Here is a 55,132-nt window from a genome sequence, read left to right as displayed (position 1 = left end):
GGTGCCGAACAAGGTCACGCCGGCCACGGCATAGGCGGCGTCGTCGTCCTCGCCGCCCGTCGCGGCCTTGGCGGCGACGATCGCCGACGCGCCGCAAATCGAGGTGCCGACCGCGATCAGCAGCGAAAGGCCGCGCGAGACGCCCAGAAAGCGGCCCATGAGGATCGTCGCCGTCAGCGTCGCGAGCAGGCCGGTGATGATGATGGCGAGACCGTGGAAACCGACCTGCGCCGCCTCCTGGGCGGTGATCTGAAGGCCGATCAGCATGATCGCGAGACGCAGGATGCGCTTAAGCGAGAAGGTGACGCCTTCGCCCGTGCCGGGTATGACGCCGACGGTGTTGTGGACCAGCGCGCCGATCAGGATGACGAGGATCATCGGGCTGAACTTGTCCACGCCCGGGATCAGGCGCAACGCATAGGCCACCAGCGTGATGCCGATGGTCAGGGCGAGGCCCGGCGCCAGGGCGAGGACAGGGTGCTTCTTGTGAATTGCCGTACTGGTTGCGGATGTGGTGCTCATGCGACGGTTTACCCTCTCTAAACCATCGCATTATCGAATGTTTCGTACATTCAATCTATCGCATATTTCTGGTCGAATCGTTCGTTTTTATCGATCAATCGCCAGTTTTCTGCGCCTGCGCCCAATCGAGCATCATCCGCCCCCACGCCTCGGCGGCGGGGGCGTCGATTTCGAGAATGGTGTAGCGCGCGCCCTCCCGGATGGTCAGGCGCAGGAGGGTCATGCCGCTGTCATAGGCGACTTCGTCGAGTTTGATCCGGCGCCGATAGGGCGCCTCGATCTCGCCGACTTCCCGTCTCGGCGCCGTCGTCATCGGCGCGGGCTTTCGGCGGCGTAGAACGCCTGTTCCAGCCTGTGCTCCCATTTGTTGGGCGTGTCGGGATATTCCGGCTTGATGTCCATATAAAGGTGGATTTCGCCGTCGCGCGCGGCCTGGACGACTTTCTTTTCCAGTTCCGCGAAACTGTTCATTTCCGGATTCATGATGATGAGTTCACTGATTCGGGCCATGGTTTCCTCCTAATTCATGTCGATGCGATTGTGGAACCGGATCCGGCACAGGCGCCGCCAGCTGTTCTCGTCGTTGCGGAAAGCGGTGCGGTCGTGCAGGACGTTATTGCACAAAAGTCCCTGGCCGGGCGCAAGCCTGACGCGGCTGACCAGCGGGTCCGCGTCGATGAGCGAGAGCAGAAGATCGGCCGCCGCGCGGGTCTCCTCGTCGCGCCACTCGACGAATTTTTTCCGCGCGGTGTAGCGCATGGTCAGCGCGCCCGAATTGTCGAGAAAAAACACCGGGCCGGAATTGGTCGCGCGAAACCGGCCCGATTCGTCGGTCGCCTCGGGAATGGTCATGGCGTCGGGGCGAATCAGCAGGCGCAGGGCCTGTTCGTCGGCGTCGCGCAATCGCAGATAGGCGAGTTCGTGGTCCAGCACGCGATTTTCGCCACCCTCCGAGGCCGCCGCCGCGCAATGGAGAATCATGCCGCGCACGCAATTCGCCGGGCCGTGATAATTGTAATAGCCGTCTGTGTGCCAGGCGATTCGCAGGTCGGTGTAGGGGATATAGCCGGCGCGGCCGCCTTCGCGGGCGACTTCGATCCGCACCACGCCATTGCCATTGGCCGAGCGATGATCTTCGCGGGCGCGCAAGCCGAAGGAATTGGTGAAAGCGAGCAGCCATTCGTCGAGCGCGTTTTCATCCGGCGCCGCGGCGCGCCATTGATAAAGCGCGAAATTGGTCGCCGCGACCTGCGCCAGCAGGGATTTGCGCTCCGCTTGCGAGACCGCGCGCGGATTTTCGATCGTCGTCGGCGCGCAGCCGAGCGCCGCCTCGACTCGACCGAGCTTGAATTGTCGCCAGCGGCGCCAGGAATCGCTGTCCTCAAGCGAAAAGACCGCGGGACTCCATCTGTCCCCGGTGGGCGGTTCCTCCTTGTAAGCTATTGCGCTCATTTGCATTTTGCCCCTGACTGGAAAATCTTCATTTTTTTTCCTCCACCTATTCTCATATTCGCATTTTCTGTTATGATCGCAACAACTAAAGAAAACGAGCGGCCGGAGGCGGGGTAGTCCGCCAAGGTCCGCGGTCTAATGTGTGGCGCATGCAAGTTCCCGCTAAGCGCCCCAGGGAGGTACATAATGTCGCAAGACGATTCCATTCGCACGGAAGGGCAGGGCGCACCCGCCGATCATCATCCCACGCCGATGCTCGACGAGCTTGAGAGCGGTCCGTGGCCGAGCTTCGTGTCGGGGCTGAAGCGTCTGCGCGACAACGCCGACGCGCAATATGCGCCGATGATGAACGACCTTCTCGGCCAGCTCGAACATTCCTATGAGGAGCGCCTCGGCTTCTGGAAGGGCGGCACGGTTTCGGTGTTCGGTTATGGCGGCGGCGTCATTCCGCGCTTTTCCGAAGTCGCCGACAAATATCCGGCTTCCAAAGAATTCCACACCCTGCGCGTCCAGCCCCCGGCCGGCATGCATTACGACACCAATGTCCTGCGCCAGCTCTGCGACATCTGGGAGAAGCACGGCTCGGGCCTGATCGCCTTCCACGGCCAGTCGGGCGACATCATGTTCCAGGGCTGTTCGAGCGAGAACGTCCAGCCGGCCTTCGACGAATTGAACGAGATCGGCTTCGACCTCGGCGGCGCCGGCCCGGCGCTGCGCACCTCGATGAGCTGCGTCGGCCACGCCCGCTGCGAGATGTCCTGCTATGACGAGGTCAAGGCGCATCGCTCGGTGATCAACGAGTTTCTGGACGAGATGCATCGTCCGGCGCTGCCCTACAAGTTCAAGTTCAAGTTCTCGGGCTGCGGCAATGATTGCGTCAACGCCATCCATCGCGCCGATTTCGCGGTGATCGGCACCTGGCGCGACGACATGAAGGTCAATCAGGACGAGGTGAAGGCCTATGTCGGCCGGGTCGGGCGCAAATATGCGATCGACCATGTCATCGCCATGTGTCCGACCCGCGCGCTGTCGCTCAACGACGACGACACGCTCGATGTCGACAACAAGAGCTGCGTGCGCTGCATGCACTGCCTGAACGTGATGAACAAGGCGCTGGCGCCGGGCGACGACAAGGGCGCCTCGATCCTGGTCGGCGGCAAGCGCGCGCTCAAGGTCGGCGACCTGATGGGCACGATGCTCATTCCCTTCGTCAAGCTCGAGAGCGACGAGGATTACGAGAATCTGGTGGCGCTGGCCCGCCGGATGCTGGACTTCTTCGCCGACAACGCGCTGGAGCACGAGCGCATCGGCGAGACCATCGACCGCATCGGCCTGCCGATGTTCCTCGAGGCGATGGAGATCGAGCCGGACCCGAACATGGTCAATCATCCGCGCACGTCCTGCTATGTGCGCACCGACGACTTCACCGACGAGGCGGAGAAATATTTCGAGCGCAAGGCCCGCGAAGCCGGCCTCGATGTCGCCGCCGACTGATCGCCGCCGCAACAATCCGGCCCCGCGGAAGCGGAGCCGAAAAGCCATAATTTTCTCTCGGAGGACAACGTATGAGCAGCGCCCCCACTTTGCGCCGCCCCGATGAAACGGGCGTTCCGGATCCCTTCCAGTATATGCATCCGGTGATGAAGAAGAACTACGGGAACTGGGCCTGGCACGACCGCCCGCGTCCCGGCGTTCTCCATCACGTCGCCAAGAGCGGCGACGAGATCTGGACCGTGCGCGCCGGCACCCAGCGCCAGATGGACATCTTCACCATCCGCAAGCTCTGCGACATCGGCGATAAATTCGCCGAGGGTCATGTCCGCTTCACGACCCGCTCGAATATCGAGTTCATGGTCTCCAACCAGGCCAAGGTTCAGCCCCTGATCGACGCGCTGAACGCGGAAGGCTTCCCGATCGGCGGCACCGGCAATTCGGTGTCGATGATCTCGCACACCCAGGGCTGGCTGCACTGCGACATTCCCGGCACCGACGCTTCCGGCGTGGTGAAGAGCCTGATGGACATGATGCATCAGGAATTCATCAAGGAGGAAATGCCGAACCGCGTGCGCATCACCACCTCCTGCTGCCAGATCAACTGCGGCGGCCAGGGCGACATTTCGATCAACGTGCAATACACCAAGCCGCCGAAGATCAATCACGATCTGGTGGCCAAGGTCTGCGAACGTCCGGCCGTCGTCGCGCGCTGCCCGGTCGCCGCGATCCGCCCGGCTTTGGTCGACGGCAAGCCGTCGCTCGAAGTCGATGAGCAGAAATGCGTGTGCTGCGGCGCTTGCTATCCGCCCTGTCCGCCGATGCAGATCAATGGCGCGGATTCGACCAAGATCGCGGTCTGGGTTGGCGGCAAACATTCCAACGCCCGCTCCAAGCCGACGTTCCACAAGCTGGTCGTCGCCAATCTGCCGAACAATCCGCCGCGCTGGCCGGAGGTTGAAGAGGTCGTCCACAAGATCCTCTACGCTTACAAGGACAACGCCAAGAATTGGGAGCGTCTCGGCGAGTGGATCGAGCGCATCGGCTGGCCGCGTTTCTTCGAGCTGACCGGCTTCGCCTTCACCAAGCATCACCTCGATACCTGGGTCGGCGCGCGCAAGACCATGAACATGTCGGCGCACGTTCACTTCTGATCGGCTGGGCCGTCGCGTCGGCAGGCGACGCGGCGGCTTGCTTTTCGGAAAGACTGACGAGCGGACCGGGACTTTGACCCAGTTCATTGTCAGGTGGGCGCTCAAATTCGAATATGTGTTGCAGCGAGCATGACTCGCTCATTCAACCAGTGAGGTCGCTTTGCGCTTCGCCATACAGATCAACGAAGGCCCCTACACGCACCAGGCGTCGGACACGGCCTATCAATTCGCCAAGGCCGCGCTGGCCAAGGGGCACGAAATCTTCCGCGTGTTCTTCTATCACGACGGCGTCAACAACGGCACGCGCTACACCGTGCCGCCCCAGGACGATCGCAATCTGCAGAAATTGTGGAGCGATCTCGCCGAGGCGCACAAACTCGACCTCGTCGTCTGCATCGCGGCGGCCCAGCGCCGCGGCATTCTCGACGCCAATGAGGCGAAAAGGCAGGGCAAGGACGGCGACAATATCGCCCCCGGCTTCCGCATCTCGGGCCTTGGTCAGTTGATCGAGGCGGGTATTCAGGCCGACCGTCTGGTCGTGTTCGGCGACTGAGGAGAGCGCCATGAGCGACGAACAGACGAAAAAGAAATTCTTCTATCTGAACCGAAGGGCCTCCTACGGCACGATTTACGCCCTCGAGTCTCTTGAGGTCGTGCTCATCGGCGCCGCGTTCGAACAGGACGTGAGCCTCGGCTTTGTCGACGACGGCGTGTTCCAGCTGATGAACGATCAGGATGCGACCGCCGCCGGCATGAAGACCTTTTCCAAGATCTATCGCGCGCTCGGCGACTATGAGGTGCGCAAGCTCTATGTCGAGAAGGAATCGCTCGAGACCCGCGGCCTCACGGTCGAGGACCTCATGCCGATCACTTACGAGGACGAAGACGAGGATTATGCGGAAAAGCCCTCGATCATTCTGGTCGACCGGTCGGAGATGACGAAAATCATCGCCGACCAGGACGTCATCATGAGCTTCTAAGGCGGTTCCATGTCCACTTTGCACACTGTCAACAAATCGCCCTACGAGCGCAACGCGCTGAAGAGCTGTCTCGATCACCTTTGCGCAGGCGACCTCGTTCTCCTGATCGAGGACGGCGTCCTCGCGGCCCGCAGGGGCGGCGCCTTCGCCCAGGCTATCAACGCCGCCAAGGGCAATTGCAAATTTTACGCGCTGGGTCCGGATCTCGCCGCGCGCGGGATCGCCTCCGGCGACGTAATCGAAGGAGTCGAAACCGTCGATTATGCCGGTTTCGTCGATCTTGCGGCGGACGCGACCCGCGTTTGCGCGTGGCTGTAACTGGCAAATTCAGGGAGAAAAGAATGTCGGGTTATGATGTGAATGGTTCCGTCGTCGAGCATGACGAAGAGGGCTACCTGACGGATATCGGCCAGTGGACGAAGGACGTCGCCGGCATTATCGCTAAGGCCGAAAACATCGATATGACGGATGAGCATTGGGAAGTGGTCAACTTCCTGCGCGATTACTACGACGAATATCAGATTGCCCCGGCCGTCCGCATTCTCGTGAAAGAGATGACCAAGAAATACGGCAAGGAAAAAGGCGACCAGAAGGCGCTCTACGCCCTGTTCCCCTATGGCCCGGCCAAGCAGGCCTGCAAAATCGCGGGTCTTCCCAAGCCGACCGGCTGCGTCTGATCAAGGCATCGTGATCCGAAGGGCCGGGAAGAGCTCCGGATCGGGAGGAAAAAATGGTAACGTTCGTTTACGCGACGGCATTCTACGCCGCGTCGCTATTGCTGGTTGTTGGCCTTGGAAGGCGAATCTGGCTCTATGCGACGACTCCCGCGCCGCTGAAAATACCGACGACTCCCGCTCCCATGACCAGAGGCGGGGTAGCCCTTCGGATGCTTCGCGAAGTCACGGTTTTCGAAAGCCTGTTTCGTTCCAATAAATGGATCTGGCTGTTCGGGTGGATTTTCCACGTTTCGCTCGCTGTCGTGTTGCTGCGGCACCTGCGTTACTTCCTGCAGCCGGTTCCCTATCCCATCGTCCTGATCCAGCCTTTCGGCGTGATCGCTGGATTCGCCATGGTCGCCGGGCTTCTCGCTTTGTGGGCGCGGCGCGTCCTGGTCGAGCGCATCCGTTACATCACCCGTCCTTCCGATCACCTGATGCTCGGGTTGCTGGTGGCGATCGGCCTGAGCGGCCTCTCCATGAAATTCCTCGCCCACACCGACATTGTCGATGTGAAGGAATTCTTCCTCGGCCTGATCTATTTCGACTGGCGGCCCTTGCCCGCCGACCCGGCCCTGCTCGTTCATCTGACGCTCGTGCTGACTTTGATGGTCGTGTTCCCCTTTTCCAAACTGCTGCATGCGCCGGGCGTCTTCTTCAGCCCCAGCCGCAACCAGGCCGATGACACCCGCGAGCGCCGCTATGCGGGCAGCGCCCAGCTTGAATCCACCCCGCGTCGCGCTTGAGGTTTAGTCAAATGGCAGAAGCGTCCAGCGATTTCGATCCCCTCGAAAAGGTTCACGGCGATCCCATCGAATTGCCCCATCTGAGCTGCGGGGCGATGGCGGAGTCCAAACCCTTCGGCGCGGCCTCCAATCACCAGGAGCCGCTTGGCTTCCCGGGCGAACTTGTTCCCGACTGGCACGACAAGGCTATCGCGCGGCTTGGCGAACTGGTCAATGGTTCGCGGGCGCTGCGGGTTTATCTCGACTCCTGCGTGAAATGCGGCGCCTGCACCGACAAGTGCCATTATTTCCTCGGGACTGCCGATCCGAAGAACATGCCTGTCGCCCGCCAGGACCTGCTTCGCAAGGTCTATCGGCGTCACTTCACCTTTGCGGGGAAATATTTTCCGAAGCTGGTCGGGGCGGAAGACCTGACCAAGGAAGTTCTGGACGACTGGTATTCCTATTTCCATCAATGTTCGGAATGCCGCCGCTGCTCGGTCTTCTGCCCCTATGGCATTGACACGGCGGAAATCACCATGGCCGGCCGCGACATTCTCGACTCGATCGGGATGGGCGCGAAATATTCGAACGAGATCATCGGCAAGGTCTATACCGTCGGCAACAACCTCGGTCTGCCGCCCAAGGCTCTTCGCGCCACTTTGGAGGGCCTCGAAGAGGAGCTCGAGGAAGAAACGGGACTGCCGATCAAGCTGCCGCTCGACGTCAAGGGCGCGGATGTTCTTCTGGTTACGCCTTCCGCGGACTTTTTCGCCTCGCCGCATATGGAAGGCCTGATGGGCTACGCCAAGGTCTTCCACGAGGCCGGCGTATCCTGGACGATTTCGTCCTATGCGTCCGAGGCAGCCAATTTCGGCCTTTTCATCGGTTCGCAGGAGAATATGCAGAAGGTCGCGATGCGCATTCGCGAGGCTGCGATCGAACTCGGCGTGAAGCGTCTGGTTTTCGGCGAATGCGGCCATGCCTGGCGCGTCGCCTATTCCTTCCTGAATACGCTCGCGGGACCGTTCGACTTCCTCGATCCCAATTATCCGATCCCGCAGCATATTTGTGAATTCACCTACGACCTGATGGAGAAGGGCAAGCTCAAGTTCGACAAGTCGAAGAACGACGAGTTTCGTCTGACCTTCCACGATTCCTGCAATGTCGCCCGCGCCTCGCGCATGGGCGATTGGGAGGGCGGTCAGTTCGACATTCCGCGCGCCATTCTGCGCGCCGCCTGCAACCATTATTTCGACATGGCGCCGGAGACGATCCGCGATCAGACCTTCTGTTGCGGCGGCGGCGGCGGGTTGCTGACCGACGAGTTGATGGACCTTCGCAAGAAGGGCGCGCTGCCGCGCATGCGCGCGCTCCAGGAGGTCGTCGACGACCATGGCGTCACACACATGGCCGCGATCTGCGCCATCTGCAAGACGCAGTTTTCGAAGGTGTTTCCCTACTATGGCATGGATCGCGAGGCGATCGTCAGCGTCCATCAGATGGTTTCGAACGCAATCGTCCTCACTGGATCGGTCCAGGAGAAGGAATTGGAGGAGTCCCACCATGAATGAAACGGCGCAGAAAAAAGACCTCACGTTTCGTCGCTTCAAGACTGGCGAGACGATGTGGGATTGGCCGGACCTGACGGAAAAGATCTTCCAGCAGGACAAGAGCTACAAATGCCCGACCTATGTCCATCGCGCGCCGCCGTGCCAGGGTTCGTGTCCGTCAGGCCATGACATTCGCGGCTGGCTCTCCATCGCGCGCGGCATGGACAAGCCGCCGGTCGCCGGCCAGGCCTGGCAGGAATACGCCTTCAACCGCATGGTGGAGGCCAATCCCTTCCCGGCGACCATGGGCCGCGTCTGCCCCGCGCCCTGCGAGGACGGCTGCAACCGCAACGAGGTCGACGATTTCGTCGGCATCAACGGCGTCGAGCAATATGTCGGCGACTGGGCGATCGAGCAAAAGCTCGCCCTGCCAACCCCGTCCGCGCTGAGCGGCAAGAAGATCGCGGTCATCGGCGGCGGCCCGGCCGGCCTTTCGGCGGCGTGGTTCCTGCGTGGCAAGGGCCATGCGGTGACGATCTTCGAGGCGCATGAATTGCTCGGCGGCATGATGCGTTTCGGCATTCCCGGCTACCGCACGCCGCGCGAGATGCTCGACGCCGAAATCGAGCGCATCACGTCGCTCGACGGCGTCGAGGTCCGCACCAATACGCGCGTCGGCGTGGATGTCTCGATGGACGAACTCGAGCGCGATTACGACGCGATCTTCTGGGGCATTGGCGCGCAAAAAGGCCGGCCCCTGCCGGTTCCCGGCGCCGATGCGGTGAACTGCATCACCGGCGTCGAATTCCTCGACGCTTTCAACAACGGCTGGGTGCTCTCGACCGCCAAGAACATCGTTGTGGTGGGCGGCGGCGACACCTCGATCGACGTCGCCTCGGTCGCGCGCCGTATCGGCCATATCACCGCCAGGCACGAGCACGACGTCGCCACCGCAGCGACCCACGGCTATACGGCGCATGACGTCACCGGCGCGCTCGCCCGCGAAGGCGTCAAGGCGGTGCTGACCTCGCTGTTTCCGATCGAGCAGATGACCGCCGCTGAGCGCGAGCGCGAGGACGCCAAGCGCGAGGGCGTCGAGATCAAGGGCGGCGTCATGCCGCTCGAAGTGATCAAGGGCATGGACGGCAGCGCCACCGGCCTGCGCATGTGCCAATGCACGGTGAAGGGCAATGCGCCCACGCCGGTCGAGGGCACGGAATTCGTCATCGAATGCGACATGATCATCTCGGCCATCGGCCAGATGGCCGACCTTGCCGAAGGACTGGAAAAGCTTGACGGCGGCCGCAGCGCCATCGCCATCGACGGCCTCTACAAGGTCAAGGGCCTGGGCAAGCATTTCGCGGGCGGCGACGCCGTGCGCCCGCATCTCTTGACCACCGCCATCGGCCATGGCCGCGTCGCCGCCGAGACGATCGACCATTTCCTGGGCGGCGCGCTCGAGGACAAGCGGCCGAAAGTGGACGTCCACCAGTTCAACCTGCTGGAGGAGCTCCACCATCGCCACCTCGATCCGACGGCCTACGACCACAAGCAGGTCCGCGGGACGTCCGATGGGAAATTCGCGATCCACAATTACGAGGATCGCGGGGCGAGCCAGATCATCCCGCACAAGGCGCTGTTCAAGGGGCATTTCACTTTTGTCGCGCGCAACAAGCGTGACGAACGCCACGTCGAAGCCGACCAGGTGATGGGCGATTTCGCCGAGCGCATCGTCGCCTTCAGCGAGGCGCAGGCGCAGGCGGAAGGCCAGCGCTGCATGTCCTGCGGCATGTGCTTCGAATGCGACAATTGCGTGATCTTCTGCCCGCAGACGGCGGTCTCCCGCGTGCCGAAGAAGGATCGCGCCGTCGGGCGCTATGTGCAGACCGATTACAAGAAATGCATCGGCTGCCACATCTGCGCCGACGTCTGCCCGACCGGCTATATCCAGATGGGTCTTGGGGAATAAAATGGGTTTCCTGAGGAACATTTTCGCCGCGGCTCTGCTCCTCACCGGAGCCGCGGCGTGGCTTCCGGGCGGCGCCGCCGCTTGGCTGGCGGGCGGCTCCGCCGCTTTGCTTGCAGGCGGCTCCGCCGCTTGGGCGGACGAGGCCGCGGGGCGGACGCCCGTGCCGCATCCGCCTCCCGGCAAGGGCGAGCACTGCGTCATGCCGACGGAGTTCATGCGGCGCAATCACATGAAGATGATGTATGCGCACCGCCAAAATGTGGTCGTGGATGGCATAAGGACCACGAAGTTCAACATCGAGGGCTGCGTCAATTGCCATGCGGTCAAGGGACCCGACGGTCAGCCGGTTTCCTTCGACAACCCGAAACATTTCTGCCGCTCCTGCCATACCTATGCGGCGGTCCAGATCGATTGTTTCGAGTGCCATAACTCGAAGCCGCAAGCGTCCGACAAGGCCGCGGCCCTGGATTCGGACAAGGCGGACGCCGCGAAAATGGCGGAGTTTCTCCGGGAGACGAAGAAATGAGCTCGTGTTCGCGCGATGATGACAAGGCCGGCGTCGACCGGCGCGGATTGTTGCAGACCGCCGGCGCTTTCGCCGCGACGGTTCTGGCTCCGGGCGTGACGCTTTACGCTTTCGGCGGCGGCGAGGCCCGGGCCGATTTCGCGGCGCGCCCGCCGCAGGATCCGGCGTCGCCGAAACAGCGCTGGGGCATGTTGATCGATCTCAACAAATGCTCCAAGGGCTGCAACGCCTGCGTCACCGCCTGCAAGGACTATAATGGCTGGCAGGACACGGGAAATCCGGCGGATGACCCGCAGTGGATCCGCAAGGTGACCCTGCGCGATCCCAACACCGGATTCGAACGCTCGGCGCCCGTCATGTGCCAGCATTGCGCGGAGCCGCCCTGCGTCGACGTCTGCCCGACCGGCGCCTCGATGAAGCGCGCCGACGGCATCGTCCTGGTGAACAAGCACACCTGCATCGGCTGCCGCTATTGCATGATGGCCTGTCCCTTCAAGGCGCGTTCGTTCATCGCCGAGAACGAGACCGATCAGAAGGTCAGCAACCCGAGCGGCAAGGGCACGGTCGAAGGCTGCACGCTCTGCGTCAACCGCATCGACGCGGGACAGTCGCCGGCCTGCGTCGAGGCTTGCGCCAAGGAGGGCGGGGCGCTGCTGTTCGGCGATCTGAACGATCCGAACAGCGAAGTCTCCAAGGCCCTGCGCCAGACGCCGACCACCCAGCTGCGCGCGGACCTGAAAGTCTCGCCCGCAATCAACTACGCCAATCTGTAATCGGGGAGGGAGCGCCGATGGCGCAGCAGAAATATTGCCGCCTGACGTCCCATAGGCCGCTCTACTGGACCTTGATCGGTCTGAACCTTGTCGCCGTCGCGGCGGGGATGCTGGCGGCGTTCTATATGGAGACCAATGGCCATCACGTCAGCGGGATGACCAACCAGATCGTCTGGGGGACGCCGCATGTCTTCGCGGTTTTCCTGATCGTTTCGGCCTCCGGCGCCCTGAACGTCGCCTCGGTGTCCTCGGTGTTCAACCGGCTGAACTACAAGCCTTTCGCGCGCCTCTCCGGCGTTCTCGCGATCGCCTTGCTGCTCGGCGGGCTTTCCGTGCTGGTGCTCGACCTGGGGCGGCCGGACCGGCTGCTGGTGGCGATGACCACCTATAATTTCCATTCGATTTTCGCCTGGAACATCTATCTCTACACGGGCTTCATGGCGATCGTCGTCGCCTATCTCTTCACCATGATGGACCGGCGCGCCTCGAAGAATTACACGCTAGGGCGGGTCATGGGCGGCGCCGCTTTCGCCTGGCGCCTGATACTCACCACCGGCACCGGCTCGATCTTCGGCTTCCTGGTCGCCCGCGACGCCTATTACGGGGCGATCATGGCGCCTTTGTTCATCGCCGCCTCGCTCGCCTATGGCCTCGCCTTCACCGTCCTGGTGCTCGCGACCATGTCCTACGAGACGAGCGCTGAGCTGATGCCGGAAGAGATGGTCGGGAAGTTCCGCGGCCTGCTCATCATCTTCGTGGCGAGCACCTTGTTCCTGACCGCGATTTCGCACCTCGCCAAGATCTATGCGGCGCCGACGCGCAGCGTCGAAGCCTTCCTGCTTCTCAATGGCGGAATCTATCCGGCGGTGTTCTGGCTGGGCCAGGTTCTCGTCGGGTCGCTGCTCCCGATGGCGGTGCTGGCCTTGGCGGACAATGGGGCCAAGGGCCGGAAGATGCTGGAGGCCGCTTCGATCCTGATCCTGTTGGGGGGCTTAAGCCAGATGTATGTCATCATCATCGGCGGCCAGGCCTATCCGCTCAGCATCTTCCCCGGCTATGAAGTGTCGAGCTCGTTCTTCGACGGGGCGATCAATTCCTATACGCCCAGTCTGCCGGAGGTTCTGCTCGGCGTCAGCGGCGTCGCCATCGCCATGCTGATTTCGGCCCTTGCCTTCCGTCTGCTGCCGTTCCTGCCGAAGCCGGCGGTAGCGAATGGAGTCGCCGAAGAATGACTCGATTCTATGTCTCGGCCGCGATCAAATCGTCAGGCAAGACGACGATTTCGATCGGTCTTGCGGCGGCGCTGGCTTCGCGCGGATTGAAGGTCCAGACCTATAAGAAGGGTCCGGACTACATCGATCCGATGTGGCTGGCGCGCGCGTCGGGACGCGCGAGTTTCAATCTGGACTTCAACACCCAGAGCCCCGACGAGATCGCCGGGCTCTACCGCCGCGCCTTCGGCGACGCCGATCTCGCCTTGATAGAGGGCAACAAGGGGCTGCATGACGGGGTCGATCCGCATGGCGCGGATTCCTCGGCGGCGCTGGCGAAGCTTTTGCGCGCGCCGGTGGTTCTGGTGATCGACGCTCACGGCATGGCGCGCGGGATCGCGCCGCTTCTGCTCGGCTACCGGAATTTCGATCCGGGCGTCGAATTCGCGGGCGTGATCCTGAACAAGGTCGGCGACTCGCGCCAGGAAGGCAAGCTGCGTCAGGCGATCGAGAATTACACCGATCTGAAGGTTCTGGGCGCGATCGGCCGCGACCGCGGCCTGAATATCGACGAACGCCATCTTGGCCTGACGACGCCCGACGAGACCGGCGAATGCGACGATGTCATCGCCCATGCCCGCGAAGCCGTGCTGAAGGGGGTCGATCTCGACGCGCTCCTGCGCGCGACGGAGCGGGAGGAAACGCGTAGCGCGCCGGCGCTGCGGGCTTTGCCGGCGCCTGACGTAACCATCGCCGTGGCGCGCGACGCCGCTTTCGGTTTCTATTACGCCGACGACCTGCTGGCGCTTCAGGAAGCGGGCGCGCGACTGGTCTTCGTCGATACGCTGCGGGACCGAGCGCTTCCCGCCTGCGACGGATTCTTCATCGGCGGCGGCTTCCCGGAGACGCAAAGCCAGGCTCTGTCCGCCAACCGTCCGCTGCGGGAAAACATCAAGGCGGCGATCGAAGGCGGGATGCCGACTTATGCCGAATGCGGCGGCATGATGTATCTGACCCGCTCGATCCTTTATCGCGGCGCGGTGGAGGAAATGGTCGGCGTCATTCCAGCCGACTCGGTGATGGGCGATCGTCCGCAGGGGCGGGGCCTCGTTCGGGTCGAGGAAACGGCGGATTTTCCCTGGCCCGGCGAAAAGGGCGTAGGCGCGGCGAGTGTCGCCGCTCATGAATTCCATTACGCGCGCCTGGAAAATGTTGCGCCCGATCTGCGCTACGCCTGGCGTGTGAAGAGGGGCTATGGCGTCGACGGTCAGCGAGATGGGATCGTCATTGGCAATCTTTTCGCCAGTTTCACCCATCAGCGCGACACGTCACGTCATCGTTGGACGGATCGCTTCGTCGCCTTCGTCAGGATGCAAAAGCGGAAACGCCTGGGCGTCGGGTCCGGCGGAACTCCGGCTGGAAAAAACCTGGCGGGGCGTCGGCGAGCCGTTTGATCTAAACAGGGGCGTATCCATGAGCTATGAATTTCAAGGCAAGGAAATCCAGACGACCGCGACCGGCTATCTGAGCGATCCCGAGGATTGGAGCCGCGAACTCGCCGAATATGTCGCCAAGCTTGACGGGATCGAACTCGGGCCTCGTCATTGGGATGTGATCGATTACCTGCGTGAGGAATATTTCGAAAACAACCAGAGCACGCCCAATACGCGGACGATCATCAAGGCGATGTCCGACAAATGGGGTGAAAGGGTCGATCAGAAGACGCTCTACGATCTTTTCCCGCTCGATCCGTCGAAGCAGGGCGGCCGGATCGCCGGCGTCGCCGAAAGCCGGCGCAAGGGCGGCTATTGAGGGCGGAAACTCCGTACTGGAAAAAATAGATAAACAATGTAACATTTTGCGCCGCGCGATGCTCGCGCGGCGCGGAACCTTCTCATGCGTTTGACCAGCTACACCAATTACGCATTGCGGATCCTGATGATCGCGACGATGCGCAGGGGCGAACTCGTCACCGTGCAGGAGGTCGCCGAAACATTCGGCGTGTCCAAGGCGCATCTGGTGAAATGCGTGCATCGGCTTGGGCTTTGGGGCTATCTTGAAAATGTGCGGGGCCGGAAAGGCGGCTTTCGTCTCGCCAAAAGGGCGGAGGACATCACCGTCGGCGAGATCGTCCGCAAGACCGAGGACGACCTCAATCTGGTCGAATGTTTCGACGCGGTGACCAACACTTGTCCGCTGATCGGGCTGTGCCGTCTCGGCAAGACGTTCAAGCGGGCGTGCAACGCCTTCCTCGAAGTGCTGGATTCGACCACGATCGCGGACATATCCGCGAACCGCGCGGAAGTGCTCGAAACCCTCAGTCCGACCTGGGCCGACCCGAAACAGGACTCCAGACTGCGGCCCCGCGCGTGAGGCGACGTTTCGACCCGCGCAGCCTTGACGGGGCGGCGCGGGTTTTCTAAAGAAGGCCTCCGACGTTGCGGCGTCCGGGCGATTAGCTCAGCGGGAGAGCACACCCTTCACACGGGTGGGGTCATAGGTTCGATCCCTATATCGCCCACCATTCGCTCGGGCGTTGGCGCTGCGGGCAAATCCATCCGGTTCACCTTGATTCCGCCATGGGGCGCTGTTGTAGTCCATGGGTTGGAATGGTCTGGACCCGTTGATGCCGCATCGCCTCAAACATGCTCTGCTGACCTTCGCCGCCATCATCTTCCTGATCGAGGCGTGGCTGTGGGATGTGATGATCGCGCTGGGGCGCGGTTTCGTCCGCCTGCTACCCTGGCAGGCGTTCAAGGACGCCGTCGCGCGGTTGATCGAGCGTCTGCCGCCCTATGGCGCGCTGCTGCTCTTCGTGATCCCGGTCGCCGTCGTTGAGCCGCTGAAGGTCGTCGCCGTCCGCCAGATGGCGCATGGCCATCTGTTTTCCGGCCTGCTCGTGCTCGCCGCGCTCAAATTCGTCGGTTTGGGCGTTTTCGCTTTCGTCTTCGACCTCACGCGCGACAAAGTGCTGGCGATCGGCTGGTTCGCGCGCTTTTACTATTGGGTTCTGATGTGGCGGGAACGGGCTCACGCCTTTATCGCGCCGTATAAGGCGGCTGTCCTGGCGCGGCTCGCCGCCCTGCGGGCCGAGGCCGCGCGGTTGGGCGCGGCCTTCGGCCTGCCCGCGAGCCGGGGCGGCCTCATCGCCATGCTCGGCCGCGTTCGGGCGCGCATCCGCAGGAGCGCCAGAACCGCGCCGTTAGATTAGGCTGAGCGCTGGGCGATCTCGCGCAAGCGTTTTTCGAAAGCGTTCAGCGCGCCGGGCCAGGGAATCTGATCGACCGGAACCGGCTTCGAGAAGAAAAAGCCTTGCACGCGGGAAATCCGCTGCATCTCGATGGCGCGAAGCTCATCGATGGTTTCGACCCCTTCGGCGATCAGAATGAGGCCAAGTTCCTGAGCGAGCATCGCCACGGTTCGCACGATCGCCAGCTTTTCGCGAGACGTCGTGATCGCGGTGATGAAGGAGCGATCCAGCTTGACCTTGTCAATGGGATAATCGACGAGGTAGCTCAGCGACGAATAGCCGGTGCCGAAGTCGTCGAGGCTGATGGATATTCCGAGGCTGCGCAATTCGGTGAAGGATCGGCGCACCGCCTCGCGATCCTCGAGCAAGATCGATTCCGTGATTTCGAGATCGAGGCGTTGGGGCGGCAGGCCGGATGCGGCGAGGGCGTCGCGCACGGTCGCGACAATGTCCTGATGGCGGAACTGGATGGCCGAAAGATTGACGGAGACGCTGGCGTCTTTGGGCCAGGAGACGGCGTCCCTGCACGCCTTTTCGAGCGCCCAGCGCCCGATTTCGACAATCATGCCGGTTTCTTCGGCGATCTGAATGAAGCGGTCGGGCGAAATCCAGCCGTTTTTCGGATGGTGCCAGCGCAAAAGGGACTCGCATCCGATGATCGTTTGCGAATCAATATCGATGATCGGCTGGTAAAAGACATGAAGCTGGCCGAGTTCGAGCGCGACGCTGAGATCGCTTTCGAATTGCCAGCGTTCGCAAGCTTCGCGGTCCATTTCCGGTTCGAAAAGGCGGAATGTGCCGCGACGGTCATGCTTGGCCCTGTAGAGGGCGAGATCGGCGTTCCGCAGCAGATTGGAGGGATCGGCTCCATCGGCGGGAAAATGGGCGACGCCGACCGTCACGCCGATCTTGATGTCGTGTGCGCCAAGGCGGTAGGGGGCGCTGATTCCCTCGATCAAGCGGGCGGCGAGGTCCAGTCCGTCGTCACCATCCTTTGCGGTGCGGTGCGTCAGCATGAACTCGTCGCCGCCGAAGCGCGCGACAAAATCGTCGTCGCCGATGATTTTGCGGATGCGTTTCGATACGGCGATCAATAGTTCGTCGCCGACGAGGTGTCCGAGCGTGTCGTTGACGGCCTTGAATTGGTCGAGGTCAAGCGCCATGACGGCGAGGCCGGTGTCGGCGCCGAGGCAGGCTTCGAGCGTCTCCTTGAATTTTTCTTCAAAATAGCCGCGGTTGGGCAACTCGGTCAGCTTGTCGTGGTGCGCGAGATGGGTGATGCGCCGTTCGGCGGCTTTCTTCTCCGTCACGTCCGTGACGATGACGACGCTGCCGCCCCGGGATTTCGGCTGGAAAGCCATTTCGAGCGTATGCCCGTCGTTGGTTTCGATCTCGATTTCCTGCTGCCGTTGGTTGGCGATGATCGCTCGCATCCGCGCCGCGAGAATCGCGCGCTCGTTGCGGCCGAGAAAAAGCGCGGGGACCGACAAGTCGAAGAGTTTGTCGATGGTCGGCAGGGGGGCGTCAAGTTTCGCAATGTGAAGAAGTTCGCCGAATTTCCTGTTGACGACGACGACCTGGCAACTGTCGTCGAACATTGCGAGCCCATGCGGCATGTTGGAAAGGGCGGCGTCGAAACGCTCCGATTTCTCGGTGATCGCTTCGATCAACACCTGCTTTTCCTCGTTCGACTTGAAAACGGAAACGAGGAGGTCGTAGACGGATTTCGAAATATTCCGCAGGGAGATCAGGTAAAGAAATACCAGGACCGCCAGAAGCTGGTAAATGTAATCGTGTTTTTGCATGAGGGCGATGGCGACAAGCAGGACTGTGGTCGCCAGCTGCCCGGTGATTCCGGCCTGCAAGGCGGCGTTCCGTCCGACCGTGCCGGCGGCGTAGGCGCTGACGATGGCCAGAGAAGCGAGATGAAGGCGCGTATCGTCGGTATAGGCGATGGCGACATAAGCGAAGACGCCGAGCGTGGTGCTGAACAGAAGCACGGTGGCGACGGTGAAGGCTTTCCACGCCCTGGTGGCGTGCAGCGCGTGCGTTCCGTGGTATTTGCGATAGAGCAGGGTCGCGCCGATGCGGATGAGTCCGGCGACGAGCAGGAGGCTGGCAATGATGACGAGCGCGTTCTGTTTCTCGTGGTGTGAAATGTAGAGCAAGAAGATCGGAGCGACAATCGTGCCGAGCGCGAGCGCCGCGAGCTCCTGATGCTGGCTCTCGACGAGTTTTGCGTCCAATCGTCCAGGGCGCGTATCCTGCATTCTTGCCGAAAACCCCCTGGTCTAGCCGCGTTCTCACTCGGTCATGGATCGAGTCTTGACGCTATCTAACGCCTTCATTCTAAGGGCTGTTTATTGACAAAACTCCAATGGGTACGGTGAATCGCCGCCGCCGCGGATCGCCGGCGCCGCGCGTCGCCTTCGGGAGTGCGTATCAGGTCGCCGTGCGCGAGATCGTCGCCGGACGCATGGCGTTTTGGGCCTCAAGCAGCTTTGTCACCACATGGACGGCCTGGGCCGGTATGTCCATCGTGCATTTAATCCAGTCGTCGATGGTTTCGTTGAGTTCGGTTCGAGTAATGTTCCTCACCCTGTTCATGGCGCGCAGGGCCCCGCAGTGAGCGGCGTGGCGGCTGAGGACGGAAGCGACATAGTCCTCGGCCGCTCGCGACGGGTCGCCGGTCGTAAGGACATCGACCACGCCCAACTCCTTCGCCGTCTCGCCGTTCCAGACGCCCGCCGTCATGACGAGCTGATGAAGCGCCTGAAGCGGCGCGCGCCGCCCGACGATGGAATAAGCGAGGCCGGGGAAAGTCGAAAAGCGGATTTCCGGTAATTGGAACTGGGCCGAATCCCGCGCGATCACGACATTGCATGACGCGGCGGCTTCGAATCCGCCGCCATAGGTCGCGCCCTCGACGACCGCGATGGTTGGAATGTTCCCGCCGATGAGGTTGAGGTTTTCCCAGCACAGATCGATGCATCCGTAGGCATATTCCCGCAGCGGCTTCGGGTTCCTGGTGCGGATGCTTTCCAGGAAGATGTCGAAATCAGCGCCATAGAGGAACACGTCGGGGCTGACGGAGCGATAGGCGACATATTTGATCGCCTGGTTGCGCGTGTTTCGACCGGCACCGGAATTGGCCTTGATCGCATCGATGAGGCGATGCATGGCGGCGAGGAAGCCGCTGCTGATGCAGTGCCGTTTCGGTCGCAAAGTGATCCAGAGGAGCGACAATCGCGGATTGAAGTCCAGATCTATGCCGTCGAGTGGCGCGGCGTCGCGTTCAAGTGTTTCGACGACGCTGCTTTTCTCGGTAAGGGCGCTGAGCGATGAATGTGATGCGGCAGTTGAAATTGTCATTTTCTATGTCGGCGCGCCGTTGATTGCGCCCGCGATTAGAGCGTTAATTAAGCATTAAGGCAAATGCTTAATTAAAGGTTAGCGTCAATGCGTCAATCACGGTTAATTGAGGGGTCGAAAATGACACTTTGACGACCGGCGCGGTGTCCTTCTCGTTGTTTTGAATTCTTTTTCATCTTTTTCGCCGCCGCCCCTTGAATGCGCGCGGCGCCGCCGCCGGGTTTTCGTCGGCGATCAGTGTCTTGCGATAGATGTCGCGCTGTTCGTGGATCGAGGCGATGACCAGGCCCGTCGGCACGCCGATATCGACCAATGCCGCTTCCGACAATTGCAGGCTCGCCTCCGTGGTTTCCGGGACGGCGTCGGTGGCGCCGAGCTTGTAGAGGGCGCGGGCGTGGGCGGCGTCGCGGGCGCGTGCGACGATGGTGAGGTCGGCCCGCGCCGCGCGCGCCAGTTTCACCACGTCGTCCACCGCGCTCGGCGTATGCATGGTCGCGACCAGCGCCCGGGCGTTGGCGAGGCCGCAGCGGTCGAGAAAATCCTTGTTCGTCGCGTCGCCCCAATAGACCGGCTCGCCGCGCTTGCGCGCCTCCGAGGCTGTGCGGGCGTCGTCGTCGACGCCGAGGTAATCGATCTTGTGAATGCGCAGGAGTTCGGCCACGACCTGGCCGACGCGGCCGAAGCCGACGATGATCACGCGCGAGGCGGGCGCGAGTTCGGTCGGCTCCGGGCCCGTCGCGACCGGACCCATTTTCGTGTCGGCGCGCGCCGCGAGCGCGGCGAACAGCGGGATCATGGCCATGGAAAGCGTCACGCCGATCAAAAGCTCGGCGCCGAGTTCCGGTGGCAGGATGCCGGTCGCGACGGCGGAAGTCAGGATGACGAAGGCGAATTCGCCGCCCGGCCCGAGCAGCAGGCCGATTTCGCGCGCCTTGCGCCAGTTGAGCCCGAAGGCGCGCGCCAGCGCCGCGACCAGAGGCGCCTTGACCAGGGTGAGCAGGACGGCGACGCCGAGCGTCGCGCCGGGATGGGCGACCACTTCCCTGGGATCGAGGCTGGCGCCGATCGAAACGAAGAACAGGCCGAGCAGCAGCCCCTTGAACGGGTCGATCGCGATCTCGATGGCGCGCCGGAATTCGGTTTCCGCCAGCAGCAGCCCGGCGATGAAGGCGCCGAGCGCCATGGAAAGGCCGGAATAAGCCGCGGCGACGGCGGTCGAAATCACCACCAGGAGGCAAGCGGCCATGAATAATTCGGTCGATTCGGCCGCCGCGACGAGCTGAAACAAGGGCCTCAGCACGAGGCGGCCGATTCCGACGATCGCGGCGACGGCGGCCAGCGCCGGCGCGAAAGTCAGGAGCGGGGAAGCCTGTCCGGACTGGCCGCCGAACATCGAAACCATGAACAGCAGCGGCGCCACCAGCAGGTCCTGGAACAGCAGCACCGAAAAGATCGCGCGGCCGGTGAGGGTGTTGAGGCGGCGCGATTCGGCCAGGACCGGCACGACGATGGCGGTGGAGGACAGAGCCAGCGCCGCGCCGGTGACGATCGCGGCCGGCTGGGCGAGCCCGAGCGCCCGCGCGATGAGATAGAGCGCGACGCCGCAGACGGTGACCTGAAGCGCGCCGAGGCCGAAGACGAAACGCCGCAGCAGAACGAGGCGCTCCAGCGAAAGCTCCAGCCCGATGTTGAACATCAGGAACACCACGCCGAAGGAGGCGATGGCGGCGACCGCTTCGGTATTGGCGAGGACCGGAACCTGGAAAGGCAGCAGCGCGTCGAGCCGGCCGAGGACATGAGGGCCGATCAGCATGCCGGCGATGAGAAAGCCCAGCACCGGACTGACCCGCAGGCGGCGGAACAAGGGCACGACGACGCCCGCCACGCCCAGAAAGAGCAGTGGCGCCTTATAGGGCTCCATATCGAATTGCGAGACCAATTGCGTCCTCCAGCCAAAACAGGATAACGGATTCGCGCATTGCGCCAATTCCCGAGGTGTCTCATGCCCGGCATTTCCGACGGCCACTATCGCGTCGCGCGGCTCGAAACGTTCTTTCGCCCCGCGCCATGGGCCTTCGCGGAGAGCGAGGTCGCGCGCATAAACGCCCATTGGATGCGCGCACGCGCCGAAAAGCCGGCGATGTTCGACGGCAGGGTGCTGTTGATGCGCGATCCGGAGATCGTCGCGACGCCGGAGGGCGACGTTTTGCGCGGCGCCTTTTTCGACACCGATTACCGCAATTTCCTCGCCTGGTCCGACTTCGGCGCAGCGGGCGAACCCGAGGGCGGGGTCTATAATTGCTTTTCGATGGCGGCTCTGCGGACGCGCGACGGCGACTTCCTGCTCGTGGAGATGGGCGCCCATACCGCGAATGCGGGAAAAATCTATTTCGCCGCCGGCACGCCCGATCTCAGCGACATTTTCGGCGAAAAAGTCGATCTCGCCGCCAGCGTCGCGCGCGAGATGGAGGAGGAGACGGGCTTTTCGCCCGTTGAGGCGCCGCCGGCGGCGGGATGGAGCGTTATCGTCGCCGGGCGGAAAATCGCCTGCATCCAGCAAAGGCTGCTGCCGCTCGCGGCGGACGAGGCTTTGGCGCGGGCCGAGGATTTTCTGGCGCGCGAGGAAGAACCGGAACTGGCGCGGCTGCACGCCGCATATGGGCTCAAGGACATCGACCCGGCCCGAATGCCGGATTTCATCCAGACTTTTTTGCGCGACGCCTTCGCGGCTCAGCCCTGCGGATAGCCGTGACGCTCCTTGCTTGCGCGCAGCAGATATTTCGCACGGAGCTGGTCGCCCGCAGTGCAGGCGCGTTCGGCCTCGCCGATTTCGGTGTGGATCTGCGTGGAGACGCTCGCCTCGACATTGCCGGTCGCGGCGTCGTGATCCACGATCCCGCGATAGCGGGCGATCTCCGCCGCACATCCCCCTTCGGTCGGGGCGCGCGGCGTCACCCGCACAGCGGTCTCGACCGGCGGCTGCGGGATCTGCACTTCGGGCGCCGGCCGGTTGGCGTTGCAGGCGCCAAGCGTCAGCAGCAGCGAAACGGAAAAGAATAGACGCAGGCTCGGTTTCATGCCGCCATCCTTCGCCAAAGTTTTTGCGCGGTCAAGCTAACCCGCGCGCAGCAGTTTCAGCGCCTGGTCGCGTTCGAAAATATAGAGCAGCAGGCGCAAGCTTTGGCCGCGCTCGCTGGTCAGTTCGGGGTCACTCGCCAGCATCTTTTCCGCTTCGTCGCGCGCCGCGCGCAAAAGATCGGCGTGGAGATCGAGGCGCGCGATCTTGAAGCCGGGCGCGCCGGATTGTTTTGCGCCGAGCACGTCGCCTTCGCCGCGCAGGCGCAAATCCTCTTCGGCGATTCTAAAACCATCCTCGGTTTCGCGCAGGATTTCGAGCCGCGCCTTGGCGGTTTCGCCAAGCGGGCCGGCGTAGAGCAGGATGCAGGAGGATTTCCGGTCACCGCGTCCAACCCGCCCGCGCAACTGGTGCAATTGGGCGAGGCCGAAGCGCTCGGCGTGCTCGATCACCATGATGGTCGCCTCGGGCACATTGACGCCGACCTCGATCACCGTCGTCGCCACCAATATTCTGGTGGCGCCGCGGGAAAAGTCCTCCATCGCCGCGTCCTTGTCGCGGCCTTTCATCTGGCCATGGACGAGGCCGACCTCGGCGCCGAAAAACTTGCGCAAATCTTCGGCGCGGTCTTGCGCCGCGGCGAGGTCGCTGTCCTCGCTGCCCTCGACCAAAGGGCAGACCCAATAGACCCGCGCGCCGGCGCGGAGCGCCCGGGCAAGGCCCGCCACGACTTCGTCGATGCGCTCGACATTGACCGCTCGGGTGTCGATGGGCTGGCGTCCCGGCGGCTTTTCCCGCAGCGTGGACAGGTCCATGTCGCCGAAAAAAGCGAGCGCAAGAGTGCGCGGGATCGGGGTCGCGGTCATGGCGAGCACGTCCACGGCCTCGCCCTTGTCGCCCAGCGCGAGGCGCTGGTGGACGCCGAAACGGTGCTGCTCGTCGATCACGGCGAGGCCGAGACGAGCGAAAGCGACATCGTCCTGCACCAGAGCATGGGTGCCGACCACAATATCCAGCGCGCCGCTCGCCAGGGCTTCGAGCGTGGCGCGGCGCTCGCTCGCTTTGTCGCGGCCGGTCATCAGGGCGACGCTTAAGTTCGCGGCGCGGGCGAGCGGGGCGATGGTCGCGAAATGCTGGCGGGCGAGGATTTCGGTCGGCGCCATCAAGGCCGCCTGGCGCCCCGCCTCGACCACATGGGCCATGGCGAGCAGGGCGACCACCGTCTTGCCGGAGCCGACATCGCCCTGCAGCAGGCGCAGCATGCGCTTGTCGCTGGCAAGATCGGCGGAAATTTCCGCGACCGCCTTCTTCTGGTCGCCGGTCAGATCGAAGGGCAGCTGACCAAGGATTCTTGCCGCCAGCGCTCCGTCGGATTTCTGTGGCCGCCCGCGCAGAACCTGCATGCGCGCGCGCACCAGACGCAGGCCGAGCTGATGCGACAGCAATTCGTCGAAGGCGAGGCGGGTGAAAAATTTTCCCTCCGGCGCAATGTCCTGCGGCGTCTGCGGGCGATGCAGGCGCGCAAGACTGGCGCCGAAACTCTCCCACCCCATCGCGCGCGAAAGTTTCCCGTCCTGCCATTCCGGCAGGGGCGGCAGGCGGTCGAGCGCCCCCGCCGCCGCCTTGGCCATGACGCGGGGGAACAGGCCTTCGGTCAGGCCATAGACAGGCTCGACCGGGGGCAGAGCGGCCAGGCCCGCCTCGTCGAGAATGCGGTCGGGATGGACGATCTGGCGATAAGCGTCGTAGAGCTCCACCAGGCCAGAGACCCAGCGCGTTTCGCCAAGCGGCAAGGCCTTTTCGATCCAGCCGGAATTGGCGCGGAAGAAGACGAGGGTCAGGTCGCCGGTCTCGTCCTCGGTGAGAACGCGATAAGGACCCTTCGCACGGGGAGGGCGATGTTCCGCGACCCGAACTTTGAGGGTCGAGACGGCGCCGATCGGCGCCTCGGCGATTTTCGGCCGGTTGCGGCGGTCGATGCAGGAAAAGGGAATGTGCAGCAGCAGGTCGAGCGCGCGGGCCGGGCGGTCCGCGTCGCCGAGCAGCCGGTCGAGCAATTTCCCCGTCTTGGGGCCGACGCCGGGCAAGGCGCTCGCACTGGCGAAAAGGGGATCGAGAAGCGATGGCCGCATGACGAGTCCATAGCTTCCCGGAGGAAAGCCTTCAAGCGCCGGTCAATCATCCGTCGTGTCCCGGTTGGGTCGGAAAGCGGCCCCTCGCGGAATTCAGTCTTCGCGGATTCGGCAAAATTGATTGAGGATCGCCGGCGCCGGCCCTTCGATCGCTCTTTGCCGCGACGGATCGAGAGCGATATTCATGAAACGCTCAAGAATGATGTTCAGCGGCGCCGCGCTGAAATTCTCCGTCCGCTCCTTTCCGCCGGCAAGTTCCCGCCAGGCGTCTTCCGCCGCCGAAAACATGAAGAGCTGCAACGCCGCCATGACGGCTTCCGGCAGAGATTCATTTCGCGCCGCGGCGTAGGCGCTCAATTGATCGACGAGATCCGGTTCGAGCCACGCGCCTATTCTTGAATCGAAGGATTCCGGATCATCGAGGATCGTTCTCAGTTCCAGAAACAGCTCGCTGAATTCAGACATGATCATTCCACCCATAACCGACGCCTGCGCTGCGTGGCACAGCATAACGTCTCCTTCAACGCACGCCAGAGGGCGTTTGGGCTTCGCCCGCGAGGTCGAGGTCGGAGAGGCAACGAGGGGCGGAGTCCGGTCTCAGGTCGAAGGACTGGTCAAGGATCGGCGGCGGTCATAATGGCATGGGCAGGGGTGCGCCAGAGGCGGACATCGCCGGGCGCGAAAGGCATGGCGCAGAATCGTCGGGAAAGCTGCCCTTCCCAACTGCCGATCAATTTCAAAATTCCCGATTTATCGATGTCTCGCCACACTTTGTTTTGGATCATCGTGGCGTCACGCGCACTCAATAAAATTGACTTCGCAATGAAGCCGATTAGCTTCGACGCAGGGCGTATGGATCGGATTGAATTCGTGGCCAGGTGGTTTCCAAGACGGATGGGAGGTCGCAGGGCCTCGTATTGCCCATCGGTTTTCCGCATTTTCACAGGAACGCTGAGCGTGCAACGAAAACCAAACAAAACATACTGGCTCGCCAATTTTTTGGCCTGCCTAGTCGCGGCGTCTCTGACCTGCTGTACCGCGGCCGCCAGCGAGTTGGGCTCACCGGAGGCCACCACCACCATCGACGGGAAACAGCTTCCGCCGCCGCCGCCGCCGTTCGGCGGCGTCATCAAGGAGAAGGCCTCGGAATCGACCCCCTGGTGGCCGCCCCGCGTCGTGCCGCCGAAGGGCGCGCCCAACGTGTTGCTCATCATGACGGACGACCAGGGCTTCGGCGCGCCGAGCACCTTCGGCGGCGTCATACCCACGCCGACGATGGATCGCCTCGCCAGGGAAGGCCTGCGTTACACGAATTTCCATTCGACGTCGCTGTGTTCGCCGTCAAGGGCGGCGATCATTACGGGTCGCAACCATCATTCCGTGGGGTACGGAGTCGTTGGCGAAGTAGCGACGGGATACCCCGGTTACGACTCGATCATCCCGATTGACAAGGGAACCATTGGCACAATCCTGAAGGAGAACGGGTACGCAACGGCGTGGTTCGGCAAGGACCACAACACGCCGTCATACCAGTCGAGCCAGGCCGGGCCCTTCAATCAATGGCCCAACGGTATGGGTTTCGATTATTTCTACGGCTTTGTCGGCGGCGACGCCAGCCAATGGCAGCCGAACCTTTTCCGCAACACGACCGCGATCTACCCTTTCCGGAACAACCCGAGCTGGAACCTCGAAACGGCGATGGCCGACGAGGCTATCCATTATATCAAGCAACTCAAGGAGATCGCGCCCGGCAAGCCGTGGTTCGTTTATTACGTGCCAGGCGCCACGCATGCCCCCCACCATCCCACGCCCGAATGGGCCAAGAAGATCAGCGAGATGCACCTCTTCGACGAGGGGTGGAACAAGGTGCGAGAGACGATTTTCGCCAACCAGAAGCGATTGGGCGTCATGCCCGAAAACGCCAGGCTGACGCCCTGGCCGAAAGAACTGCCGTCGTGGGATTCGCTGAGCTGGGACGAGAAGAAGCTCTTTATCAAGCAGGCGGATATCTACGGGGCCTATCTCGCTTACGCCGACAACGAGATTGGACGCGTCATCCAGGAGGTGCAGGACCTGGGAGAACTCGACAACACGCTGATCATCTATATCGGCGGCGACAATGGCGCGAGCGCCGAGGGCATGCTCAACGGTACGCCGAACGAGTTCACGACGTTCAACGGCGTCGCGGTGCCGGTCAAAGACCAGTTCCTCTGGTATCCGTTCTGGGGATCGGACCGGACTTTCCCGCATTATGCGGCGGAATGGGCCTGGGCGATGGACACGCCATTCAAATGGGTGAAGCAGGTGGCGTCGCATTACGGCGGCACGGCCCAGGGCATGGTCATATCGTGGCCCGGCCACATCAATGATCCGGACGGCGTCCGCCGTCAGTTCCACCACCTGATCGATATCGTGCCGACCATTCTCGACGCGACCGGCATCCCAGCGCCGGATACGATCGACGGCATCAAACAAAAGCCGATCGAAGGCGTGAGCATGGCATACACATTCGACAAGGCGAACGCGAACGCGCCCAGCCGCCACACGACGCAATATTTCGAGATGCTGGGAAACCGGGCCATCTACCACGACGGCTGGATCGCGGCCACGACGCCGGCGACCCTGCCCTGGGAACTCAGCACGGCGAAGCCGCCGGATGTGATCACCGGCTACAATTGGGAACTTTATAACGTCAAGGACGATCCGACAGAATACGCCGATCTCGCCGCGAAAATGCCTGAAAAGCTCAAGGAGATGCAGGAACTGTTCTATTCGGAGGCGAAGAAATACGATGTTCTGCCGCTCGACAATTCGACCTTAGCGCGCTGGAACACGCCACGTCCGAGCCTCACGGCGGGGCGGAAGGAATTCACCTATTCGGGCGTCCTGACCGGCGTGCCGGCCGCCGCGGCCCCGAGCATTCTGAACAAGGCCTTTAAGATCACAGCCGAGGTGGAAATCCCCGAGGGCGGCGCGGAAGGCATGATCGTCACGCAAGGCGGGCGCTTCGGCGGCTACGGCCTGTTCCTGAGCCACGGCATAGGGGATATCCGTCGGGGCAAGGTGGTGTTTCTCTATAACCTGCTCGACCTCCAGCGCACCATCTGGGATGGCCCCGAACTGGGAGCGGGAAAACACACCATCGTATTCGACTACAAGCCGGATGGACCGGGCCTCGGCAAGGGCGGCACGGGCGTGCTCTCCGTGGACGGACAGGAAGTGTCCAGAAAATCCATGGAACACTCGACCCCGATCACTTTCCCCGAGGATGAAAGCTTCGATGTCGGCGAGGACACCCGCACGGGCGTCGCCATGCTGGAATATCGTTACGATGTTCCGTTCAAGTTCACCGGCAAGATCGACAACCTGGCCTTTGATCTCGGTCCTGACCTGTCGGCGGAGAAATGATAGGGCGCCGACCCGCTCCGTGAGACGACAGCAGGAGGCTGCGGCGGAAGATGAAGAAAGCTTTGGTCTTCGCCGCCGTGGCCGAAATTGTGACGGGCCTGGCCTTGCTGACCGTCCCGTCGATGGTCGGCTGGCTGCTGTTGGGTCAGGAGCTTGCCGGCGCCGCGGCGTCGGTTGCGCGCGTGGCGGGCGTCGCCCTGATCGGTTTGGGAGTCGCTTGCTGGCCGGGTCCGCCGCTCGTCGGCATGTTGATTTACGGCGCCTCGGTTGCGCTGCTTCTGGCCTATCTCGGCATTGTCGAGCGCATGACCGGCATATTGCTCTGGCCGGCGGTTGTTCTGCACCTGATGTTGAGCGCGTTTTTGGCGCGCGCCGCGGTCAATCGAACCAGAGGGTGATTTGCGTTTGCGATAGGACTTTCGGTTCAAGTTCGAAATGATCGAACTTCTGCTTCGAGTCGCCCCTTGATGCTTCGGGCGAGGTTCGCGACTGGCCGCTCAGGGGTCATGAGCGCGGCATTCCGCTGGCCCACGAATTGACCGCTGAGGGCGTTGCTGCGGTCATTGCGGCGAAAGCTCGGGCGCAAGCCGAAATCTGAACCGAGGCGGATCCCGTCACAAAAGCCCCAGCCGCCGCAGCAGCCAGGGCATGGTCATGCCCTGGACGACGATGGAAAAGGCGACAACGGCGAAAGTCACGACCACGATCTCCTCGCGCAGCGGCAGAGTCGGTGGCAGCGACAGCGCGAGGGCGAGGCCGAGGGCGCCGCGCAGGCCGCCCCACCACAGAACGAGCTGCTGTGACAGGGAAATCGCATGGCGCGACCAATGGAAAAGCAGGCTCAGCGGATAGACGGCGACGGCGCGCGCGGCGAGCACGAGGCCGATGACGCCCGCGATCACCACGACGCCAGAGACCTTGTAATCCATGACGGCGACATTGGCGCCGATCAGCAGGAAGATCACGGAATTGGCGAGAAAGGCCGCGAATTCCCAGAAATTGACCATGGCCTCGCGGCCCCGCGCGCTTAAAAGAGAGCGGTCGTTGGCGCTGAAAATGCCGAAATTGCCGACGATCAATCCGGCGGTCACCGTGGCGAGCACGCCGGAGGCCCGGATATGTTCTGCGGCGAGGAAGGAGCCGAAGGCGGCGATGGTGGAAAAGGTCAGCTCGACCAGATGTTCCGAAGTGCCGCGGGAGAGCAGGATGGCCCCCGCGCCCGCGATCACGCCGACGCCGAGCCCGCCGAGCACGATGCGGGCCAAAGTGAGAACGGTTTCGGCGGTGTCGGGCGTGTGGCCGCCCGCCTCGCCCGAAGCCAGCGCCCAGGACAGCGCCATGGCGAACAGAACGGCGGCGGCGGCGTCGTTGAACAGGCTTTCCGCCTCCACCAGCAGGCTGAGCCGGCCGTGGAAATTATTGTCCTTGAACATGGCGATGATCGCCACCGGATCGGTCGCGGAGATCAGCGCGCCGAACACCAGGGCCGAGCCGGGCGGCCAGTGCAGCAGATAGATCAGTCCCGCGGCGACGGCGGCCAGGGCGAGCAGCGTTCCGAGCACGGAAAAGGTCAGGATGGGCGTAAGCTCGGCGCGCAGATTGGGCCATTTCAGGGCCAGCGCCGCCTCGAACAGCAGCGGCGGCAGGATCAGATCGAGGATGAGCTCCGACGTCAGCGTCGGCCCGACATTGATGGGCGTCAGGGCGAGCAAAGCGCCGATGAAGACGAGCCCGATCGTATAGGGTAGCTTGAGGCGCCGCGCCGCCATGGCGACCAGCATGGCGATGCTGAGCATCCAGAGGACGTCTTGCAGGTTTTCGGCCATATGCATGTCGGTCATGCGCTCAGTCCAGCGTCTGGCGGAAACGCAGGACCGCCACCGTCATCGCCGCGAGCGTGAAGGCGCCGAGCGCGGCGGTGTCGACGGCAAGGTCGGAGAAGCCCGCGCCCTTGAGCATCACGCCGCGCACGATGCGCAGATAATGGGTGAGCGGAAGAATCGAGCCGATGTCCTGCGCCCAGTCCGGCATGCCGCGGAAGGGAAACATGAAGCCCGACAGCAGAATGCTCGGCAGAAAGAAGAAGAAGCTCATCTGCATCGCTTGTAGCTGATTCTTGGCAATGGTCGAAAAGGTATATCCCACCGAAAGATTCGCCACGATGAAAAGCATGGTCAGGACGACGAACGTGCCGAGATTGCCGACCACGGGCACGTTGAAGATGAAGCGCGCCGCTCCGGCGATCAGGGCCATCTGGAAGAAGCCGACCGCCGCATAGGGCATGATCTTGCCGAGCATGATCTCGACCGGATTGATCGGCATGGCGAGCAGCGATTCCATTGTCCCGCGCTCGACCTCGCGGGTCACCGAAAGCGCGGTGAAGATCAGCATGGTCAGTGTCAGGATGGTGCCGACAAGGCCCGGCACGATATTGAGCCGCGTCTCGCCGGCCGGATTGTAACGCTTCTGCAGGCGCACCTCGTAGGGCGCGGGTTTGGACGCCAGTCTCTGCAGCGGCCCTTGCAATTCCCGCGTAAAGACCTGGGCCGCCATGCCGGTGAGGGCCATGGAGGCGCCGTTGACCGCGGTGGGGTCGGCGGCGTCGGCGATGACCAGAATGGCGGGATTTTCGCCGCGGGCCAGATCGCGGGCGAAATTCTGCGGAATCTCCACCGCGAAATTGATCTTGCCCGACAGGATCAGCGGGTCGATCTGTTCGGGGCTGGAAAGGCTGTAGTCCATGGCGAAATAGTCGGTCGCCTTGAGCGCGGTGATAAACAGCCGCGAAAAGGCGCTGTGGTCGTTGTCAAGCACGGCGGTCGGCAGGTGCTTGGGGTCGGAATTGATCGCGAAGCCGAACAGGACGAGCTGCATCACGGGAATGGCGATCATGGTCGCGAAGGTCAGGCGGTCGCGGCGCAGCTGGATCAGTTCCTTGACGAAGACGGCGTAAAGCCGCTCCAGCGAGACGAAAAAGCGCGCAATGCGGCTGGATTCCTCGCCCTTGCGGGGAGTGGGGGGGCCGGACGGCGGCCGGGTGGGGCTCACGTCGGCGTTCATGCATAATTGTCCTCGGCGCGGCTCATCATGTCGATGAACACGTCTTCGAGCGTGGGCGCGTCGCGCGACCAGACGACGTCCGGGCTCGAGAATTCCCGGGCGATGCGGTCGAGCGCGCCGGCGTCGCGGCTGGCGACATGCAGCTTGGCGCCGAAGGGCGCGACCATTTCGACGCCGGGATTCTGTTTCAGCTTTTCGGCCAAAGGCGCGAGATCGGGGCCGGAGACGACATAGGTCGAGAGATGCGATTGCGCCACGATTTCGGCGGTCGTTCCCTGCGCCAGCAGATGGCCATAGGCGATATAGGCGATCTCGTGGCAGCGCTCGGCCTCGTCCATGTAATGGGTCGAGACCAGCACGGTGAGGCCCTCATGGGTGAGCTGGTGAATCTCGTCCCAGAAATCGCGCCGCGCCTTGGGATCGACGCCGGCGGTCGGCTCGTCGAGCAGCAGAAGGTCGGGCTTGGGCATGATGCAGGCGCCAAGCGCTAGGCGCTGCTTCCAGCCGCCCGACAATTCGCCGGCGAGCTGATTGGCGCGGCCGGCGAGCCCCAGGCGCTCGATCGCCTCGCGCGCGCTTTGCGAAGGGTCGTCGAGCCCATAGACGCGGCCGATGAATTCGAGATTCTCGCGGATGGTGAGATCGGAATAGAGGGAGAAGCGCTGGGTCATATAGCCGGTGCGGCGCTTGATCTCATGCTGCTGGGTGAGAATGTTGAAGCCGAGGCAGAAGCCGTCGCCGCTGTCGGGCGTGAGTAGTCCGCACAACATGCGGATGGTGGTGGTCTTGCCGCTGCCGTTGGGCCCGAGAAAGCCGTGAATGCGGCCGCGCCGCACCTGCATCGTCAGATTTTCGACCACCAACTTGCCGTCGAAACTCTTGCTCAGGTTGCGCACGTCGATGACGACGTCGGCCCCGTTCATTTCGCCGCCTCCACGGCCTGGGACGCGACGAGTTTCGCGCTGATCGGAAGCCCGAGCGGCAGCAGGACGGACGGATCGTCCAGTCGGGCGTCCACGCGGAACACCAGCTTGCCGCGCTCCTGCAGCGAGAAGATCACCGGCGGGGTATATTCGGCCTGCTGGGAAATGTAGATCACCCGGGCTTTAAGGCCGGGCCGGCAATTGTCGCAGGAGACCGCGACCTTTGCGCCCAGTCTGAACCGTGCAAGCTGCGGCTCGGGGACGTAGAAGCGGATCTTGCGGTTTTCGGGCGGCAGCAGGGCCAGAATCGGCTGGCCGGACGGGACGATTTCGCCCGGCCAGAAATAGACGTCCTGGATGATTCCCTTGGCGGGCGCGTGGACGGTCTGCCGCGCGATGCGGACTTCGATCTGGTTCAGCTCGGCTTGCGCCTGGGTTATGGCGGCCTGCGCCGCCGCGATTTCCTGATGGCGCGCCGGGATCAGTCCGGCTTCGACCTGACGCTCGGCCTGGGCGAGATTCGCCTTGTCGCGGTCGAGCGCGAATTTGGCCTGGTCGCGCGCGGCGGCCGAGGCGAAGCCCTTTTTCAGCAGCGTCTGCTGCCGGTCATATTCCGTCTGCGACAGCACGAGCGCCGCCTTGGCGGACGCGACAGCGGCCTGAAGCACGGCGATCTGCTCGGGCCGCTGCAGCGCCGCCTGAAGATTCTTCAGATTGGCCTGGGCCTGCGCGACCTTCGCCCTGGCCTCGGCGCATTGCTCGTCGAGAACGGGCGTCGCCATGGTGAACAATGTCTCATCCCTGGTGACATTGTCCCCCGGTTCGACGTCGAGTTTCGCCAGCCTTTCCCCTTCGACCGGGCCGATCTGGACGAGGTCGCCCTCGACATAGCCGGCGAAAATATTCTGCGGCTTGGCCGGGGCGAAAACCTTGCCCGCCGCCCAGCCTATGATCGCCAGGACGACAAGCGCGGCAAGAAGTTTGCGGACCTTTTTCATGCCGGCCTCCTGGTCAGCGCGCGGGTGAGAAGGTCGAGATGCGCTTCCAGCAGGGCATGGGCGTCGAGCGGCTCGATGCGCTCGAAAATGACGCTCCAGATGATGGCGAGGAGGGCGGGCGCGAAGACGAGCTGGGGAAAGCGCTCGATTTCGTCCGAGACGAATTCGCCGCTGGCATGGCCTTTTGCGGCGATGGCGCGCACCAGCCGCAGGCCGTGCGCGATGATTTCGCGATGGTAGAAATCGCCGATCGCCGGGAAGCGTGCGCCCTCCGACAGGACGAGATGGAGCACGCGCCGGCGCTCGGGATCCTGGATCCCGGCCGCGATCGCCTGGACGACAAGGCGCAGGAGCTGCCCGGCCGGCGCCGGCGAGGCGACAACGGCCTGTTCGACCTCGGCGAGGGTCGCGCCGATCGTGGTGGTGACGATGGCTTCGAGCAGGTCTTCCTTGGAGGCGAAATAGAGATAGATCGTGCCCTTGGCGACGCCGGCCGCGGCGGCGACGTCGTCGAGCCGCGCCGCCGAAAAGCCTTTTGCCGAGAAAATATCGAGCGCCGCCTTGCGGATCGCGCGCATGCGGTTTTCGCGCTCGGCTTCGGTGCGCGCCTGTCGCGCCATGGTCTTTCCCGCCCAAGAGTGACTGACTGTCCAGTCATAAAGGTGCGCAACAATTTCCCAAGCTTTGATCCGAGTCAAGGTTCGGCCGCAGATGAGGCTTAAATTATCGTCAAAGGCCTTGACGCTCTGTAAAAAGGGGTGCGGCGCCTGGAAATGAATTCCACGGGTGGAATTCATTTCCGCTCGGGCGAAAATCCGTGCGTGAAACCAGGATTTTCGCGCCATGGCGTTGCCGCGGATTGTGGAGCAATATCGCGGAAACGATAGGAATGTCGGGAGGCGACAATGCAAGCGTCGGAAATCATGACCAGCCCCGTCAAGACGATCGGGCCGGACGCCACCATCGAGGAAGCCATAGAAATGCTGCTATCGCTGCATGTCTCGGGCCTGCCGGTCGCGGACGCCGACGGGCGGCTGCTTGGCGTGATCAGCGAGGGCGACTTCCTCCATCGCGCTGAACTCGGCACTTCGAAGCGCAAGCCGCGCTGGATCGAATTCCTGCTCGGCCCGGGCGAGACTGCCGAATCCTATGTGATGAGCCACGGCCGCAAGGTCCGCGAAGTGATGACGCATGACGTCGTCACCGTTGGCTCTACCGCGTCGGTCAACGAAGTCGTCGCGCTATTGGACCGCCGCGGGGTGAAACGCCTGCCGGTGATGACCGGCGACCAGATCGTCGGCATCATCACCCGCTCCGATCTGTTGCGCGCCCTGGCCAGGAACCTTGGCTCCAAGCCGGTCAGCCCGGCCGAAACCACCGATCAGGCCATTCTCGACAAGCTGCTGGCGGAACTCCAGCAGCAGGGCTTCGCCTCGCCCAAATCGCTTGACGTGACAGTCGAGCGTGGCGTTGTGACCCTCAGCGGGGAGATTTTCGACGAGCGGCAGCGCCCGGCGCTGATCGTCGCCGCGGAAAACATCCCCGGCGTGACCCGCGTGGTGGACAAGCTGATGTGGATCGAGCCTTTCTCCGGCATGGCCATCAACAAGGCCGAAGGGATCTGAGCCGCTGATCAGAGCCGCTCAGTCCGTTGGATCGACCGCGATCCGACGGGCGAGCGCGGCCGCCCGCCGGGCGTCCTGCAGCCCGATCGGTCCGTCGATCGCCGCGGCGTTGGAAAAGGACTCCTGCAAGGCGGGCGAGCCCGCCGGGCTGAAATCCTTGTGTTCCGGGCCGAGCGCGCGCGCCAGCGCCTGACGGTCGCCGGCCGAGCCGCCGACCTCGGCCGCGACGAAGAGGGCGAGCGCGGCGATCAGGCCGGAGGGCGCGCCCGGGGCCGGACGCAGGAAGCGGAACAGGTTACGCAGGCGCTTCTGCGCGCGCGGATTGTCGCCGGCGAGCGGCGTCATCGCTCCGGTCAGACGCGCTTCAAGCGGCGACAGCGGCGCGTCGAGCGGCGCCAGGGCGATCGGATCGCCGAGGCTGGGGCCATCGAGCCGCAAGGGCAATTGGACGCGGCGGGCGAGGTCGTCGGCGACGCCGCCGAACAACGCCGGGTCGAGCGCGTGAATGGCGAGGAAGCCGGGACGCGCAAGCAGGTCGTGGGCGCGGCGGAACAGGACGGCGGGCGCTTCGGCGCCGTCATAGCCATCCACCGCGACGACGAACCGGCGCGGCGCGCCGGGCATCGTTCCGCGCGTCAGCAGGTCGGAGAGCGATTCGAGAAATCCCAGGGCATGGTTGCGCTTCTGGGCGGCCTCGTCGCTTTCCAGAAACGACGGCGGATTGCGGCTCGCCCCGGCCGCTTTGGCCCGGCGCTCCGCGTCCGCCGCTTTGCGGGCGAGGGCGTCGGCTTCGCTTCCGAGCTGTTCGACGTTGCGCGCCTGATGGGCGAGGGTCTGCTCGACCTCATGGCGCCTGTCGGCGACGTCCTGGTCGAGCAGGCCGGCGGCATGGATCAAAGGATGCATGAAATCGAAGGCGCGCCAGACGTTGAGGCCCAGAAGGGCGAGGGCGATCAGCGCGAAAATCTGCGCGGCCGCCGGCAGCCAGTCCAGCCGGCTTTGCAGGAATTCGACGGTCTGGGCGCCGACCGAGCCGCCGCTGGCGATCAGCCCGAGAACCGCCGCCTTGTTGGCGGCGAGCCAGGCGAAACCCTGGTTGGCGGCGAAACTCAGGGCGGACAGCAGCAGCAGGCGCTTCTGGCCCCTGAAGGCATAGAGCCCGCGCAGGGAGCTCAGCAGGCGGCGGACGAGGCCGCCCGATTCGTTGACGTCGCGGGCGAGATCCTTGAAGGCGGCCAAAGGCTCGCCGGTGAAGCCGAAGCGGCGCAGGCGCGGTTCGAATGTATTGCGCATCTTGCGCGCATAGGTGTCCACGCGGGTTCCCGGCGTCTCGTAAAGCAGGATTTCCTTGAGCGCGGCGCGCCGCGTTTCCGACTGGGCGAGGGCCTGTTTCTCGGTGATCAGCTTGCGGCGCAGATTGTCGAGACGATCGCGCGCGGCGCGGGCCAGCGCCCCGGGGTCGGCCCCGTAATGAACGGCCTCCTGCGCCGCCTCCTGCGCGAGCGCGCCATGGCGCGGCGAGAGCGCGCGATAAAGGGCCCCGGCGAGCGCGCGCTCCGGCTCCGAGGCGAGGTCGGCGGCGCGCAGGGAAACGACCGGCGCGCCCGCCGCGGCCAGATTCTCGGTCAGCCAGTTGAGCGCGCTGCTCTTGCCGCCGCCGGGCGAGGCGAACAGGCCGATCGCGAAGGGCGTCGGCGCGTCGGGCCGGCGCAACAACTCGGCGAGGCGTTTGAGCAGTCCTTGGGTCTGCGCCGCGAACACGGCCTTGGCCGGGGCGGCCGGAGCGTCCGGCTCGAACAAGGCTTTTTCGGCGGGCGCAGGGGCAGAGGCAGGGGCAGGGGCAGGGGCGGGCCGGGCCGGCGCCGGGCTCTCATCCGTCGTCCAGGACAATTGCGGCTCCTTCCGGCGGACGGCCGCGAGGGCGGCAAGATCGGACTCGCGACGTTCGGGCTGGGATGCGGACAAGTTTGAGCTCCTTTTTGCGGCGCGCCGACCATTCTAGCCTGAATAAAGCAAATCGGGAGCGACGATAGGGCCGAAAGGCATTTTTTCTGCGACATTGCGGCAAAGGCCAAGCTCGCGCAAAAAGCCGTTTCCTCTTCGCGGCCCTTGCTCTAAAAGTCCGCCACGGAAGATGGCCCGCGCGCGAGCGGCGGGCGCAAACCATTGGAAAGCATTCACGCCCATGGCGCGGCAATTCATCTACCATATGCAGGGCCTCTCGAAAGCCTGGCCCGGCGGCAAGAAGGTTCTCGATAACGTCCATCTGTCGTTCTATCCGGACGCGAAAATCGGCGTTCTCGGCGTCAATGGTGCGGGCAAGTCGACCCTGCTGCGCATCATGGCCGGCATGGACAAGGATTTTTCGGGCGAGGCCTGGGCGGCGGACGGCGCGCGGGTCGGCTATCTGCCGCAGGAGCCCAAGCTCGACGAGAGCCTCGACGTGCGCGGCAACGTCATGTTGGGGGTGGCCGAAAAGAAGGCCGTGCTCGACCGCTACAACGAACTCGCCATGAATTATTCGGACGAGACGGCGGACGAGATGACCAGCCTGCAGGACGAGATCGAGGCCAAGGGCCTGTGGGATCTCGACAGCCAGGTCGATCAGGCGATGGAGGCGCTCGGCTGCCCGCCCGACGATTGGCCTGTCAGCAAGCTGTCGGGCGGCGAAAAGCGCCGCGTCGCCTTGTGCAAGCTGCTGCTGGAGCAGCCCGAACTGCTGCTGCTCGACGAGCCGACCAACCATCTCGACGCCGAGACCGTGAACTGGCTGGAAGGCCATCTGCGCGCCTATCCCGGCGCGATCCTGATCGTCACCCATGACCGCTATTTCCTGGACAATGTGACGAGCTGGATTCTCGAACTCGATCGCGGCCGGGGCATCCCCTACGAGGGCAATTATTCGAGCTGGCTCAAGCAGAAGCAGAAGCGCCTCTCCCAGGAAGGCCGCGAGGAAGAGGCCCGCCAGCGCGCGATCGAGGCGGAAAGCGAGTGGATCGCCTCCAGCCCCAAGGCGCGTCAGGCCAAGTCCAAGGCCCGTATCCAGCGCTACGAGGATCTCGTCGCCAAGCAGAACGACAAGGCGCCGACGACCGCCCAGATCATCATTCCGGTCGCTGAGCGGCTGGGCCAGAACGTCATCGACTTCAACCATCTGTCGAAGGGTTTCGGCGACAAGCTGCTGATCGACGATCTCTCCTTCAAGCTGCCGCCGGGCGGCATCGTTGGCGTCATCGGCCCCAACGGCGCGGGCAAGACCACCTTGTTCCGCATGATCACCGGCCAGGACAAGCCCGACAGCGGCACGATCGAGATCGGCGAGAGCGTGCAGCTTGGCTATGTCGATCAGTCGCGCGACACGCTCGACGGCAAGAAGACCGTGTGGGAAGAGATTTCCGGCGGCAATGACGTGATCTATCTCGGCAAACGCGAGATCAACTCGCGCGGCTATTGCTCGACCTTCAACTTCAAGGGCGCCGACCAGCAGAAGAAGGTCGGCATGCTCTCGGGCGGCGAGCGCAACCGCGTGCATCTCGCCAAGATGCTGAAAAAGGGCGCCAATGTCCTGCTGCTCGACGAACCGACCAACGATCTCGACGTCGACACCCTGCGCGCGCTGGAAGAGGCGCTGAACGATTACGCCGGCTGCGCCGTGATTATCAGCCACGACCGCTTCTTCCTCGACCGCATCGCCACCCACATGCTGGCCTTCGAGGGCGACAGCCATGTGGAATGGTTCGAGGGCAATTTCGCCGATTACGAGGAAGACAAAAAGCGCCGCCTCGGCGTGGACAGCGTCATCCCGCACCGGTTGAAATACAAGAAGTTTTCGCGTTGAGGTTTGCGGGCCGGTCTTTGCGGCTGGTTTCTGTCGCGCGCCCCGCATTCCTCGGACGTCATGGCCGGGACGACGCCCAGCCATGACGGTGGGGAATTTGTGCGCGGAGCGGAAACCATTTCGACCTTCAAGCGTTAGCCAGGCATGTCCTCGCCCGACGATTATCCGCGCCTTTTCAAGCGCGCCTATAGCCCGGCCGAATTAATCGCCGACGCCGTCGTCCACGGCGTCGCCATTATTGCTGGGTTGATCGCTTTCGCCGTCCTGTTCGTTCGGATCGCGCTTCACGGCGGGACCGGCGACGCTTTGGCCATGAGCGTTTACGCCACCGGCTTTTTCCTGCTGTTCGGCTTTTCCTGCGCCTATAATTTGACCCCGCCGTCGCATGTGAAATTCATGCTGCGGCGGTTCGACCACGCCGCGATCTTTCTCATGATCGCCGGCACTTACACCGCGATCCTGTCGCAATTGCCGGACGGTTTCCAGGTATGGGCGCTCGCCACCGTGATCTGGGCGGCCTCGCTTGCAGGGGCGACGTTCAAGATTTTATATCCCGGAAAATTCGACCGCGCCGCGGTCGGCCTTTATCTGGCGCTCGGCTGGGCCGGGGTGGCGGCTTTCCGGCCACTGATGGCCAAACTGCCGCCGCAAAGCCTGCTCCTTCTCGTCATCGGCGGCCTGCTCTATTCCGTTGGCGTCGTGTTCCATCTCTGGAACAGCCTCAAATTCCAGAACGCCATCTGGCACAGTTTCGTCACCGCCGCCGCCGCGTGCCAATATGCCGCCATTGCCGTGGTGGTCGGGCGCTGAAGGTTTTTACGAGGACTATGTCCCGAAAGGCTCGGCGCTGAGGAGGCGCGCGGCGCGCGGCGTGAAAGTCCAGAATCTTTCTTCGCCGGTAAATTCCACCCGCGCCGCGCCGGTCAGCTGCAGGGCGCGGCCGGCGGGGAAGTCGAGGAAGAGCAAAGCGGCGCGCGGGTCGGCGAGCAGATTGCCGAACGTGTTGAAAAAGCGGTTTCCCGGAAAATCGGGAATGCGCAGCGCGCCATTTGTTTCGATCCGGACGAAGCCCGGCGGTCCGCCGCGATGCGACATATCCACGCCGTCCGGGCCGCGCGTGGCGACGAAAAAGACCGTCGCGCCGGCAATCATGGCTTGCGCTTGCGCGTCGAACGCCGGCAGGTCGGTCCAGGCCCCGGCGTCGCCCAGCAAAAGCGCGCGCGGAACAATATATTTCGGGCAATTGCCGAAAGCCTCCTCCACCGCGACGGTCATCCTGTCCGCGCTCGCGGCCAGGATGCGGCCATTGATCCGGTTGCGCCGGCGCGTCGCGAATTCCACGCCGATCGCGCCAAAGGGCGCGCCCTTTTCGCGGGTCATGGCGTCGCCTTCGGGAAAGGCCGCCGCAATTTCCAGACGGCGGGGCTCCGGCAGCGACAGGAACCCGGGCGCGCCGCGTAAGAGCGAGGCGACCGGAGCGCCCGAGGCGTCGAGACCGGCGACGAAAAGCATCGGCAGGCGGGGGAAGAATTCGCGATGCTGCTCGGTCGCAAAGGTCCGGATGAGCGCCGGCGGCGCCGCCGCCCCGGCCAGGCCTTGGGCTTTGGCCTCGCCCTCGCTCCACGGCCGGCGGTCGGGGAGAGCGTCGGTCATTTTCACGCCGCCAGCAGGCCGGCCTTGGTCGCCGGCATCGGCTTGAAGCCGGGCAGGCCCTCGATGCGCTTGAGCCAGGCGACGATATGCCGGTGCGGATCGAGCGCGACGCCGCCCTCCGGCGCATGGGCGATATAGGAATAGAGCGCGACATCGGCGATGGTCGGCCGCTCGTTGACGAGAAAAGTTTTGTCCGCCAGCACGCTGTCGAGGGTCGCGAACAGCTTTTCGGCGGTCGCCCGGGCGAGGGCGTGGTCGAAATCGGCGCCGAAGACGGTGACGAGGCGCGCGCGGCAGGGGCCGTTGAAGACCGGGCCCTGCGCCACGGAAAGCCAGCGCTGGACCCGCGCCGCGCCTTCGGCGTCGCGCGGCAGCCAGCTTCCGTCGGGGTCATATTTGGTCGCGAGATAGACGAGAATGGCGCAGGAATCGGCAAGCACGAATCCGTCGTCCTCGATCACCGGCACGGTTGCGAAGGGGTTGAGCGTCAAAAAGGCTTCGCTGCGCTGTTCGCCGCCGGCGAGATCGACCTGATGAAAATCGAATGGCAGATCAAGCAGGCGGAGCATCAGTTCGGCGCGGTGCGAATGGCCCGATTTGTCGAAGCCGTGCAACAGGATCGGCTTTTGCGGTTTCATGGCGTTCTCCAGTTTCAGGGCGCTTTCCAGTTTCAAGGAGTTTTTTCCTTGGATCAGGGCCGTCGCGGCCCGGTTCGGCTAAATTAATCCTTTTGAAATGCGCGTTAATGAGCAAAAATCTCATCTGACTTTTGCAGAATCCGCAATAATCCCATGGACCGGCTCGAAACGATCGCCCTTTTCATCGCTGTCGCCGAAGCGCAAGGTTTTGTCGCGGCGGCGCGCAAGACCGGGCGCTCGCCCGCCGGCGTCAGCCGCGCCATCGCCGCGCTGGAGGAGGTTCTGGGCCAGCGCCTGTTCAACCGGACGACGCGGGCATTGTCGCTGACCGAAGCAGGCGAAAAGCTGCTGGAGCGCGGGCGCCAGCTGCTTGCCGATTACGACGACATGGCCGACGCGCTTCAGGGCGGCGGCGCGCCGCGCGGCGTGCTCACCCTCACCGCGCCGGTCATGTTCGGCCGGCTGCACTTCATGCCGATCGTGCGCGATTTCCTCCGCGAATATCCAGGAATCGACGTCAATCTGCTGCTGTTCGACCGCATATTGTCGCTGGTGGATGAGGGGATCGATCTTGGCCTGCGTATCGGCCATCTGCCGGATTCGTCCTTGATGGCTTTGCGCGTCGGTTCGGTGCGGCGCGTGCTGGTCGCCGCGCCGGACTATCTGGCCCAGGCCGGAACGCCGCAAAATCCCGATGAACTGGCCGATCACGCTTTCATCTCGACCTTTGGAATCGCTTCGTCGCCGAGCCATTGGAGCCTTGGCGCGGAGGAGGACAGGATGATCCGCTTCCGGCCGCGCCTCACCGTCAATTCGGTGGACGCCGCGCTTGACGCGGCGATGTCGGGTCTGGGCGTGGTGCGGCTGTTTTCCTACCAGGTGGCCGAGGGCGTCGCGCGGGGGCGGCTGGTCCGTATATTGCACGCGTTTGAACCGCCGGCCGTGCCGATTCATCTGGTTCGCCCCCCCGGCCGCGCCGCGCGCAAGACGGCCCTGTTCATGGACAAGGCGGCGAGCGCATTGCGCGACAAATTCGGCGCTGAACAAGACGCGCCCCCGATTTTAGACGAGAGCCTTGGTTGACCGGGGCCGAGACCCGGGCGATGGTCGCGCTCAGCAAGGTTCGGATATTTCGCATGCGCAGGCCGCTTGTCACATTGGCCGCCGCCGTGGCCCTCGGAGCGTCGCTGCCGCTCGCATTTCATGCGGGCCGGACGACCGAACGGTTCCGCGTCGCCAGCGACCGCGTTTGCCGGGGCGCGGCTTTCGTGCCCGCGCATATTGCGCCCTTGCCGCATTTTTCCGAGGCTTTGCGCCAGGACGGGCGGGTTCGGATCGTCGCCATAGGCTCGTCCTCGACCGAGGGCGTCGGCGCCAGCGAACCGACCGACAATTACCCTTCGCAATTGCGCGAAATGCTGGACAACGCCCTTCCCGTCGAGGCGGTCGAGGTGGTCAATCTCGGCGTCGGCGGCGAAACCTCGGCGGAGACGGTCGCCCGCCTGCGCGAGGAGATTCCGCGCCTCGGACCGGATCTCGTATTGTGGCAGGTCGGCGCCAATGACGGGATGAAGGGCGTGCCGCCGAAACGATATGAGGCGACTTTGCGCGACGCGCTGCGTTTCCTCAAACACGGCGACGCCGATGTCGTGCTGGTCGGCATGCAATGGACGCGCCGGCTCGCGGCCAGGCCCGATTACAGCGCCATTCGCGACGCCACCGCGCGAGTGGCGCGGGAGGAGGACGTCACGCTGGTCCCGCGCTATGAGGCGATGCAGCAATATAGCAAGGCCACCGGGCGGGAGGACTTCACCGGCCCCGACCATGTGCATCTGAACGACAAGGGCTACCGCTGTCTTGCCGAGCAGATCGCCGCGACTTTGTCGCGCGCGATGGACGAGAAGTTCGCGGGCCGGTTCTAGCACCGGCCTGCTTTCGTGATGGCTGGCGTCACATCTTCTTGCACTTGCTCATGAAATGCTTGCGCTCCTTGCCGTGCAGCTTCTGGGTGTCGGCCTTTTTCGAGCATTCCATCGATTTCGTCGAACGCGGCTTGGCGCTTTTCATCGCCTTGCCGGCGGTTCCGGTCGCCGCGCCGGCGGCTCCGCTCACGGCGCCGGTCGCTGCGCCCGCGGCTCCGCTGACGGCGCCGCCGACGGCGCCGGCGGCTCCGCCGACCGCGTCGGCAGGGGATTGCGCATAGGCTGCGCCGGAGAAGGCGAGGAAAGACAGGACGGCAATGGAATTGATGATTTTCATGATACGCCTCCGGAACCTGGTCCGATGGGATTGGGCGGAATCCATGCGACGCCGCCAGCGCCGATTTTAGCGCTCAAGCCGGCCAATGTCTTCTGCCTCAATCAGCGCGTCCCACCAGCCGAGCGCGGCGTCGAGCGAGCAGGGCAGATTCTCGGCGCAGTCGCCGGCGAAATCGCGCCAGTCCGGCGCGCGCTTCGCGCCGACGCCGATCAGGGTTGGAACGCCGGCGGCGGCGGCCGCGCCGATCTCCTGGAGGAAGCCGCCGCCTTCGATCTCGGCGCGGCCGAAGCGGGTGACGAGAAGCAGATCCGGCGCGGCGTCGAGGCTTTGCGCAAGCAGGCCGGCGGCCTCGGCCAGAGCGGCGGTGTTCAGCCGGCAGCCTTCGGCGCAGGCGCCGAGATCCTGCATAAGATCGATGCGTTTGCCGCTTTCGATTTGGGTGACGAAGACCGACTCGCCGCAGGGCTCCTGCAGCAGGCCGCCGACGCGAAAGCCTTTCTGCGCGACGATCTCGCGCAGGCGCGCGAAGATCGCGTCCACCGGCTCGCCTTCAGCGAAAATCATGGCGGCGAGAGGGTTCATCACGCTTTTCCCATCAGCATTTCGGCGCGGGCGAGATCGTCCGGCGTATTGACGTTGAAGAACGGGTCGCGCGCCGCCGCCGGCCAATCCACGATCGCGGCGTCATAGGCGCGCTGGAATTGGCCGACCGCGCGCATGTCCCGCTCCAGCAAAGCGCGGCGCAAGTCTTCCCGAAGCCTGAGCGGCCAGAGCGCCACGACGTGATGGACGCGCCCGCCCGAAGCGGCGCAGGCAAGGCCCGATCTGGTTTCGCTCGCGGCGTCGCGTAGACGCTGGGCGAGATCGTCCGGGAGGAAGGGGCTGTCGCAGGGCAGACTCAACACGAATTCGGCGCCGGGATCATGACGGGCGGCGAAATCGAGCCCGCCAAGCACGCCCGCGAGCGGCCCCAGCCGGCCGGGCGCGGCGTCCGGCGCGATGGCGAGGCCGAGGTCGGCGAAAGGCGCTGTGGTTTCAGGCGCATCGTCATGCAGATTGAGCGCGACCGCGCCGCATTGCGCCCGCGCTTTCTCGATCGCCCAGTCGATCAGCCGTCGGCCGCCGAGGCGCAACAGCGGCTTGGCGGCGCCCTCCATGCGCCGGGACAGGCCTCCCGCGAGGATCAGGGCGAGAATATCCGGCGTTTTCTCAATCATTTGCACACGCACACCCGCGGTCGAAATCCGATGCCTGCCGCATGTTGCTCATCATGTTCAGGACCAAAACGCATCTAACGGCGGTTCGGCCGGAGCGGTCTATTTCAATTACGATTCATAAAGATTATTTATGGCGACTAGGCAGACCGGCGCAGGGTGTGAAGCATATCATTTCGGAAGGGCGAGAAAGTGAGGCCAATTCGCTCGCGAAGGATCGCCGCTCTCATTTTCCTGCAATTCTGTATGGTTACGCCCCGTGAAGCTCAAGCTTTTTATATTGACGGCTTCTGGAGCGGCATGTCCATGCAGCAGTTCGTCTTTGCGGCGTCGGCTCAAGGCTTGATGGCGCAGCCGGGCGAGCCTGGATACTTCTATCTCGGCTCCGCCTTCCCGCCGCTCATCCTGAGCAGGGTCGGTTTTTGCGGCGACATTCTGGTCTCCTATAGCCGCAATATCCAGTCCGACGTCGATTACGCGCGCGTATTGGCGGGCATATTCAGCGTTTATGGCGCGCCAGGCAAAATGCAGTTCAGCGGCGACATCGAGCCGGGAATCGCCGCAGGAGCTTTCCGCGCCACGGGAAATACCCTGTGGGCGAGAGGCGCGGACCGCGTCTCGATGGCTTCCGCTTTCGATTGGCGTCTCTACCAGGGCCGATTATTTCGCCAGCAGCCCGCCAGCGTCACGTTCGAGACCCTGAATCCCTGCAACCTTTGAGATTGGCGAACCGTTCTCGGGTTCATGCGGGATCGCGCGCAAAACGTCGGATATCGCCGCCTGGGTTCCCGCGCCGATTTGGCGAGGAAGGATTGCGCCGGCCTCAAATGACGTATAAAGATATGTTTATATCCTTCTGGACCTGAAATGAGCGAGACCTCCGCCCCTCTGCACGATGCTCTAGCGTGGCTTGCCGCGCTTGGCGAGGAATCGCGCCTGCGCCTCTATGCGCTGTTGGCGGAAGGCGAGCTTGCCGTCAGCGAATTGGTGACGATTCTCGGCCAATCACAGCCGCGCGTCTCGCGTCATCTCAAGCTTCTGCTCGAAGCCGGGCTGGTCGAACGGCGCCGGGAGGGAGCCTGGGCGTTTTTCCATGCGCCGGAAAAGGGCGCGGCGGCGGCTTTGGGGCGCGCGGTTCTGGCGAGGCTCGACGCCGGCGATTCCGTCCTTGCAGCCGACCGCGGCCGTCTGGCGGAGGCGCGCGCCGCCCGCGCCGAACGGGCCCAGAAATATTTTGCCGAACATGCGCCGGTCTGGGACGAAACCCGCCGCCTGCATGCGCCGGAAGCAGAGGTGGAGGCCGCGATCCTCTCGGCCGCGCTCGACAAGGCGCCGCCTGTGAAGCGCCTGCTCGACATCGGCTGCGGCGCGGGCCGCATGCTGGAATTGCTCGCCCCCCGCGCGGAAGGCGCGGTCGGGGTCGATCTGTCGGCCGCCATGCTCGGCGTGGCGCGGGCGCGCGTCGAACAGGCGGGCTTGCGCAATATCCAGCTCCGCCAGGGCGATATTTACGCGCTTCCGGTCGAGCGTGGCTCGGTCGATCTCGCCGTCGTGCATCAGGTTCTGCATTATCTCGACAATCCCGCCCGCGCTTTGCGCGAGGCCGCGCTGACGCTCGCCCCCGGCGGGCGGTTGATCGTGGTCGATTTTGCGCCCCATCATTGCGAGATGCTGCGCGAGAAACACGAACACCGCCGCCTCGGCTTCGCCGCAGAGGAGGTTGACGATTATCTGCGGCAGGCGGGGCTCGAGCCTTGCCTCCATCGCGACCTCGCGCCGGGCGACGCGGCCGGCGACGACAAGCTCACCGTTTCCCTTTGGCTGGCGCGCGACCCGCGCGCGGCCTTGCACTGAGAGTTGGACATGCACGAGCCCAGGCCCAGCCGCAACCATCACCGGCCGATCGACGTGTCGTTCGAATTTTTCCCGCCCAGGACGCCGGAAATGGAGGTGGCCTTGTGGGAGGCGATATCGCGTCTCGCGCCTCTCAGGCCAACCTTCGTGTCGGTGACCTATGGCGCCGGCGGCTCGACGCGCGAGCGCACCCACGCCACCGTCGCGCGCATATTGCGCGAGACCGACATCAAGCCCGCCGCCCATCTCACCTGCGTCGGCGCGACGCGCGGCGAGGTGGACGAGGTCGCCCGCGCCTATTGGGATGTCGGCGTGCGCCATATCGTGGCCTTGCGCGGCGATCCCCAGGGCGGGTTGGGCGGCGTCTATGCGCCGACGCCGGGCGGCTACGCTTTTTCGACCGATCTCATCGCGGGCCTGCGCGCCATCGGCGATTTCGAGATTTCGGTCTCGGCCTATCCGGAAAAACATCCCGAGAGCGCGAGTTTCGAACAGGACATCGACGTGCTCAAGCGCAAGATCGACGCCGGCGCGACCCGCGCGATCACGCAATTCTTCTTCGACAACGACATCTATTTCCGCTTTCTCGACCGGGTGCGGGCGGCGGGGATCACGATTCCCATCGTGCCCGGCGTAACGGCGGTCCAGAATTTCAAACAGACCGCCAATTTCGCGAAAAGGGCGGGAGCGAGCGTGCCGCAATGGCTGGCCGAGCGCTTCGAGGGCCTTGACGATGATCTGCCGACCCGCCGCCTGATCGCGGCGGCGGTGGCGGCGGAACAGGTTCTCGATCTGCTCGACCGCGGCGTCGAGCAGTTCCATTTTTATACGATGAACCGCGCGGATCTGGTCTATGCGGTTTGCCATCTGCTGGGCGTAAGGGCGCATGCCTGACTCCCTCTCCCCGAAAACGGGGAAGTGACCAACGGGATCGTGAAATGACTTCGACCAATCGCTTCGGCGGCAAGACGGTTTTTGAGGCCCTCAAGGACGCGGCGCGGGAAAAAATTCTCGTGCTCGACGGCGCCATGGGCACGATGATTCAGCAGCGCAAATTCACGGAAGGCGATTTCCGCGGCAAGCGTTTCGCTGACTGGCCGCGCGATCTGCGCGGCAATAACGATATGCTGATCCTGACGCAGCCCGACGCGATCCGCGACATCCATCTCGCTTATTTTTCGGCGGGCGCGGATATTGTCGAGACCAACACTTTTTCCTGCACGACCATCGCTCAGGCCGATTACGGTATGGAGGCCTTCGCACGCGAAATGAACGTCCAGGGCGCGCTGCTGGCGGTCGAGGCCGCCATGGAGGCGGAAAAACGCGACGGCAGGAAACGTTTCGTCGCCGGCGCGATGGGGCCGACCAACCGCACCGCCTCGATCTCGCCGGACGTGTCCAATCCCGGCTTTCGCGCGGTGACCTTCGACGAATTGCGCGTCGCCTACGCGCAAGCGGCGAGCGGCTTGATCGAGGGCGGCGCCGATCTACTGCTGGTCGAGACGATTTTCGACACGCTCAACGCCAAGGCGGCGCTCTTCGGCATTGACGAGGCGTTCGAGGAGGCCGGCGTCACGCTGCCGGTGATGATCTCCGGCACGATCACCGATCTTTCGGGACGCACCCTTTCAGGCCAGACTCCGACCGCCTTCTGGCATTCTTTGCGCCATGCGAAGCCTTTTTCGATCGGCCTCAATTGCGCGCTCGGCGCGCGCGAAATGCGCGCCCATATCGCGGAAATTTCCCGCGTCGCCGACACTTTCGTCTGCGCCTATCCCAATGCCGGACTGCCCAATGAGTTCGGCCTTTACGACGAAAGCCCGGAGGCCATGGCGGAGATGGTCGGCGAATTCGCCGACAGCGGCCTCGTCAATATCGTCGGCGGCTGCTGCGGCACCACGCCCGCGCATATTGCGGCCATTGCGAAAAGGGTGGCGGGCGTAAAGCCGCGCGCGGTTCCGAAAATCGAGCCTTTGCTGCGGCTCTCGGGGCTTGAGCCTTTCACCCTGACGCCCGACATCAATTTCGTGAATATCGGCGAGCGCGCCAATGTCACCGGCTCAGCCAAGTTCCGGAAATTGATCCAGGCCGGCGACTATCCCGCCGCGCTCGATGTCGCGCGCGATCAGGTCGCCAACGGCGCCCAGATCATCGACATCAATATGGACGAGGGCCTACTCGATTCGCAGAAGGTGATGGTCGAGTTCCTGAATCTCGTCGCCGCCGAGCCGGACATCGCGCGCGTGCCGGTCATGGTCGATTCCTCGAAATTCGAGGTAATCGAGGCGGGCCTGAAATGTTTGCAGGGCAAGCCGGCGGTGAATTCGATTTCGCTGAAAGAAGGCGAGGCAAAATTCGTCGAACAGGCCAAGATCGTTCGCCGCTTCGGCGCGGCGGCGGTGGTGATGGCTTTCGACGAAAAGGGCCAGGCCGACACGTTCCAGCGCAAGGTCGAAATTTGCGCCCGGGCCTATAAAATCCTCACCGAAAAAATCGGCTTTCCGCCCGAGGACATCATTTTCGACCCCAATGTTTTCGCGGTCGCGACCGGCATCGAGGAGCACAATCATTACGGCGTCGATTTCATCGAGGCCGCGCACGAAATCCGCAAAAATCTGCCGCACGCTCATATCTCGGGCGGCGTTTCGAACCTCTCCTTCTCCTTCCGCGGCAACGAGCCGGTGCGCGAGGCGATGCACAGCGTGTTCCTCTATCACGCCATCGCCGCCGGCATGGATATGGGCATCGTCAACGCCGGCCAGCTCGCGGTCTATGAAAAGATCGATCCGGCTTTGCGCGAGGCCTGCGAGGATGTGGTGCTGGATCGCCGTCCCGATGCGACCGAGCGCCTGCTCGCGCTCGCCGAGCAATATCGGGGCAAGACGACCGAGGCGCGCGAGAAGGACGCCGCCTGGCGCGAGCAGCCGGTCGAGGGGCGGCTCGAATATGCGCTCGTCAATGGCGTCACCGACCATATCGAAACCGACGTCGAGGAAGCGCGGCAGAAATCGCCGCGCGCGCTCGACGTCATCGAAGGCCCGCTCATGGCCGGCATGAACAAGGTCGGCGACCTGTTCGGCTCCGGCAAGATGTTCCTGCCGCAGGTGGTGAAATCGGCGCGGGTGATGAAGGCGGCGGTGGCCTATCTGCTGCCCTATATCGAGGCGGCGAAGGCGGAAGGCGCGCGCAGCACCGCCGGAAAAATCCTGCTCGCGACCGTGAAGGGCGACGTTCACGACATCGGCAAGAACATTGTCGGCGTCGTGCTCGCCTGCAACAATTTCGAGATCGTCGATCTTGGCGTGATGGTTCCGGCGCGGCGGATTCTCGAAGAGGCGAAGAACAACCAGGTCGACATGATCGGCCTGTCCGGCCTCATCACGCCCTCGCTCGACGAAATGGCCTTTGTCGCAGCCGAAATGCAGCGCGAGGGTTTCGATATGCCGCTGCTGATCGGCGGCGCCACCACGTCGCGCGTCCACACCGCGGTGAAGATCGCGCCCAATTACGCCAACGATCAGGCGGTCTATGTCACCGACGCCAGCCGCGCTGTCGGCGTGGCTCAGGCTTTGATCGGCGCTGATCGCGACGCCTACAAGGCCAGGCTGCGCGACGAATACGCCCATGTCGCCGAGGCCCATGCCCGCGCCGAAAGCGACAAGAAGCGCGTGCCGCTGGCGCAGGCGCGCGCCAACGCCTTTAAGATCGACTGGACGGATTATGCGCCGCCCAAGCCGACCTTTACCGGCGTGCGGGTGCTGTCGTCGCAGGATGTCGCCGAGTTGATCCCCTATATCGACTGGACGCCCTTCTTCCAGACCTGGGAGCTGAAAGGCCGCTTCCCGAAAATTCTCGAAGACGAGAAACAGGGCGAGGCCGCGCGCCAATTGTTCGAGGACGCGCAGAAAATGCTCAAGCGCGTCGTCGACGAGCGCTGGTTCAACCCCAAGGCCGCGATCGGCTTCTGGCCGGCCAATCGACAAGGCGACGACATCGCGCTCTATACCGGCGAGTCGCGGACCGAGAAGCTCGCGACCTTCCACACTTTGCGCCAGCAGCTCGCCCGCCATGACGGCAAGGCCAATGTCGCTTTGGCCGATTTCATCGCGCCGGAGGGCGGCAAGGCCGATTACGTGGGGGCCTTCGTCTGCACCGCGGGCGCGGAAGAGGGCAAGATCGCGGACAAGCTGGCGCGGGCCAATGACGATTACGGCTCGATCATGGTCAAGGCGCTCGCCGACCGCATCGCCGAAGCTTTCGCCGAATTTCTGCACGAGCGCGTGCGCCGGGAATTCTGGGGCTATGCGCCCGATGAGGCCCTGAGCAATGACGCGCGGATCGCCGAGGAATATCGCGGCATCCGCCCGGCGCCGGGCTATCCCGCCCAGCCCGACCATACCGAGAAGCAGACGATCTTCGATCTCCTCGCCGCCACGCGCCGCATCGGCGTCTCGCTCACCGAAAGCTTCGCCATGCAGCCGGGGTCCTCGGTCAGCGGGCTTTATTTCGCCCACCCGCAAGCGCATTATTTCGGCGTCGCCAAGGTCGAGCGCGATCAGGTCGAGGATTACGCCGCGCGGAAAAACATGAGCATGGCCGAGGTTGAGCGCTGGCTGGGGCCGGTGCTGAATTACCGGCCGGCGACCGGCTGACCTGCGCCGTTCACGTTCCCGCGATTGGGCGGGAACTGTTGCCGTCAGCCCGGTTTACGTTTCGGAGAGCGCCAAGTTGAAGGCGTCTCGGGAGGAATGAATGCGGGTGTCTTGGGCGATCTGCGCTTTCGCGCTGACGGCGGGGTCAGCCGTCGCGGCGGTTCCGGCGCCGCCGCGACGGCCCGCGGATTTTCTGACGGCCGTGGCGCCGCCCTTGCCGCCGCCACGACCCACCGAGCTGTCGCCGCCTCCCGCGCCGCCGCCGGCGCCCGTGGCCGAGCGACCGGAAAATCCGGCGGCCTGCGACTCATGGCTCGCGAGTGGAGAGGTCGAGGCGACGCGGCGCGCGCCGATCGCCGGTCCGAACGGCTGCGGCGTCGAAGCGCCGGTGGCGCTCGACGCGGTGATCCTCCCCGATAAAAGGCGCGTTCCGATTGAGCCGCCGCCCGTGCTTCGCTGCGACTTTGCGGCCGAGGCGGCGCGCTGGATCGCGCAGGACCTTGTTCCGTCCCTCGAAGCCGGGGGCGAGCGGGTCGTCCGCCTTGCCGGCGTTGGGGGTTATGAATGCCGGACGCGCGATCGCCAGCCCGGCGCCCCAATGTCCGAACATGCGCATGGCGACGCGATCGACCTGACCTCGGTCGTCTTCGCCGACGGCCGCGTGTTTTCACTGGCGAGCCGCGCCAACGATCTCGTCCTCGCGTCGAAACTTCGCGCCAGCGCCTGCGAACTTTTTTCCACCGTGCTCGGTCCGGGCGCCGATGGCGCGCACGAGAGCCACGTCCATTTCGATCTCGAACCGCGTCGTCACGGCGGAAAGATCTGCGAATGGGATCTGCGCTGAAGCCGCCCCTTGCCGGCCGCCTTTTCATGTGACAGAAAGCACAAAAAACAGGCAGACAGGTGGGGGAAGGCTTGAAGGCCACATTCGATCGGCTGGCGCCGGCGCTTGCCGGGTCAACGCCAAAGGACGTCCTGCTGGCCGGACTCGGCGCCTTTTTCGGCATCGGGCTGACCGGCTATTTCGTGGCGAGCGGCGTCGCGGGCGCCCATTCACCGCTGATCGTGGCGCCGATCGGGGCTTCGGCCGTGCTGGTCTTCGCCGTGCCGTCCAGTCCCTTGGCGCAGCCCTGGTCGGTGGTCGGCGGCAATATCATTTCCTGTCTCGTCGCTCTCGCCGTCATCCAGCTCGTCCCCAATCCCTTTCTCGCGACGGCGATTGCGGTCGGCGGCGCCATCGTGCTGATGTCGGCCTTTCGCTGCCTGCATCCGCCCGGCGGCGCGGTCGCGCTTCTGACCTCGCTCGCCGCCCACAAGGCGGTTCCGCCGGGTTTCTTGTTCGCCTTTCTTCCCGTCGGCGCCAATTCGCTGCTGCTGGTGATGGTCGGCCTGATCTTCCACCGCTTTTCCGGCCATTCCTATCCGCATGTTCCGGCCCCGCCGCCGCAAAATCCTCACGGAACGGCCGATGCGCCGCCATCGCGGCGCGACAGCTTCCTTTCCAGCGACCTCGACGCAGTGCTCGGCGACATGCGCGAGACCTTCGATATCGACCGGGACGATCTGGAAGAACTGCTGTGGCGTCTGGAGGAGCGGGCTTTGGCGCGCGCGCCCGATTCGCCGCGCTGCGCCGACGTTATGTCGAAGGACGTGGTCACCATTCCCTATGACGCGACGGTGGCGGAGGCGCGCGAGATGATGCTGGCGCGCCGCCTGCGCTGCCTGCCTGCGGTCAACCGGCTCGGCGTCTATATCGGCATGGTCGAGGCGCGCCACCTGATAGGCGACGCCGCGTTGGTCGCGGCGGTCATGACCTCGGCCCCCGTGGCGCGACCCGATGCGCCGGCCCTGACTTTCGCGCCGGCGCTGTCGAGCGGGCGGGCCTATGAAGTGGTGGTGGTCGATCCCGATTACCGCATCCTCGGACTCATCACCCAGACCGACATGCTGGCGGCGGCGATGCGCGCGTTGAAAACAAGCGACTGATATTTGCGGGAAGTGATTTTCGTCAGCTTGGTTTTCGCCGCGAAAGGACTAACTTGAGCCGCGCGGCCCATTTCCCGCCGGGCCGCGCCGAAGTCGGGAGGATTCGATGGACCACGCCGCCGAAATCAAGAAATACGCGCCCGAAGCCGATGAGGCCAAGGTGAACGCCCTGCTGAAATATCTCAACATCGCCTTGCACAATCGCGATTCGGCCTTGGTCTCCTCGTCGGACCCCGATGAGCTGAAGACGGTCCACAACAATTGGGCCAAGAAAAAGCTCGGCGTGACCGACGACGCCGCGATCGACGCCGCCATCAAAAGCACCGTCGAAAAGATGAAGGGCAACAACCACAAGTCCCGCGCGGCCTTTTATTATCTGGTCGCCGAGGAACTGGGCAAGCTCGACGCCTTCTGAGGACCTGTCGGACAATCGACGCGTTCATTGCGGGCGCGTTGAATTTGCGCCCGGCGCTTGCGCCGGGCCATGCCGAAACCATCCACGTTTCAACCTATTGAAAGAACACGCGGATAGCCTCGTTGCTTCCGCTCGTGTCAATGCAATCGGGCGCCCCCGTCGGCGGCAGGCGCCATGATTTGCGTCGCCGACTGGATCATCGCCGCCGCCGCGCCGGACCAGAGCGCGCTGGTCGTATAGAGCAGGGGATAGGTAAGTTCGTCCCAGGCGCGAAAAACTTCGCAGTTGATGACGTTGTCGCCAATGTCCTCGACGACGTCCACGGCCTGTTCGAAAATCCGAACGATTCCGGTGTCCCGCGACTTTTCCATGGCTTCCTCCCTGTCGGCTTGCGACCTTTGCGTATTGGTCGCGGCGGGAGGCGTTCGGGTTCAAGGAAATTCAGGCGGCGGCGCCCGGCAGGCTTTGAAGCAGATTCCGCAGGGTCTCGACGGTGGAAAGGTCGGCGATTCCATCGACCTTTTCCGGCCGGAAATGGCGCTGAAAGGCCGCGATGGCGTCACGCGTCGCCTCGTCGTAAGCCCCGCTCGGCGCCACCTCATAGCCATAGGCCGCGAGCAGGGATTGCAGCGCGGCTACCGGCGGCCCCATCGCGCCCTGCTCATAGGCCGGGCCGGGCCGGATCGGGGCGGCGGCGGCCCAATGGCCGAGGCCGGCGGCGTTGAGCCGGTCCCAGGGGAAGAATTCGCCGGGGTCCCGCTTGCGCGCGGGCGCAATGTCGGAATGGGCGAGGATGCGCTCGGGCCGTATTTTCAGCCGGTCCGAAATGTCGCGCACCAGGGCGATCGTGGCGGCGATCTGCGCTTGCGCATAGGGCGGGGAGCCGCCTCTATGGCCGGGATGGACCAATTCGATGCCGATGGAGCGGGAGTTCAGATCCTTCTCGCCGGCCCAGAAGCTTTTCCCGGCGTGCCAGGCGCGGCGCGATTCCGGAACCAGTTGCCAGATGCGCCCGTCCTCCCAGATCACATAATGGCAGGAAACCTGGGAATCCGGCGCGCAGAGCAGCTCCAGCGCCGCCTCGCCCGTCGGCATGCCGGTGTAATGGAGGACGATGATGTCGGTTGGGGAGCCCAGGCGCGCGCCGTGATTGGGCGAGGGGTGGAATTTTCCGGCGAGCGGGCTATCAGGCGACATGGATCTCGGGGAATCGAAAAGGCGGCCCGCGCAGGGCCGCCTCGCGTCCAGAATTGGGAGCAGTTCAGTACCAGGCGACGCAGTGGCGGTCGCCATAGGCGTCAACCTCGAATTCCGCGCAGCGCCGACGCGGCGGCGGCGCCGTGTTGGCGCCGATGATGCCGCCGGCCGCCGCGCCCAGAACGCCGCCGGCGACCGCGCCGCCGGCCCGGCCCGTGGCGAGGCCGCCGATCGTCGCGCCGGTCGCGCCGCCGAGCAGCGCGCCGCCGACCGCCCGATCCTGGGGCGTATTGCAGCCCGAGAGGCCGAGACAGGCCGCCAGGGCGACCACTGGAATCACGACTTTCTTCATTCAAACCTCCGCACCGCCCTGCGCGTCCGAGACGGCGCCGACGAAAACACACAACGAACATTGAACAGTTGGCGAGGCCATTCAAGCGCAATTTCGGCTTAATCATCAGGTTGTGCCGCCGTGTTGCTACTTTGTGACGCCAAAAGGCTTGACGGGCC

55 protein-coding genes and 1 tRNA gene (1 of these 56 only partly in view) are annotated in these 55,132 nt (G+C 63.9%); 32 read left to right on the top strand and 24 right to left on the bottom strand.

The genetic code is table 11. The features are described 5' to 3' along the window. The 4 genes from K2U94_RS14835 to K2U94_RS14820 all read right to left on the bottom strand — a co-directional run. Positions 1–522, bottom strand: the 5' portion of a protein-coding gene (locus K2U94_RS14835) for a YeiH family protein (protein ID WP_243067941.1). 507 nt of this gene lie to the left of the window's left edge; 522 of the gene's 1,029 nt are visible here — the first part of the coding sequence; its start codon is at positions 520–522; its stop codon lies beyond the left edge, outside the window. A 94-nt stretch (positions 523–616) separates the two neighbouring features. Beyond that, positions 617–835 carry a DUF6967 family protein gene (locus tag K2U94_RS14830; protein ID WP_243067940.1) on the bottom strand — a complete coding sequence of 73 codons (219 nt, stop codon included), beginning with the start codon at positions 833–835 and terminating at the stop codon, positions 617–619. Then, positions 832–1,032 carry a sulfur relay protein DsrC gene (locus K2U94_RS14825; RefSeq protein ID WP_243067939.1) on the bottom strand — a complete coding sequence of 67 codons (201 nt, stop codon included), beginning with the start codon at positions 1,030–1,032 and terminating at the stop codon, positions 832–834. Before K2U94_RS14825 ends, K2U94_RS14830 begins: the two co-directional genes overlap by 4 nt. Before the next feature lie 9 nt (positions 1,033–1,041). Beyond that, a complete protein-coding gene (locus K2U94_RS14820; RefSeq protein ID WP_243067938.1) occupies positions 1,042–1,974 on the bottom strand; it encodes a TauD/TfdA family dioxygenase in 933 nt (310 codons plus the stop codon). Positions 1,975–2,160: 186 nt separating this feature from the next. On the opposite strand from K2U94_RS14820, the gene dsrA reads away from it, so the two are divergent. From dsrA to K2U94_RS14735, 17 genes are all read left to right on the top strand, one after another. Beyond that, positions 2,161–3,468, top strand: coding sequence for a dissimilatory-type sulfite reductase subunit alpha (gene dsrA, locus K2U94_RS14815; RefSeq protein WP_243067937.1), 1,308 nt, complete (start codon positions 2,161–2,163; stop codon positions 3,466–3,468). 71 nt (positions 3,469–3,539) lie between these two features. Continuing rightward, positions 3,540–4,619: a dissimilatory-type sulfite reductase subunit beta gene (gene dsrB / locus K2U94_RS14810; RefSeq protein WP_243067936.1), complete on the top strand. Its 1,080-nt coding sequence runs from the start codon at positions 3,540–3,542 to the stop codon at positions 4,617–4,619. A 160-nt stretch (positions 4,620–4,779) separates the two neighbouring features. Then, positions 4,780–5,172 carry a sulfurtransferase complex subunit TusD gene (gene tusD / locus K2U94_RS14805; RefSeq protein WP_243067935.1) on the top strand — a complete coding sequence of 131 codons (393 nt, stop codon included), beginning with the start codon at positions 4,780–4,782 and terminating at the stop codon, positions 5,170–5,172. 10 nt (positions 5,173–5,182) lie between these two features. Further along, complete coding sequence (locus K2U94_RS14800) at positions 5,183–5,599, top strand: DsrE family protein (RefSeq protein WP_243067934.1); 417 nt, start codon at positions 5,183–5,185, stop codon at positions 5,597–5,599. Between the two features lie 9 nt (positions 5,600–5,608). Next, positions 5,609–5,917, top strand: a complete 309-nt coding sequence (gene tusB / locus K2U94_RS14795; RefSeq protein ID WP_243067933.1) for a sulfurtransferase complex subunit TusB — start codon at positions 5,609–5,611, stop codon at positions 5,915–5,917. Positions 5,918–5,940: 23 nt separating this feature from the next. Continuing rightward, positions 5,941–6,276: a TusE/DsrC/DsvC family sulfur relay protein gene (locus tag K2U94_RS14790; RefSeq protein ID WP_243067932.1), complete on the top strand. Its 336-nt coding sequence runs from the start codon at positions 5,941–5,943 to the stop codon at positions 6,274–6,276. A 209-nt stretch (positions 6,277–6,485) separates the two neighbouring features. Beyond that, positions 6,486–7,061 carry a respiratory nitrate reductase subunit gamma gene (locus K2U94_RS14785; RefSeq protein WP_243067931.1) on the top strand — a complete coding sequence of 192 codons (576 nt, stop codon included), beginning with the start codon at positions 6,486–6,488 and terminating at the stop codon, positions 7,059–7,061. Positions 7,062–7,072: 11 nt separating this feature from the next. After that, complete coding sequence (dsrK, locus tag K2U94_RS14780) at positions 7,073–8,614, top strand: sulfate reduction electron transfer complex DsrMKJOP subunit DsrK (protein ID WP_243067930.1); 1,542 nt, start codon at positions 7,073–7,075, stop codon at positions 8,612–8,614. Further along, positions 8,607–10,562, top strand: coding sequence for an NAD(P)-binding protein (locus tag K2U94_RS14775; protein WP_243067929.1), 1,956 nt, complete (start codon positions 8,607–8,609; stop codon positions 10,560–10,562). The genes dsrK and K2U94_RS14775 overlap by 8 nt, the downstream gene beginning before the upstream one ends. 1 nt (position 10,563) lies before the next feature. Continuing rightward, entirely contained in the window at positions 10,564–11,088 is a 525-nt protein-coding gene (locus K2U94_RS14770) for a hypothetical protein (RefSeq protein WP_243067928.1), read from the top strand. Beyond that, positions 11,085–11,861: a sulfate reduction electron transfer complex DsrMKJOP subunit DsrO gene (dsrO, locus tag K2U94_RS14765; protein WP_243067927.1), complete on the top strand. Its 777-nt coding sequence runs from the start codon at positions 11,085–11,087 to the stop codon at positions 11,859–11,861. Before K2U94_RS14770 ends, dsrO begins: the two co-directional genes overlap by 4 nt. A 17-nt stretch (positions 11,862–11,878) precedes the next feature. Further along, complete coding sequence (gene nrfD / locus K2U94_RS14760) at positions 11,879–13,093, top strand: NrfD/PsrC family molybdoenzyme membrane anchor subunit (protein WP_243067926.1); 1,215 nt, start codon at positions 11,879–11,881, stop codon at positions 13,091–13,093. Further along, a complete protein-coding gene (locus K2U94_RS14755; RefSeq protein ID WP_243067925.1) occupies positions 13,090–14,526 on the top strand; it encodes a cobyrinic acid a,c-diamide synthase CobB in 1,437 nt (478 codons plus the stop codon). The genes nrfD and K2U94_RS14755 overlap by 4 nt, the downstream gene beginning before the upstream one ends. A gap of 19 nt (positions 14,527–14,545) precedes the next feature. Then, complete coding sequence (locus tag K2U94_RS14750; RefSeq protein WP_243067924.1) at positions 14,546–14,884, top strand: TusE/DsrC/DsvC family sulfur relay protein; 339 nt, start codon at positions 14,546–14,548, stop codon at positions 14,882–14,884. Positions 14,885–14,968: 84 nt separating this feature from the next. Then, positions 14,969–15,445, top strand: coding sequence for an RrF2 family transcriptional regulator (locus tag K2U94_RS14745; protein WP_243067923.1), 477 nt, complete (start codon positions 14,969–14,971; stop codon positions 15,443–15,445). A 76-nt stretch (positions 15,446–15,521) separates the two neighbouring features. Continuing rightward, a tRNA-Val gene (locus K2U94_RS14740) sits at positions 15,522–15,596 on the top strand. A 102-nt stretch (positions 15,597–15,698) separates the two neighbouring features. Further along, positions 15,699–16,283 (top strand): hypothetical protein, encoded by a 585-nt coding sequence (locus K2U94_RS14735; protein WP_243067922.1) that lies wholly within the window; start codon positions 15,699–15,701, stop codon positions 16,281–16,283. Here K2U94_RS14735 and K2U94_RS14730 read toward each other — a convergent pair. The 3 genes from K2U94_RS14730 to K2U94_RS14720 form a co-directional block, all read right to left on the bottom strand. Then, positions 16,280–18,568, bottom strand: a complete 2,289-nt coding sequence (locus K2U94_RS14730) for a putative bifunctional diguanylate cyclase/phosphodiesterase (RefSeq protein WP_243067921.1) — start codon at positions 18,566–18,568, stop codon at positions 16,280–16,282. The genes K2U94_RS14735 and K2U94_RS14730 overlap by 4 nt on opposite strands. 196 nt (positions 18,569–18,764) lie before the next feature. Continuing rightward, entirely contained in the window at positions 18,765–19,694 is a 930-nt protein-coding gene (locus K2U94_RS14725; RefSeq protein WP_243067920.1) for a crotonase/enoyl-CoA hydratase family protein, read from the bottom strand. Between the two features lie 172 nt (positions 19,695–19,866). Continuing rightward, a complete protein-coding gene (locus tag K2U94_RS14720; RefSeq protein WP_243067919.1) occupies positions 19,867–21,633 on the bottom strand; it encodes a cation:proton antiporter domain-containing protein in 1,767 nt (588 codons plus the stop codon). A gap of 63 nt (positions 21,634–21,696) precedes the next feature. Here K2U94_RS14720 and K2U94_RS14715 point away from each other — a divergent pair, with 63 nt between their 5' ends. Continuing rightward, positions 21,697–22,440, top strand: a complete 744-nt coding sequence (locus K2U94_RS14715) for an NUDIX hydrolase (RefSeq protein ID WP_243067918.1) — start codon at positions 21,697–21,699, stop codon at positions 22,438–22,440. Here K2U94_RS14715 and K2U94_RS14710 read toward each other — a convergent pair. From K2U94_RS14710 to K2U94_RS14700, 3 genes are all read right to left on the bottom strand, one after another. Further along, on the bottom strand, positions 22,425–22,772 hold the full coding sequence (locus K2U94_RS14710; protein ID WP_243067917.1) for a hypothetical protein: 348 nt from the start codon (positions 22,770–22,772) through the stop codon (positions 22,425–22,427). The genes K2U94_RS14715 and K2U94_RS14710 overlap by 16 nt on opposite strands. A 36-nt stretch (positions 22,773–22,808) precedes the next feature. Beyond that, positions 22,809–24,902: an ATP-dependent DNA helicase RecG gene (gene recG / locus K2U94_RS14705; RefSeq protein ID WP_243067916.1), complete on the bottom strand. Its 2,094-nt coding sequence runs from the start codon at positions 24,900–24,902 to the stop codon at positions 22,809–22,811. Positions 24,903–24,995: 93 nt separating this feature from the next. Beyond that, entirely contained in the window at positions 24,996–25,367 is a 372-nt protein-coding gene (locus tag K2U94_RS14700; RefSeq protein ID WP_243067915.1) for a hypothetical protein, read from the bottom strand. 222 nt (positions 25,368–25,589) lie between these two features. On the opposite strand from K2U94_RS14700, the gene K2U94_RS14695 reads away from it, so the two are divergent. Further along, positions 25,590–28,310 (top strand): arylsulfatase, encoded by a 2,721-nt coding sequence (locus tag K2U94_RS14695; protein ID WP_243067914.1) that lies wholly within the window; start codon positions 25,590–25,592, stop codon positions 28,308–28,310. Between the two features lie 50 nt (positions 28,311–28,360). Next, entirely contained in the window at positions 28,361–28,708 is a 348-nt protein-coding gene (locus K2U94_RS14690) for a hypothetical protein (RefSeq protein WP_243067913.1), read from the top strand. Between the two features lie 216 nt (positions 28,709–28,924). Here K2U94_RS14690 and K2U94_RS14685 read toward each other — a convergent pair whose 3' ends face one another. The 5 genes from K2U94_RS14685 to K2U94_RS14665 are packed head-to-tail and all read right to left on the bottom strand — an operon-like array spanning position 28,925 to position 33,911. After that, positions 28,925–30,151, bottom strand: a complete 1,227-nt coding sequence (locus tag K2U94_RS14685; RefSeq protein WP_243067912.1) for a cation:proton antiporter — start codon at positions 30,149–30,151, stop codon at positions 28,925–28,927. A gap of 4 nt (positions 30,152–30,155) precedes the next feature. Beyond that, on the bottom strand, positions 30,156–31,370 hold the full coding sequence (locus K2U94_RS14680) for an ABC transporter permease (protein WP_243067911.1): 1,215 nt from the start codon (positions 31,368–31,370) through the stop codon (positions 30,156–30,158). Beyond that, the gene (locus K2U94_RS14675) at positions 31,367–32,293 is read right to left on the bottom strand and encodes an ABC transporter ATP-binding protein (protein ID WP_243067910.1); all 927 of its coding nucleotides are present in this window, start codon (positions 32,291–32,293) and stop codon (positions 31,367–31,369) included. The genes K2U94_RS14680 and K2U94_RS14675 overlap by 4 nt, the downstream gene beginning before the upstream one ends. Then, positions 32,290–33,291 carry an HlyD family secretion protein gene (locus K2U94_RS14670; protein WP_243067909.1) on the bottom strand — a complete coding sequence of 334 codons (1,002 nt, stop codon included), beginning with the start codon at positions 33,289–33,291 and terminating at the stop codon, positions 32,290–32,292. Before K2U94_RS14670 ends, K2U94_RS14675 begins: the two co-directional genes overlap by 4 nt. Further along, positions 33,288–33,911 (bottom strand): TetR/AcrR family transcriptional regulator, encoded by a 624-nt coding sequence (locus K2U94_RS14665; protein ID WP_243067908.1) that lies wholly within the window; start codon positions 33,909–33,911, stop codon positions 33,288–33,290. The genes K2U94_RS14670 and K2U94_RS14665 overlap by 4 nt, the downstream gene beginning before the upstream one ends. A gap of 285 nt (positions 33,912–34,196) precedes the next feature. Here K2U94_RS14665 and K2U94_RS14660 point away from each other — a divergent pair, with 285 nt between their 5' ends. Then, positions 34,197–34,916: a CBS domain-containing protein gene (locus K2U94_RS14660; protein WP_243067907.1), complete on the top strand. Its 720-nt coding sequence runs from the start codon at positions 34,197–34,199 to the stop codon at positions 34,914–34,916. Positions 34,917–34,934: 18 nt separating this feature from the next. On the opposite strand, the gene K2U94_RS14655 is transcribed toward K2U94_RS14660, so the two are convergent. Continuing rightward, on the bottom strand, positions 34,935–36,881 hold the full coding sequence (locus tag K2U94_RS14655) for a hypothetical protein (RefSeq protein ID WP_243067906.1): 1,947 nt from the start codon (positions 36,879–36,881) through the stop codon (positions 34,935–34,937). A gap of 220 nt (positions 36,882–37,101) precedes the next feature. Here K2U94_RS14655 and ettA point away from each other — a divergent pair, with 220 nt between their 5' ends. Then, positions 37,102–38,754, top strand: a complete 1,653-nt coding sequence (gene ettA / locus K2U94_RS14650; RefSeq protein WP_243067905.1) for an energy-dependent translational throttle protein EttA — start codon at positions 37,102–37,104, stop codon at positions 38,752–38,754. Between the two features lie 144 nt (positions 38,755–38,898). Beyond that, positions 38,899–39,564, top strand: a complete 666-nt coding sequence (gene trhA / locus K2U94_RS14645) for a PAQR family membrane homeostasis protein TrhA (RefSeq protein ID WP_243067904.1) — start codon at positions 38,899–38,901, stop codon at positions 39,562–39,564. A 15-nt stretch (positions 39,565–39,579) separates the two neighbouring features. Here the strand turns inward: trhA and K2U94_RS14640 are convergent, their stop codons facing one another. Both K2U94_RS14640 and K2U94_RS14635 read right to left on the bottom strand, forming a co-directional pair. Next, a complete protein-coding gene (locus K2U94_RS14640) occupies positions 39,580–40,407 on the bottom strand; it encodes a pyridoxamine 5'-phosphate oxidase family protein (protein ID WP_243067903.1) in 828 nt (275 codons plus the stop codon). A gap of 2 nt (positions 40,408–40,409) precedes the next feature. Then, positions 40,410–41,027 (bottom strand): glutathione S-transferase family protein, encoded by a 618-nt coding sequence (locus tag K2U94_RS14635; protein ID WP_425332554.1) that lies wholly within the window; start codon positions 41,025–41,027, stop codon positions 40,410–40,412. Between the two features lie 171 nt (positions 41,028–41,198). On the opposite strand from K2U94_RS14635, the gene K2U94_RS14630 reads away from it, so the two are divergent. Then, a complete protein-coding gene (locus K2U94_RS14630; RefSeq protein WP_243067902.1) occupies positions 41,199–42,128 on the top strand; it encodes a LysR substrate-binding domain-containing protein in 930 nt (309 codons plus the stop codon). 53 nt (positions 42,129–42,181) lie between these two features. Beyond that, positions 42,182–42,967, top strand: coding sequence for an SGNH/GDSL hydrolase family protein (locus tag K2U94_RS14625; RefSeq protein ID WP_243067901.1), 786 nt, complete (start codon positions 42,182–42,184; stop codon positions 42,965–42,967). A 28-nt stretch (positions 42,968–42,995) separates the two neighbouring features. Here K2U94_RS14625 and K2U94_RS14620 read toward each other — a convergent pair whose 3' ends face one another. The 3 genes from K2U94_RS14620 to mobA form a co-directional block, all read right to left on the bottom strand. Further along, complete coding sequence (locus K2U94_RS14620; protein ID WP_243067900.1) at positions 42,996–43,304, bottom strand: PsiF family protein; 309 nt, start codon at positions 43,302–43,304, stop codon at positions 42,996–42,998. 66 nt (positions 43,305–43,370) lie between these two features. Further along, positions 43,371–43,886: a DUF2478 domain-containing protein gene (locus tag K2U94_RS14615; RefSeq protein ID WP_243067899.1), complete on the bottom strand. Its 516-nt coding sequence runs from the start codon at positions 43,884–43,886 to the stop codon at positions 43,371–43,373. Next, on the bottom strand, positions 43,886–44,521 hold the full coding sequence (gene mobA, locus K2U94_RS14610; RefSeq protein ID WP_243067898.1) for a molybdenum cofactor guanylyltransferase MobA: 636 nt from the start codon (positions 44,519–44,521) through the stop codon (positions 43,886–43,888). The genes K2U94_RS14615 and mobA overlap by 1 nt, the downstream gene beginning before the upstream one ends. A gap of 303 nt (positions 44,522–44,824) precedes the next feature. On the opposite strand from mobA, the gene K2U94_RS14605 reads away from it, so the two are divergent. From K2U94_RS14605 to K2U94_RS14575, 7 genes are all read left to right on the top strand, one after another. Then, positions 44,825–45,238 (top strand): hypothetical protein, encoded by a 414-nt coding sequence (locus tag K2U94_RS14605; protein ID WP_243067897.1) that lies wholly within the window; start codon positions 44,825–44,827, stop codon positions 45,236–45,238. Between the two features lie 147 nt (positions 45,239–45,385). Further along, positions 45,386–46,372: an ArsR/SmtB family transcription factor gene (locus tag K2U94_RS14600; protein WP_243067896.1), complete on the top strand. Its 987-nt coding sequence runs from the start codon at positions 45,386–45,388 to the stop codon at positions 46,370–46,372. A 9-nt stretch (positions 46,373–46,381) separates the two neighbouring features. After that, positions 46,382–47,266, top strand: coding sequence for a methylenetetrahydrofolate reductase [NAD(P)H] (gene metF / locus K2U94_RS14595; RefSeq protein WP_243067895.1), 885 nt, complete (start codon positions 46,382–46,384; stop codon positions 47,264–47,266). A 44-nt stretch (positions 47,267–47,310) separates the two neighbouring features. Next, positions 47,311–51,024 (top strand): methionine synthase, encoded by a 3,714-nt coding sequence (gene metH / locus K2U94_RS14590; RefSeq protein WP_243067894.1) that lies wholly within the window; start codon positions 47,311–47,313, stop codon positions 51,022–51,024. 100 nt (positions 51,025–51,124) lie between these two features. Beyond that, a complete protein-coding gene (locus K2U94_RS14585; protein ID WP_243067893.1) occupies positions 51,125–51,868 on the top strand; it encodes an extensin-like domain-containing protein in 744 nt (247 codons plus the stop codon). A gap of 71 nt (positions 51,869–51,939) precedes the next feature. After that, positions 51,940–53,010: an HPP family protein gene (locus K2U94_RS14580; RefSeq protein ID WP_243067892.1), complete on the top strand. Its 1,071-nt coding sequence runs from the start codon at positions 51,940–51,942 to the stop codon at positions 53,008–53,010. Between the two features lie 106 nt (positions 53,011–53,116). After that, a complete protein-coding gene (locus tag K2U94_RS14575; protein WP_243067891.1) occupies positions 53,117–53,425 on the top strand; it encodes a DUF2853 family protein in 309 nt (102 codons plus the stop codon). A 137-nt stretch (positions 53,426–53,562) separates the two neighbouring features. Here the strand turns inward: K2U94_RS14575 and K2U94_RS14570 are convergent, their stop codons facing one another. From K2U94_RS14570 to K2U94_RS14560, 3 genes are all read right to left on the bottom strand, one after another. Beyond that, positions 53,563–53,796, bottom strand: coding sequence for a hypothetical protein (locus tag K2U94_RS14570; RefSeq protein WP_243067890.1), 234 nt, complete (start codon positions 53,794–53,796; stop codon positions 53,563–53,565). A 70-nt stretch (positions 53,797–53,866) separates the two neighbouring features. Continuing rightward, positions 53,867–54,622 carry an N-acetylmuramoyl-L-alanine amidase gene (locus tag K2U94_RS14565; protein ID WP_243067889.1) on the bottom strand — a complete coding sequence of 252 codons (756 nt, stop codon included), beginning with the start codon at positions 54,620–54,622 and terminating at the stop codon, positions 53,867–53,869. A 64-nt stretch (positions 54,623–54,686) separates the two neighbouring features. Next, positions 54,687–54,974: a hypothetical protein gene (locus K2U94_RS14560; protein WP_243067888.1), complete on the bottom strand. Its 288-nt coding sequence runs from the start codon at positions 54,972–54,974 to the stop codon at positions 54,687–54,689. Positions 54,975–55,132 lie beyond the last annotated feature (158 nt).

Source organism: Candidatus Rhodoblastus alkanivorans (assembly GCF_022760755.1).
Lineage (GTDB): Bacteria > Pseudomonadota > Alphaproteobacteria > Rhizobiales > Beijerinckiaceae > Rhodoblastus > Rhodoblastus alkanivorans.
The sequence above is the reverse complement of the archived record's forward strand: the minus strand, read 5'-3'. Positions and strand labels throughout refer to the sequence as shown.

What these genes read in the sequence shown, in the direction of transcription:
- K2U94_RS14670 (WP_243067909.1), bottom strand. Translation starts at nt 33,291, where the DNA reads ATGAAAAAGGTCCGCAAACTTCTTGCCGCGCTTGTCGTCCTGGCGATC.
- K2U94_RS14695 (WP_243067914.1), top strand. Translation starts at nt 25,590, where the DNA reads ATGGCGCAGAATCGTCGGGAAAGCTGCCCTTCCCAACTGCCGATCAAT.
- K2U94_RS14755 (WP_243067925.1), top strand. Translation starts at nt 13,090, where the DNA reads ATGACTCGATTCTATGTCTCGGCCGCGATCAAATCGTCAGGCAAGACG.
- tusB (WP_243067933.1), top strand. Translation starts at nt 5,609, where the DNA reads ATGTCCACTTTGCACACTGTCAACAAATCGCCCTACGAGCGCAACGCG.
- K2U94_RS14775 (WP_243067929.1), top strand. Translation starts at nt 8,607, where the DNA reads ATGAATGAAACGGCGCAGAAAAAAGACCTCACGTTTCGTCGCTTCAAG.
- mobA (WP_243067898.1), bottom strand. Translation starts at nt 44,521, where the DNA reads ATGATTGAGAAAACGCCGGATATTCTCGCCCTGATCCTCGCGGGAGGC.
- K2U94_RS14620 (WP_243067900.1), bottom strand. Translation starts at nt 43,304, where the DNA reads ATGAAAATCATCAATTCCATTGCCGTCCTGTCTTTCCTCGCCTTCTCC.
- K2U94_RS14710 (WP_243067917.1), bottom strand. Translation starts at nt 22,772, where the DNA reads ATGAAACCGAGCCTGCGTCTATTCTTTTCCGTTTCGCTGCTGCTGACG.
- K2U94_RS14785 (WP_243067931.1), top strand. Translation starts at nt 6,486, where the DNA reads ATGCTTCGCGAAGTCACGGTTTTCGAAAGCCTGTTTCGTTCCAATAAA.
- K2U94_RS14790 (WP_243067932.1), top strand. Translation starts at nt 5,941, where the DNA reads ATGTCGGGTTATGATGTGAATGGTTCCGTCGTCGAGCATGACGAAGAG.
- K2U94_RS14570 (WP_243067890.1), bottom strand. Translation starts at nt 53,796, where the DNA reads ATGGAAAAGTCGCGGGACACCGGAATCGTTCGGATTTTCGAACAGGCC.
- K2U94_RS14745 (WP_243067923.1), top strand. Translation starts at nt 14,969, where the DNA reads ATGCGTTTGACCAGCTACACCAATTACGCATTGCGGATCCTGATGATC.
- metH (WP_243067894.1), top strand. Translation starts at nt 47,311, where the DNA reads ATGACTTCGACCAATCGCTTCGGCGGCAAGACGGTTTTTGAGGCCCTC.
- nrfD (WP_243067926.1), top strand. Translation starts at nt 11,879, where the DNA reads ATGGCGCAGCAGAAATATTGCCGCCTGACGTCCCATAGGCCGCTCTAC.
- recG (WP_243067916.1), bottom strand. Translation starts at nt 24,902, where the DNA reads ATGCGGCCATCGCTTCTCGATCCCCTTTTCGCCAGTGCGAGCGCCTTG.
- K2U94_RS14665 (WP_243067908.1), bottom strand. Translation starts at nt 33,911, where the DNA reads ATGGCGCGACAGGCGCGCACCGAAGCCGAGCGCGAAAACCGCATGCGC.
- K2U94_RS14690 (WP_243067913.1), top strand. Translation starts at nt 28,361, where the DNA reads ATGAAGAAAGCTTTGGTCTTCGCCGCCGTGGCCGAAATTGTGACGGGC.
- K2U94_RS14640 (WP_243067903.1), bottom strand. Translation starts at nt 40,407, where the DNA reads ATGACCGACGCTCTCCCCGACCGCCGGCCGTGGAGCGAGGGCGAGGCC.
- dsrB (WP_243067936.1), top strand. Translation starts at nt 3,540, where the DNA reads ATGAGCAGCGCCCCCACTTTGCGCCGCCCCGATGAAACGGGCGTTCCG.
- K2U94_RS14605 (WP_243067897.1), top strand. Translation starts at nt 44,825, where the DNA reads ATGCAGCAGTTCGTCTTTGCGGCGTCGGCTCAAGGCTTGATGGCGCAG.
- K2U94_RS14565 (WP_243067889.1), bottom strand. Translation starts at nt 54,622, where the DNA reads ATGTCGCCTGATAGCCCGCTCGCCGGAAAATTCCACCCCTCGCCCAAT.
- K2U94_RS14600 (WP_243067896.1), top strand. Translation starts at nt 45,386, where the DNA reads ATGAGCGAGACCTCCGCCCCTCTGCACGATGCTCTAGCGTGGCTTGCC.
- ettA (WP_243067905.1), top strand. Translation starts at nt 37,102, where the DNA reads ATGGCGCGGCAATTCATCTACCATATGCAGGGCCTCTCGAAAGCCTGG.
- K2U94_RS14725 (WP_243067920.1), bottom strand. Translation starts at nt 19,694, where the DNA reads ATGACAATTTCAACTGCCGCATCACATTCATCGCTCAGCGCCCTTACC.
- K2U94_RS14630 (WP_243067902.1), top strand. Translation starts at nt 41,199, where the DNA reads ATGGACCGGCTCGAAACGATCGCCCTTTTCATCGCTGTCGCCGAAGCG.
- K2U94_RS14715 (WP_243067918.1), top strand. Translation starts at nt 21,697, where the DNA reads ATGCCCGGCATTTCCGACGGCCACTATCGCGTCGCGCGGCTCGAAACG.
- K2U94_RS14575 (WP_243067891.1), top strand. Translation starts at nt 53,117, where the DNA reads ATGGACCACGCCGCCGAAATCAAGAAATACGCGCCCGAAGCCGATGAG.
- K2U94_RS14700 (WP_243067915.1), bottom strand. Translation starts at nt 25,367, where the DNA reads ATGTCTGAATTCAGCGAGCTGTTTCTGGAACTGAGAACGATCCTCGAT.
- dsrA (WP_243067937.1), top strand. Translation starts at nt 2,161, where the DNA reads ATGTCGCAAGACGATTCCATTCGCACGGAAGGGCAGGGCGCACCCGCC.
- K2U94_RS14735 (WP_243067922.1), top strand. Translation starts at nt 15,699, where the DNA reads ATGCCGCATCGCCTCAAACATGCTCTGCTGACCTTCGCCGCCATCATC.
- K2U94_RS14750 (WP_243067924.1), top strand. Translation starts at nt 14,546, where the DNA reads ATGAGCTATGAATTTCAAGGCAAGGAAATCCAGACGACCGCGACCGGC.
- K2U94_RS14770 (WP_243067928.1), top strand. Translation starts at nt 10,564, where the DNA reads ATGGGTTTCCTGAGGAACATTTTCGCCGCGGCTCTGCTCCTCACCGGA.
- K2U94_RS14825 (WP_243067939.1), bottom strand. Translation starts at nt 1,032, where the DNA reads ATGGCCCGAATCAGTGAACTCATCATCATGAATCCGGAAATGAACAGT.
- K2U94_RS14800 (WP_243067934.1), top strand. Translation starts at nt 5,183, where the DNA reads ATGAGCGACGAACAGACGAAAAAGAAATTCTTCTATCTGAACCGAAGG.
- K2U94_RS14830 (WP_243067940.1), bottom strand. Translation starts at nt 835, where the DNA reads ATGACGACGGCGCCGAGACGGGAAGTCGGCGAGATCGAGGCGCCCTAT.
- trhA (WP_243067904.1), top strand. Translation starts at nt 38,899, where the DNA reads ATGTCCTCGCCCGACGATTATCCGCGCCTTTTCAAGCGCGCCTATAGC.
- metF (WP_243067895.1), top strand. Translation starts at nt 46,382, where the DNA reads ATGCACGAGCCCAGGCCCAGCCGCAACCATCACCGGCCGATCGACGTG.
- K2U94_RS14675 (WP_243067910.1), bottom strand. Translation starts at nt 32,293, where the DNA reads ATGAACGGGGCCGACGTCGTCATCGACGTGCGCAACCTGAGCAAGAGT.
- K2U94_RS14660 (WP_243067907.1), top strand. Translation starts at nt 34,197, where the DNA reads ATGCAAGCGTCGGAAATCATGACCAGCCCCGTCAAGACGATCGGGCCG.
- dsrK (WP_243067930.1), top strand. Translation starts at nt 7,073, where the DNA reads ATGGCAGAAGCGTCCAGCGATTTCGATCCCCTCGAAAAGGTTCACGGC.
- K2U94_RS14625 (WP_243067901.1), top strand. Translation starts at nt 42,182, where the DNA reads ATGCGCAGGCCGCTTGTCACATTGGCCGCCGCCGTGGCCCTCGGAGCG.
- dsrO (WP_243067927.1), top strand. Translation starts at nt 11,085, where the DNA reads ATGAGCTCGTGTTCGCGCGATGATGACAAGGCCGGCGTCGACCGGCGC.
- K2U94_RS14615 (WP_243067899.1), bottom strand. Translation starts at nt 43,886, where the DNA reads ATGAACCCTCTCGCCGCCATGATTTTCGCTGAAGGCGAGCCGGTGGAC.
- K2U94_RS14685 (WP_243067912.1), bottom strand. Translation starts at nt 30,151, where the DNA reads ATGACCGACATGCATATGGCCGAAAACCTGCAAGACGTCCTCTGGATG.
- K2U94_RS14585 (WP_243067893.1), top strand. Translation starts at nt 51,125, where the DNA reads ATGCGGGTGTCTTGGGCGATCTGCGCTTTCGCGCTGACGGCGGGGTCA.
- K2U94_RS14560 (WP_243067888.1), bottom strand. Translation starts at nt 54,974, where the DNA reads ATGAAGAAAGTCGTGATTCCAGTGGTCGCCCTGGCGGCCTGTCTCGGC.
- K2U94_RS14680 (WP_243067911.1), bottom strand. Translation starts at nt 31,370, where the DNA reads ATGAACGCCGACGTGAGCCCCACCCGGCCGCCGTCCGGCCCCCCCACT.
- K2U94_RS14820 (WP_243067938.1), bottom strand. Translation starts at nt 1,974, where the DNA reads ATGAGCGCAATAGCTTACAAGGAGGAACCGCCCACCGGGGACAGATGG.